Source organism: Shewanella sp. 30m-14 (assembly GCF_052977125.1).
This window is the reverse complement of sequence record NZ_JBRILW010000002.1, coordinates 230,687-281,090: the sequence shown is the minus strand read 5'-3', so window position 1 is coordinate 281,090 and position 50,404 is coordinate 230,687. Positions and strand designations below refer to the sequence as shown.

Sequence of the window (50,404 nt, the reverse complement as noted above, 5' to 3'; positions counted from 1 at the left end):
TAAACAGATCAAGCATGGATGTGGAATTTACTTTTTTGAAGATAGGGTAGTAAGGGCAGTTAGCAATCCCGAGGAAATAAACAGATCAAGCATGGATGTGGAATTTACTTTTTTGAAGATAGGGTAGTAAGGGCAGTTAGCAATCCCGAGGAAACAAACAGATCAAGCATGGATGTGGAATTTACTTTTTTGCAGATAGAGTAGAAAGGTCAGTTAGCAATCCCAAAGAAACAAACAGATCAAGCATGAAGGTGGAATTTACTATTTGGAATATTTTTAGAGGAAGTAGCTAGCGATTTAAAGGAAATAAGAAGATCAATCATGAAAATTGGGCAGTTAGCAATCCCGAGGAAATAAACAGATCAAGATGGGGGAATTTACCTCCAAGGGAATGCTAACTTATCGTTCTTTCGCCTGAAATCCCGATAAGCAGCAGTCTACCTAGAGAGGCTTAAACAAATCTTAATATAATTTTGAGTTACTCATTTTCTGGAGAGATTAACTGTAATCGCTTATCCATCAGATCTTTCACTAGTGGAGTGAGAATGAGCTCCATCGCCAATGACATTTTGCCACCTGGCACGACAAGGGTATTAACCCGAGACATAAATGAGCCTTGGATCATGCGTAGGTAATAGGGGAAGTCGACATTTTTAATACCGCGAAAACGGATCACCACAAAGCTTTCATCTAGTGTTGGAATACTCTTAGCGCTAAATGGGTTTGATGTATCAACGGTTGGTACGCGTTGAAAGTTAATATGAGTGCGGGAAAACTGCGGCGTCATATGATTGATATAGTCATCCATGCTACGCACTATTGAGTCCATGACTTTTTCACGGCTATGGCCACGCTCAGAGGTGTCACGGATGATTTTTTGGATCCACTCAAGGTTGACGATTGGCACCATACCTATGAGTAGATCGACATGCTGCGCAACATCGCAATCATCGGTTGCGACCCCGCCATGCAGGCCTTCATAGTAGAGCATGTCGGTATTTTCAGGCAGCGGGTGCCATTGGGTAAAGGTACCTGGCATCTGGTTAAAAGGCACGGCTTCATCAAAGGTATGTAAGTACGCGCGAGTTTCACCTTGACCAGTATTACTGTAGTCGCTAAAACACTTTTCGAGACGATTAAAGTCATTTGCTTCAGGACCAAAGTAACTAATATTTCTATTTTCAGTTTTCTCTTTGCGGATCATTACCGCCATTTCTGGACGAGTAAAATGATGAAAACTGTCACCTTCCACAATTGCTGCATTAATGCCGAGCTGTCTAAAGATATGATTGAATGCCGTCGTAGTGGTAGTGGTGCCTGCACCTGACGAACCTGTGACGGCAATAATAGGATGTTTCGCTGACATTTTTTTACCCAAAATAAAGATAGTTAACGATCACCTGCACGTTAGCCAAAGCAGCGACTAATCATAGTGACTCAGGTAAGAATACTGTACTTAGAATCTTCAGTTATACGGCTTAGCTTAGCTAAGGTCAAACTCAGGTCAAAGTAAGCTCAAGCAAGTTCAACGGTTAAGCTTACTGGTAGTTCATGTTGTGAATGACAATATCCTCTTTACGCCTAATGCCAATTGACTCCTCTTCTTCGCTGTACTCTACGACTAAAATACCTTGTTTGAGGGCCGCTTTACATTGAACAATAGCCTTTTCCATGCTGTGCTGACCATCGCCGGAAAAGCTACCATCTTCAACTTGGCTGATAAGGTATTCTTTGATGAGGTTATCAAAGGTATCGCTAGGTAACTGCGACAAAGATTCGTAAGGAACTAACATTTTGAGGTTTCCGCTGAAGTTAAAAAATTCAATACACGCTGTTCAAGATAATATTTAGGTCGCCAAGGGCTGCCACCGTTTATAAAGCCCACATGGCCGCCATTATCGTGTAGTTCATATTGTACTTGATTAGACAATTGATTGTTGCTTGGGATGACAGCGTCGGTCATAAACGGATCGTCTTTAGCGTGTATAACTAACGTTGGCTTCGCAATCAAACTTAAATAAGGTAAGCCGCTAGCGCGGGTGTAATAGTCTTCGACATCGTTAAAGCCATGGAGTGGCGCCGTGATCTTATCGTCAAAGGCATAAAAGGTATTGAGCTGCTCAATATCTTTATGGTTAATTGGCATCACTGCTGCGAGTTCTGGTCTTGATAACTTGCCGCGCATTTTCTGTTGCAGCTGTTTAATTAGGTAGCTTTGGTAAACTTTGGAGAAGCCCTTTTCCAGTCGGTTCGCACAAGACCCGAGCTGCAGTGGAGCAGAGATTGCAACGGCCTTATCGATTAAACTTTGTTGCTGTTGCTCACCTTGATACTTAACTAAAACATTTCCACCTAAGCTATATCCTACCGCTAGCAGTGGGCTGTTTGGATGGTGTGCTTTTAAATGTTGTAAAGTGGTTTGAAGATCTTGAGTATCACCACTGTGATAACCACGAGCGAGTCTATTAAGCTCCCCTGAACAGCTGCGGTGATGATGCACAACCGCACATAAACCAATTGCCTTGCTGGCCGTCAGTATGCGACGTGCATAGTGCGACTCTGCACTGCCCTCTAAGCCATGAATAATGACCAGAATAGCTCGATGGTTTTCAGGTGTACCTTGCCAGTCTAGATCGATAAAATCACCGTCGCTCAGTTCTAATCTTTCGCGATCTAACTGTGGTCTGTCCACTTTGGTGAGTGCCGGGAGAATCGTCTGAACATGGGGGTTTTTAGCCCACCAAGGGGGTGAAAAAGTTGGCTTCATAATAATTGGCTATTGCTGAAAATTAAAACGTGTGTTTAATTGTTATTGTGAGCAGAGTGTAGCATAGATTGTAATCAGACCATTTATCGACTTTGTTTCCAGCTGTAAGGCTGATAACTGGCTAAAGTGACTCGCGGAGTTATTTGTTTAGTTATTTGTTTAGTTTTTCGTTTAGTGACGGGGTAAATCAGCATCTAAATGACAGCGTAAGTGAGGATATTTTAGCGCTAAAACACTCAGAATCACTCAATGATAAGCACGTAATTATAAGTACTTAATAACAATAGAGGGCGCGATGGAGCGACGTACTTTTATCATGACCGCATTAGCAGGGACAGCCTGTTTAGCGCTGGGAGTTAATTATTACTCGTCGGATTATGTCCGCGTTAATAAGGAACTTGATGACAAGCATCGATTGTTATTTAGCGTGCTAGTGCCGGTGTTTTTAGATGGCGCCTTGCCTGAAGTTGCCACACTAAAGCGTGACGCGATAAATCGTACCTTAGATGCCATCGAGCACACTATTTCTATTCTTCCTCAAGAAAGCCAGGCAGAACTTGAACAACTACTTGAAATGCTCGAAGGACGCTTAGGTCTATTGATTTTGACCGGCAGTATGACTCCTTTGATGTTACGTAAACAGCCTGAGTTGATTGAGATGCTACAAAATTGGCGCACAAGCTTCATCGACATGATGGTGACAGCTTATCAAGGATTGCGAGAATTAGTGATGGCGAGTTATTACTCCAACCCAGAACATTGGAGCCGCTTACATTATGCCAAGCCAACTTTCCTTGAGGATATGAACTGATGTTATTAATCAACACGCTGGGTAAGGGGTAGCTTGTGGCCATTGAAGATCCTATTGTAACGGGCTTAGAGTCTGGCTGGGCACATATTAATGCAGCTAAGCTGACTCAAAACCAAACTTTAGAAGCTGACGTTGTGATTGTGGGGAGTGGCGCGGGCGGCGGGGTCGCAGCAGAAATTCTCACCGAGGCTGGCCTATCAGTGATTATCGTTGAAGGAGGCCCGCTTAAATCTTCGAAAGACTTTGTCATGGAAGAGCGTGTCGCCTATCCGGATCTGTATCATCAAGCGGCTGGAATGAAGACAAGCGATAAGGCTATTGGCATATTTCAGGGGCGTGCAGTAGGCGGTTCAACAACGGTTAACTGGACAACGTCTATCCGCACGCCAGAACCAGCACTTGAATATTGGGCTCAAGCCAAATCTGTGGTGGGGCTTTCTCGTCAGGAACTCGATCCATGGTTTGAGAAAATGGAGCGGCGGCTTAACATTAGTCAATGGGCCTATGATCCAAACCGTAATAACCAAGCATTAAAGCAGGGATGTGAAACGCTCGGTTGGGACTACACCGTCATAAAGCGCAATGTTAAAGGCTGTTGGAATACCGGTTACTGCGGCATGGGGTGCCCAGTCAATGCTAAACAGTCGATGTTGGTCACCACCATACCTGCGGCGCTCGATCGCGGTGCGATGTTAGTGAGTCAAGCTAAAGTGATGAAACTTGAGCATCATAATGACAAAATTTTTGCGGTAAAAGCTCAAGCGGTTGATAGCAACATGCAGCCGTTACCGGTTGAACTGATGTTTAAGGCAAAACATTATATCTTGTCGGCGGGAGCCATACATACTCCGGCCATCATGTTGCGATCTAAGTTGCCTGATCCCCATGAAATTATTGGTAAACGTACTTTCCTACATCCGACCTTATTGAGCGGGGCCGTGTTTAGCGATCCAATTAATGGCCACAGCGGTGCACCACAATCCATCTATTCAGATCAGTTTGTATGGCAAAATGGCGCGGATGGTGAACTCGGTTATAAGCTTGAAGTCCCGCCAATTCATCCAATTTTGATCGCTTCAAAAACCATTGGTTATGGCAAAAGTCACGCGGATTTAATGGAGAAGTTCAATCAACTGCAAGTGACCATCGCATTGGTTCGCGATGGTTATCATGAAAACAGCCAAGGCGGGCAGGTTAAATTGACCGAGCATGGCTTTACACTCGATTACCCGCTCACAGAAGCTTTTTGGCGTGCAGCAAGGCGAGCTTACGCGAGTATGGCAGAGCTGCAATTTGCCGCAGGTGCGCAGCAAGTACTGCCTATTAGTCAAGGCATGCCGTATCTTTCGAGCTGGAATGAGGCCAAGAAAGCCATAAAGAATATGGATCTCGCACCACTGAAAACGGTTGTCGCCTCAGCGCATGTCATGGGGGGCTGCCCAATGGGAGAAGATCCTAACATGTCGATGGTGAACAGCTTTGGTGAGTCGCACTACTTCGATAATCTATCGGTGATGGATGGTTCAATATTCCCGACGAGCTTAGGCGCGAATCCACAGCTGTCTATTTACGGTATGACCGCAAGAAACGCGACGCGGTTGGCTGAGAGATTAACAACATAACTACCATGTTATGTAAAACGGCGAGTATTACTCGCTTTTGAGTTGCAATGAGGGATAGTGAGCGCTTTTGAGGTTAAATATGCTCAGATAGTCGCTTACATTATTTGCGCCTTGGCCTGTGTCATTCGACTCTAATGGCATAGCTTGCAGTGTGTTAGAAATCATCGCCTGAGACTTACGCTCTAGCATTAACTCTACGCTTAGCATCTGTTGGTATTCCGAACTCTCAAGCTGGTTTTTACCTAGGCGTCTTAATTTTCGAAAGGGCAGTAAGAGCTTTTGTTCCCATGTAAACATCGTTTGCTGCAGCCTCTCCCAATGAGGTAACGCAAGAGTGTGCTGCTGTTTATCGAGCCAAATCGCTAATAGCAATAGATTGACGTTGAGCTGGTGGGCATCTTGTAACTGCAAACACAGGCTTTGGTGTTGCTCATAGATGGCATCGCAATCGCTCCACAAGCTGGGGGGAAGGTTATCTACTAATGTCATTAAGTTCAGTTGCCTAAATAATCGTTGAAGATTGATACCTATGGTATGACAAATAAAAAGGGAAGCAATGCTTCCCTTATACTCAATGGTATTAATTATGGTTCTTGTTAGATTTCAGTGCGAACACCTTGTTCAATACTTTCAATTTCTTCCTGGATCTCTAGCCACTCCATTTCGCTTTCCTCTAACCCTTGGGTAAGCGTGGTTCGTTCGGCTAACACTTGGGTAAGCTTAGCCTTATTATCGGCATCATAAAGGCTGGTGTCAGCTAGCATCCCTTCAAGTTCTTTTAAACGGTCGTTGGCTTTTTGCTGCTCTTTCTCCAGCTTAGTCTGCACTTTTTTAAGTGGCGACAGCTTTTGTCTAAGTTCGGCTTCTAAGCGCTTTTGCTGCTTTTTATCTTGAATCGGCGTGCTCGCGTCGCTGTCTTCCTCTTTGCCTGCGGTTTTTGCCGCATCAAGCAACCATTGATGGTAATCATCTAAGTCACCTTCAAAGCTTTTTACTTCGCCTTGGTCGACTAAGTAATAGTCGCTGCAGCTTAAGCGTAATAAGTGTCTATCGTGCGAGACGATAATCATTGCGCCCTCGAAGGTCTGTAGTGCCATGGTTAGCGCATGACGCATCTCTAAGTCTAAGTGGTTGGTCGGTTCATCGAGTAGCAATAGGTTAGGACGTTGCCAAACCAAAAGCGCTAATACTAAACGCGCCTTTTCACCACCAGAGAAAGGTCTAACTGGCGCTAAAGCCATATCACCATTAAAGCCATAGCCTCCTAAAAAGTTACGTAACTCTTGCTCTTTGGTATTTGGGGCTAGGCGCACCATATGCTGCAGTGGTGAGTCATCTAAGCTTAAAAATTCCAGCTGGTGCTGGGCAAAATAGCCGATATTTAAGCCTGGGTTAGTCTCATATTTGCCTTTCATCGGTGACAGCTCACCCGACAGTAGCTTTACCAGAGTCGACTTACCCGCACCGTTGCGACCTAATAAACCGATACGAGCACCAGGAACAAGGTTGAGATGTACCTTTTTTAGGATCTCAGTTTCACCGTAACCGATAGAGACTTGCTCCATGGTCACCAGAGGATTGGGTAGGGCTTCAGGTTCTCTAAAAGCCATGTGGAAAGGGCTATCAGCTTGTGATGGTAAGAGCTCGGCCATACGCTCAAGCGCTTTTAAGCGGCTTTGAGCCTGCTTAGCTTTACTGGCTTTATAACGGAAACGGTCAACAAAAGACTGCATATGAGCGCGCTCTTTTTGCTGACGTTCAAATGCCACTTGTTGCTGCGCCATCCGTTCTGCACGCACGCGCTCAAAGGAGGTGTAGTTACCTTTGTAATAGTTCAGCTTAGTATTTTCGACATGAACGATTTCATCGACAATGCCGTCGATAAAGTCGCGGTCGTGACTGATAAGAATAAGCGTACCTTGATAAGCCTTAATCCAGCCCTCTAACCAATACATGGTATCTAAGTCCAAGTGGTTGGTTGGCTCATCGAGAAGCAGTAGGTCTGAGCGGCACAATAGTGCTTGAGCTAAGTTCAAGCGCATACGCCAACCACCCGAGAAGCTCTTAACTGGATTGCGCTGCTCTTGCTCACTAAAGCCTAGGCCGGCGAGTAAGCTTGCGGCGCGAGAATGAATGGCATAACCGCCAATCGCATCAATTTTGCCATGCAAGAGCGCAATCTTATGGCCATCGTCGGCCTCTTGTGCAGCATGTAGCAGTGCTTCAAGTTCGCGGTATTCTGTATCGCCATCAATGACATATTCAATGGCTGAGACGTCAAGTGCGGGTGTTTCCTGCGCCACAGTGGCCATCTGCCAACCGCTAGGCATAGTAAACTCACCTTTATCAAGATGGATTTTGCCCAAGATAAGCGCAAGTAATGAAGATTTTCCGCTGCCGTTTGCTCCAACCAGACCGACTTTGTGGCCAGGGTAGACGGTTAATGAAGTTTCATCGAGCAAGGTTTTCGAGCCACGAACGAGTTGAGCTTGAGTGATGGTGATCATTGAGGTCGGCTTTATGTCAGAGTAACAGCAAATATTGGGGACAGATAATAGCTTAGAACCCATGGTTACTTCTATGGTGAATCCTAGAAAAGTACGGTCATGACGCAGCTTTTGTGGCAAAATGTTAGGCATATGTGTAAAGGAATTTAAATCATGACAACAACGACAACAACTAAAAAAGTGAAGAAACGTTTTGTAGCAGGTGCTAAATGCCCGAAGTGCCAAGCAAAAGAATCAATCGTGTTATTTAAAGAAAATGGTATTGAAACCGTAGAGTGTGTTGAGTGCGATTATCGTGAGCAACAAACAGAAGAAAAAGTGGCTAAAAAAGCCAGCGGTGCAGTTATTGGTGTATTTAATCCAGATTAATCGAAGTCGCTGAACCATAGATCAACCTTTTTAGATGGGAATGCGAGTGTACGGTTGTGTACTGTGCTGTTTGTCATGTTGTGTGCTCTACTGTGTTTTATTGGTGTGTTGGTGTAAACTTTGCTCATTATTTGCTAACAGGCGGGTTAGCATCGACTTAAAGTGAGTAAAGACCATGACTGTGACACGACTATTTTTGCTGGGTTTGACTTTATTGCTAACAGGTTGTGGCACCATCCAGGATTATAGAAACTCGCAGATGTTTAGTTCATTTGACGATTTTCGACCCGGCCCTGACGGTGGAAGTGACCTTATTTGGGCGCAACCTAAAATAAAAAGTGTTAGCGACCTTAATCAAATCCTTAGTCAGTACGATAGCGTCATCGTTGACCAAGCTTGGTTAGTTTTAGATGATAAAACCCGTTACGACAACTTAGATGATGAGGATGTTGTTGAGGTTTCACGTTATCTAATCAGTAAAATTAAGCAAAAAGCCAGTCAGCGTTTTAAGATCATCAACCAAACTGAACTGGAGCAAACCCTCGCTAAAGGTGAAGCGCCTAAAACACTTAGAGTCAGCGTGGCGTTAACCAATATTGAAACCCCGAATCCAATTTTAGCCGTCACTAGCAGTATTTTGCCTTTTGGGCTTGGGATCTCAAGTATTTCAAAGGTAGTGACTGGCGAGCATACCAATGTGAGTAGTGCGACGATAGAGCTTATGCTTAGCGATGCGCAAACGGGTAAGCCTATCGTGGCTGTGATTGACCGAAAAGCGGGCGGTAAAGACTTTAGCACCATGATTGACTCAACCGACGATGCTAGAGATGCGGTTGATTGGTGGGTTGATAGATTAAGCGCAACACTACGCGGCGAGGATCTGTAACTGACATTAGTTGTTTGCACTATCTATGCACTCTTGGCAAATTTGATGCGGCAATCATCCTCGATACGACTAATATTAAGCTGGCAAACATAGCCAGCTTTTTTGTGGCTAGGATTTTGTTGTTAGGAGCTTGCTCATTTACATCAGGGCTATTGCGGCCGAGGTAATAGAGGCACCAAGTTAACCAAACTCGGCGCTAAAGGCCGTAAAAGGCTGCGATAGCGATATATTTATTAGTTATCCTATATTCGACATGCTGCAACTAAAAGAATAACTGCTACAATAGCGCGCTATAATTTATAGCGATAGCAAACGACAACTTTTGCTCCTGATGGTTTGGAGCCTTGTCACCATGATTTTATCACTGCCAAGCGCGATTTGATGAACCTGATTAAGGTATCGAGTCCTAGAGGGTAAACGGCCCTAAACAGCAGTGAATACTTAGGAAAGATACTTTGACTCAATCAGTCCCAAACACCGATGGCCAAGCGCCATTCTCAAGCCTTAACCTTAAGGTTGAATTACTCGATAACCTAAAAACGATGGGTTATGAGTCGATGACACCGATTCAGGCGCAAAGCTTACCTGCCATTCTTAATGGCGAAGATGTCATTGGCCAAGGTAAGACTGGCTCGGGTAAGACGGCAGCGTTCGGTTTGGGCTTACTGCACAAATTAGACGTTAAACGTTTTCGCATTCAAGCACTGGTTTTATGCCCAACTCGTGAACTTGCTGACCAAGTAGCAAAAGAGATCCGTACACTTGCTCGTGGTATCCATAACATTAAAGTACTGACCCTTTGTGGCGGTGTACCAATGGGGCCACAAATTGGCTCATTAGAACATGGCGCGCACATTATTGTTGGTACGCCAGGCCGTATTATCGATCACTTAGATCGCGGCCGCTTAGATCTAGACAATGTACATACTTTAGTGCTCGATGAAGCTGACCGTATGTTAGAGATGGGCTTTCAGGTTGAGCTTGAAGGCATCATGGAGCGTATGCCGATAGAGCGCCAGACGCTACTGTTTAGTGCGACATTCCCTGAGCAGATCCAGTCTATTGCAGATAAGATCATGTTCAAACCCGTATTGGTTAAAGTGGCTTCGACTCATGCAACAAGCACCATCGAACAACACTTCTATGAGGTTGGTAATAACAACGACCGCATGCGAGCGTTGAAGTTATTGCTGCTGCAATACCGCCCTGAAAGTGCTGTGGTGTTTTGTAATACCAAGCGTGAAACCAAAGATGTTGCTGCGCAATTGAAGAATGACGGCTTTAGCGTTGTTGCTCTACACGGTGATTTAGAGCAAAGAGATAGAGACCAAACCTTATTGCAGTTTGCCAATAAGAGTGTGTCTATCATGGTGGCAACCGATGTTGCGGCGCGTGGCCTTGATATCGACGCATTGGACGCTGTGATTAACTATCACGTGGCTTACGACACTGAAGTACATATTCACCGTATTGGTCGTACAGGCCGTGCGGGCAGTAAAGGTTCGGCGCACACATTTTACAATGATGAAGATGGCTACAAGATTGCATTGCTCGAAGATTATCTTGAGCGTGATATCGTTAATGAAGCGCTGCCATCAGAGCACTTGTTAGATACCTTCCCGGTACAACCTGTGATGATCACCTTGCAAATCGATGGTGGTAAAAAGCAGAAATTGCGTCCTGGTGATATTCTTGGTGCATTAACGGGCGAGGATGGTATTGAGGGCTCTGAAGTCGGTAAAATCAAAATTACCGATATGCGCGCTTACGTGGCGGTTAACCGTAAAGTGGCTAAAAAAGCCCTGCATAAAATTACTAACGGTAAGCTAAAAGGCCGTTCATACCGTGCATGGGAAATGCGTTAAGCGCATTTGGGTGTGGCTTTAGGTATAAAAAAAGCAGCGCTTAGGCGCTGCTTTTTTGTGCCTGGAGCACTTATGCCAAGACCCATGGATGGGTAGTCTGGGTATTTGTGCCTGGAGCACTTATGCCAAAGGCGCTAATGCCAAGGGCGCTAATACGAACACCTATGGGTAGTCTTGGTATTTATGCCAAGAGCACTTATGCTAAGGGCGCTAATGCCAAGACCCACGGATGGAGAGTCTTGGTCATTGTATCTGTTGCTGGCCAGTTTAAATATTAGCTATTTTGGCTTGGCTTATTAGCACTTCTATTTGAATGAGAACGACGCTGACCCGATGGCTTGCTTTGGCTGCGCTCTGGGCCGCCATTGCTTGGATTACCATTAGCAGAGCTGCCAGCGTTAGGGCGGCGCTGACGTCTAGGCTTGTTTTCGGTTGGCTGGTGGCCACGTGCCATTTCGCCGCTGCGTTGACCATCTTTATGCTCAACCTTCACACCTTCGCTGCTTTGCGCATTGCCTTGACGACGTGGGTTTGGTGATTTATTGCTAGCACCGCCCGAGTTAGCGCCTTTATGTGGGCTGCGAGAACGTTCGTTACCTCGGCCTTGACCACCATTACGTGGGCCTTTGTTTTGCCCATGTGATTTACCCGTTAAGTCTGTTTCTGGCAAGCCATGAGTGGGTTCAAAACCTTCAACAGGGCGTCGCTCTAAGTTCTGTTTGATCAGTAACTCAATGTCACGTAGCAGCTTAATCTCTTCGCTGCTAACGAGCGATACAGCATGGCCAGAAGCGCCAGCACGACCTGTTCGGCCAATACGATGCACATAATCTTCTGGCACATTTGGTAAGTCAAAGTTCACCACTTGCGGCAGTTGGTCAATATCAAGGCCACGTGCAGCGATGTCGGTGGCCACAAGCACTCGCACAGCGCCACTCTTAAAGTCAGCCAAAGCTTTGGTTCTTGCGCCTTGGCTCTTATTACCATGAATAGCAGCAGCAGTAATATCTTTTGCTTCAAGATTCTTGGCAAGACGGTTTGCACCGTGCTTAGTACGACTAAATACCAATACTTGTTGCCAATTGTTCTGCTTAACTAGCTGGACTAAAACAGCGGCTTTTTGACCCTGATCGACTGGGCAAATCCACTGCTGTACCGTGTTAGCGGTCGCGTTACGTGGGGTAACCGAGATCTCTACAGGATTGTTCACTAAGCCTTTAGCGAGTTGACGAATTTCATCAGAGAAAGTGGCTGAGAACATCAAGTTTTGACGCTTAGCCGGCAGAATCGCCAGGATCTTTTTGATGTCGTGAATAAAGCCCATGTCTAACATGCGATCGGCTTCATCAAGTACCAATACTTCGAGCTGGCTAAAGCTCACTGCACGTTGATTATATAAGTCGAGTAAACGCCCTGGTGTCGCAACCAGAATATCAACGCCGCGGTTAAGTTTAGAAATTTGTGGGCCAATGCCAACACCGCCAAATATTACCGCAGATTTCAGAGGTAAAAATTGGCCATAGACTTCAACACTTTCACCAATCTGAGCGGCTAGCTCACGAGTGGGTGTTAATACCAATGCGCGTACTTGTTTTGCTGGTGCCTTAGTGCCTTTTGAAAGTAACTCTAGCAATGGCAGGGTAAAGCCTGCTGTTTTACCTGTACCGGTCTGCGCAGCGGCCATCACGTCTTTACCTTCAAGTACGGCTGGAATTGCTTGTGCCTGAATAGGTGAAGGAGTGTCATAACCTTTGTTGGCAACGGCTTTCAAAATTTGGGCTGATAAGCCCAGTGAGGCAAAACTCATAGATAGGTCTCATTTCGGCTGCGAAATAGGCGTTAAAGTACGACTGGCAGCGGTTTTAGGGGGCCTGCGGATGCTGGCGGCCGTGCAGCTTACAGGATCTGCTTAAAAAGCGCTAATTATTAAGCAATCACTGACCAAATAACCACGTTATAAAGAGTATGGCACTAAATTGATTCTAGGCTGGAGATATTGGGCTGGATTGATAACTGTTACGCACTGAAATGGGCTAATTTTGAAAAAAAACGTCGATTGTGTGATTTTTGGGCAATTAAAAGATGTTGTATCAGCGCTGCATGTGTTAATCTCGCGCCCCTGAAAGTTCATCTACCGATTTTTACCAGTAAATTCTAGGTAACTATTTTACCTAATTCGGCGGTTTGTCATGCTGCAGCCTATCGTGAGTTATCATAAAGATGATGAAGATCATTGGGTTGCCAATTTGTCTTGCGGTCATACTCAGCATGTTCGTCATCGTCCTCCATGGGAGCGGCGAGATTGGGTGACAGATCAAGAGGGTAGAAATGCCATGCTTGGTTATAAGCTTAATTGTAAGCTGTGTGAATTAGAGTCGGGAATGAAGTAAAGCGTATTGCAGTGTAAGGTGAACATTGGCAGTGCGGTTTAGAAACAGAATTATGAACGTGAGAGTGATGCTTAGGTTGTTGTTCTTGCGTATTGATTGAGCTCACCAATATCGTTGGCGAATTGATCTATATTTAATAGGTTTATTCGGCCCAACAGTGTGTTTGGCTCAAGTATTAGAATTATTGTTAGGATAAAAAGTAACATGACACAAACTAAGAAGTATGATTTTCGCATAGTAGCAGATGGCGCAACGTGGACTGGCCAAATCACTCGTCGTCAAACAGCGAGAAAGATCGTTGTTTCTAAGAGTAAGAAAGGTTTTGCTACAGAAGCTGAAGCGCAAGCTTGGGGTGAGACTGAGCTTAAGTCATTCTTAGAAAACTTAGTCAAGCGTAACGAGCGTAAGGCTAAGGCACGTGATGAGCGTAACGAAGCTGCTGATGCAAAAGAGCAAGCTGCAGAAGTATGGCGCAGTGCACGTGAAGCTGCTGCGCCTAAAAGTGATTATGATGACGATAACTCAGATTACGAGTCTGACGCAGAGCGTTAATCTCCTATCGATAACGATGTTAATCGTTAATTGATTTAGCTCGTTCTAAATCAACCTTTAAACCGCAATGAGCCTAGCTTAGTGCGGTTTTTTTGTATTTAAATCGCAATTTATATCTATCGTCTTCTGCTTGGTTTATTGATCTAGCTCAATTTTTGTGAGACCGATAACATTTACAGCATAGATGTTTTATTCTGCGATTAATGCCTGCGATACTCAGGCAATATTGAGATGCATTCTCGTTTTTTGCTCAAGGGTGATTGAACTTAGGCGATACGTTAAAGTCTTTAATAACGTGCTTATGTTGGGTTTGCCACAGTAAAGAGCAAAGCATCCACTCATCCCCAAGTTGTCTTTAGTCTGGAATCACATGGATAAAACAGTAGAGAAAAAGCTTACTAAATGGCTAAAGTTACAGAAAAAAGCCTGTGGATTTTACTTAAATTTGTCAGTTTTTTTTGGTGTGTTAACCGGGCTAAGCTTGATGTGTCAGGCGTGGCTTATTGCGACGGTTCTTCAAGGGATCATTATTGATGAGCTGCCCAAGTCCGATTTTATCGACCATTTTTTGGCTCTGTTACTGCTGACGGTTGTGCGTGGGGTGCTTGCCTTTGCCCGCGAGCGTGCCAGTTTTCAGGCTGGCGCTAGGTTAAGAATACAGATGCGCGCAGCAGTGCTTGATAAGTTAGCGCTACTCGGGCCTGCCTTTATTAAAGGTAAACCCGCGGGAAGCTGGGCTAGCATAGTGCTTGAGCAAGTCGAAGATCTACAAGATTTCTACGCACGTTATCTGCCACAAGTGGTGTTGGCCGGTTTCATTCCACTAATCATCCTCGTGGCGGTATTCCCTATTAACTGGGCCGCTGGTCTGATTTTATTGGCCACCGCGCCGCTTATTCCTATGTTTATGATTTTAGTCGGCATGGGCGCTGCAGATGCGAATCGCAAAAATTTTAGCGCGTTAGCACGTTTAAGCGGCCATTTTATGGACCGATTAAAAGGTTTGTCGACGCTCAAGTTATTTAACCAAGGTGAGAAAGAAGCAAGAGTGATCCGCAAGGCGTCGGAAGAGTTTCGTGAACGCACTATGGCTGTGCTGCGAATGGCATTTTTAAGCTCAGCGGTACTGGAGTTTTTTGCGGCAGTATCTATTGCAGTAATGGCGGTTTACTTTGGTTTTAGCTATTTAGGTCATTTGAACTTTGGTCATTATGGCGTTTCAATCAGTTTGTTTACCGGTTTATTTGTGTTGATCTTGGCGCCTGAGTTTTACCAGCCACTAAGAGATATGGGCACTCATTATCACGCTAAAGCACAGGCTATCGGTGCGGCAGAAGAGTTGATGACATTGCTCGACCACCCAACCGAGCAGTTTGGTGGTAATAAGCCAGTTGACGACAAGATAGAGATTGAAGCTAAAGATTTATCTGTTTATAGCCTAGATGGCAGTTTGTTACTCGGGCCTGTTAGTTTCCAGATCAAAGCTAACGAGCATGTGGCCATCGTGGGCTCGAGCGGCGCTGGCAAAACCAGTTTACTCAATGCCTTGCTCGGTTTTCTACCCTATCAAGGGGAGCTGCGGATCTCTGGTACACAGTTAAGTGAGTTAGCCCTGGAGGATTGGCGCAAGCAGTTGGCATGGCTCGGGCAAGAGCCGCAGCTGTTTCATGGCAGTTTGCGTGACAATGTCGCCATGGGTCGTGAGTTATCTGATGAGGCTATTTATAGCTTGTTAGCAAAGGCGCAGATCCTCGATTTTGTCGAGCAGCAACCGCTAGGGTTAGCGTATCCAATCCAGGAACAAACGGCGGGATTATCGGTGGGGCAGGCGCAGCGAATAGCCCTTGCTCGTGCACTGGGTCAGCAAGCTAACCTGTATATCCTCGATGAGCCAACGGCCAGTTTAGATAGCTTAAGTGAGCAAGCGGTACAATCTACACTGACCCAAGCTATGCAAGGCGTGGCATGTGTGATGGTCACTCATAGACTCGAGAACTTGAGTGCGATGGATAACATTTTGGTGATAGATAACGGCTTAATAGTCCAGCAAGGTAATTATACTGAGCTTGCCACTCAGGCAGGCACGTTTAAACAGATGCTTGATGAAGCCAGTAGCGTGAGCGAGTTTGATGCTGCAGCGCTAGTGAATAATATGTCAGAGGGAGACAAGTCATGAGAGCACTCTTTCCCTATATCAAGCGTTTTAAAAGCCAATGGTTCATGATGTTTATTGGACTATTTTTAAGTGTGACAACCTTAATGGCTGGTATTGGATTATTGTCGTTATCGGGTTGGTTTTTATCTGCGGCGGCAGTTGCCGGATTAACAGTGCTAACGGCGCAGATGTTTAACTACTTTACTCCAGCTGGTGGAGTGCGCTTTTTATCGATTGTGCGCACAGCAAGCCGTTATGGTGAGCGCCTAGCAACACACGAAGCCACCTTTAGCTTACTTACCGACTTACGCTGCTGGGTATGGAATAAGTTACTCCCGCTGAGCGCCAAGAACCTACAGGGCGTGCGCCAAGGCGATCTGCTTAATCGCTTGGTTGCTGATATCGATACCTTAGATCACTTGTATCTTAGGTTAATCACACCGTTAGCGGCATCACTGTTGATGATGCTGGCGTTGTACTTTTTCGTGGGCCACTTTGATCCTGAGCTTGCCCGCACTTTATGTGGCGTGTTGCTCGCTGTTTGGTTATTGCTGCCAACGACCTTTTATTTTCTTGGGCGTAAGCCAGGCATTGCCCAGCTAGAAACCAAGCGAGTACTACGAGTACAGTTACTGGAGTACTTACAAGGTCAGGCTGAACTGACTCTATTTGGCGCGCAGAAGGCTTATAGAGACAGGCTTAATCAAGCGCAAAGCATGATGATAAATAGCCAAAATGCGATGAATCGAGTCACGGCATTAAGCCAAGCCTGTTTGATTTTGTGCCACGGTTTTGCGGTGTTATTGATGCTGTACTTAGCCGCGTCGGGTGTAGGCAGTGCGGTACCGCCGGGCCCAAGGCTTGCCATGGTGGTATTTTTAACCATGGCAACCATTGAGATGATGATGCCGCTCGCTGGCGCTTTCCAGCATTTATCAGCTTGTAGCTCAGCAGCAACAAGGTTAAATGAGGTGGTTGAACAAACGCCAAGCGTCACATTTACATCAAGCCAAACGGCAGAAATATCAGCTGGAAATATCGAGTTTAACGACATTGAGTTTGGCTACCTTGATGAGCAAACTGTACTAAAGGGATTAAACCTCAAGATCCCAGCGGGTCAAAAGGTGGCGCTTCTTGGGCAAACGGGCTGTGGAAAATCGAGCCTATTATCATTACTGACTCGAGAATGGTTACCTAATAAAGGCCAAGTCTGTATTGATGGCCTGGATGCGAGTGAGTATACCGAGCAGCAATTACGGCAATCTATGTCAGTGGTCAGTCAGCGCATTTATCTCTTCAGTGGCAGCCTGCGTGACAACTTAGCCATAGCGATCCCTGGCGCGACCCGTAAAGATGATGACAAGTTGATTGCTGTACTGAAAAAGGTGGGTTTGCAGAGTTTATTACAAGCTGAAAAGCCTTTAGATGTTTGGTTCGGGGAGGGCGGACGTCAATTATCGGGTGGTGAACAGCGCCGCATTGGTGTGGCAAGAGCCTTATTACGCGATGCACCAATCTTACTGTTAGATGAGCCAACAGAGGGCCTGGATAAGCGTACCGAGCGTGAAATCCTCCGCTTGTTGTTCGAGTTTGCTGAAGGTAAAACCATGTTGATGATTAGCCACCGCCTTACTGCGATGAATAAGATGGATGCGATTCATTTAATGGATCAGGGGGCAATTCGCATGAGTGGTGTTCATAGTGAACTGCTTGAGAGTGATGCTTACTACGCTAGCCTGTTTAAGCGCTTAGGTTAATTGGTAGCGAAAAATAGCTAAGTAGAAAAGCTCTGTCAATAATACAAAAAGCCCAGTGGATCTGGGCTTTTTGTTGGCAAGGCTTAAATTATTGCGAAGATTAAATCCTGAAGCGTGATACTCGATCGCTTAGCTCACCAGAGGTTTGTAGCATCATCTGTGCATTATCACTGACCTCTTGGGTTTGAGAGGACAATAGGTGCGATGTATCACTTATCGCTTGAGTATTACGGCTAATATCGTCAGATACCGCACGCTGTTCCTCAGCGGCACTGGCTATCTGTGTTGCCATATCGGTAATTTCGGTGATTGAATCGGTGATGCGCAGTAAGCTTTGTTTGGCCTGATTAGCAAACTCGACGCTGCTATCCGCAATACCTGTGCTGGAGGCCATTGAGGCGACAGCTTGCTGACTGTTTTGCTGCAAGGTGGCGATCATGGCACGGATCTCTTCGGTTGAATCTTGAGTGCGATGACTCAGTACCCGCACTTCATCGGCGACCACGGCAAAGCCTCGACCTTGCTCACCGGCTCGTGCCGCTTCAATTGCGGCATTGAGCGCCAGTAGGTTGGTTTGTTCGGCAATTGACTGAATGGTTGAGAGAATTTTATTAATCTCTGTGGCATTCGCTTCAAGTGCTGATACAACCTGCGATGCGTCGCTGAGCTGCTCTGATAGCAGTTCAATTGAATCACTGTTCTTAACGATAACCTCATTACCTTCCTGACAAGCCTTAGCTGAAATTTGAGCTGCATTGGCGGTCATCTCTGCATGATTGGCGACTTCGCTCGCAGTCGCTGACATTTGATGAATTGCCGTGGCAATTTGATCCACATCCTGATGTTGAGCATTGACACCGTTACTGGCTTGCACCGCAATGTCTGATGACTCATTGATCTGCTTGATTAGCATTTGGGTATCATTATAAATGGCTTGAATCATCAGCTGTAAGCTCTCTAGGAACCGATTCATATGGCGCTCAAGCATGCCTATTTCATCTTGACGGTGAGCTGAAAACCGCTGGGTTAAGTCACCGTCCCCTTTAGATAGCGACTCCATGGCGCTGGTGAGCTGTTGTAGCGGCTTAAACATATGATTGATGATCACCGAGGCGATAATCAAAATCACTAAGGCGAGAATAACCACAGCAATAAGACACAGCTGGAGCTGTTTTGTTATCGCCTGATAGGCAAGCTCTTTATCTTCGACTAAGCCTAATGTCCATTTGGTACCCTGCAATGGGGTCAAGCGTAACAGCTTGTCTGCGCCGTCTTGCCACTCTAGGGTCGTGATGTCACCGTTGTTAAGCAGAGTTGAGATGTTTGACTGAGTCAGGCTGCGAGCAAAGCGGCTGGCATCTTGTTGGGCGTAACCGCTATCTCTAAAGGCCAGTATTTTGTTGTTTTCATCGAGTAAGAAAGCAAAACCCGCATTGGCAATATTTAGATCGGCTATCTGCTGCGTGATGTAAGCGATACTAAGATCTGCTGCCAGTACGCCATGAATGTCGCCATCAAAGCGTTTGGCTAGAGTCACAACGGTATCACCAGAGAGATCCACATAAGGTTGTGTAGTGATGATGTCATGGGTGTTGTAAGCATCTTGATACCAAGGGCGAGTACGCCCATCAAAGTCGGCAGGGATCTCAACGCTTTTATCGCCAGAGATCACTAAGCCATTTTCTAATCCCATATACAGGTTGATAAAGCCGCCGGCCTGGATACTTAGCGCCAATTCACCATCATCGCTAAGTGCACTGCTTAAGCGCGCCTCATTGGCATTGATGATGCGTTTTTTATCTGCTAACCAGCTAAAAATATTATTGTTGAGCGCTTCGGCTTGCAGTGTGAACCGAGTCGAGACAGCTTGATCGGTTTGCAGGTTGAGCTGCTTGCTTGCGATAAAGGCGAGAGTTGCGGTTATGGTGATTATCACGACCAAAACGGCGAGCTGGATTTTGTGCTTAATGCTGAGGTTCATTATTATTATATTGACGGACAAGGGCCCATTTACGCTGAGCGAAAATTGGGGGGACTTAATCCTGTTAAATGTGCGCGGATTATAGGCGATGATATTTAAATGAGCATTTTAAATGTATCAGTGATGAGAAGTTTGTCTCAAATTATCAATAACTAACACCAATGATTTCAGTAATGTCTAACACCAATAGTTGGCATTAATGCAGGCAGTAAAGCTGGTACTTAAAACAGACACTTATAGTTGACACTTATAGCAGGTGCAAGGATGTGTTAAGCCGTTTTTATGGTTGATGAGTCACTCAGGAGTCACTGGGCTGGTGGGATTATTGTATCTATGAGTCGAGACGATAAAGCCCTGAATGTGACAGGGCTTTATCGTTGTGATGATTAAATCTTAAAGCGTGAAACTCGATCGCTTAGCTCACTAGAGGTTTGTAGCATCATCTGAGCGTTGTCGCTGACCTCTTGGGTTTGACATGACAACTCATTTGAGGTGTCACTAATTGCTTGAGTATTACGACTGATGTCTTCTGATACTGCGCGTTGCTCTTCGGCGGCGCTGGCAATTTGAGTCGCCATATCATTGATTTCTGTAATTGAGTCTGTAATACGCTCTAAGCTGTGTTTGGCTTGGTTAGCAAATTCGACACTAGACTGAGCAATATTGGTGCTAGACGTCATAGATGATACTGCGTGTTGGCTGTTTTGCTGCAAAGTGGCGATCATAGCTCTAATTTCTTCGGTTGAATCTTGAGTGCGGTGACTCAGTACTCGCACTTCATCAGCGACCACGGCAAAGCCTCGGCCTTGCTCACCAGCTCGAGCGGCTTCAATTGCCGCGTTTAGGGCAAGTAGATTCGTTTGTTCAGCAATGGCCTGAATGGTTGATAGGATCTGGTTGATCTCTGTAGCGTTTTCTTCAAGTGTTGAAACGACTTTAGAAGCGTCATTAAGCTGCTCAGATAGCAGTTCAATTGAGTCACTGTTTTTAACGATAACCTCATTGCCTTCGATGCAAGCTTGAGTCGATACTTGCGCCGCATTGGCTGTCATCTCGGCATGGTTAGCGACTTCGTTTGCTGTTGCTGACATTTCATGAATCGCCGCTGCAATTTGATCGACATCTTGATGCTGGCCATTTACCCCTTCGCTCGCCTTGGCAGCGATATTTGATGATTCGTTAATCTGCTTGATTAACTGCTCGGTATCGCTAGAAATGGCCTTCACCATCTGTTGCAAACTCTCAAGGAAGCGGTTCATATGGGCTTCAAGTAGGCCTATTTCATCTTGTTTGCTTGCGGCAAAACGTTGGGTTAGATCGCCATCACCTTTTGATAACGTTTCAATCGCATCGGTTAATTGCTGCAGCGGCTTAAACATGTGGTTAACAATGAAAGACGCAATAATTAAGATAATAAATGCAAGCACAGCAACTACCATAAGTAAGTTGATAACTTGTTGTTCAATCATTTGATAGGCAAGTGTTTTATCTTCAACTAAACCTAAGGTCCAGTTAGTACCCTTCAGATGCGTTAAGCGAATTAGCTTCTCTTTACCATCTTGCCACTCGATAGTGGTGATAGCGGAGCTATTGCGGATTGATTCAATATTGGATGGGGTTAACGTTTGAGCCAGACGGCTGGCATCTTGTTGGGCGTAGCTACTATCGCGGTATGCGAGGATCTTGTTATTTTCATCTAACAAGAAAGCAAAACCAGCGTTGTCGATACTAAGGTTGTTAATTTGTTCAGTAATGAAACCAATACTCAAGTCAGCGGCAAGTACACCGTTCATTGCGCCATTAAAGCGTTGTGCCAAGGTCACAACTGCTTGACCTGTGATATCGATATAGGGCGGCGTGGTGATCATTTCGCTACTGGTATAAGCCTGCTTATACCAAGGGCGTGTGCGAGGATCGTAATCTTCTGGCCATGGCTGAGACTTATCCCCTGAGATGATATCGCCAGTATCAAAACCGGCATAGACATCGATAAAGCCACCACCATTAATGGTAAACAATAATTCTCGGTCGCTATCTAAGCCTTGCTGAATGCGTGACTCATTGGCTTTTACAACCTGCTTTTTATCGTCTAACCAGCTAAAAATATTATTACTCACGGCTTCAGCTTGTAGTTTGAATCGCGCTGCAATGGCGGCCTCGGTATCATCGCTAAGTTGGCGTGTAGAAATGCTAGCAAGAGTGGCACTTATTGCGACAATAGTGAGTAAAACTGCGAGTTGAATTTTATGTTTTATCGTTAGATTCATTTTATTTATCACTAGTAAAATTAGGGAGAACTAGCTGATTAGACCAGTAAATTTAAAAAGGTGGAGTAAAAGACAGCTTGAAAACAGCAGGATTATAGAGCAAGCATTTTATTTAAGTACATCAATTTTACAATATTTGAGAGCGTTATCTCAAATAATATACAATTAATTAAAGAGTGATGAAAGTACAGCTGTATATTTAGCTGAACATGCAAATTTTTTACTAGAATTGATTGATAGATATAATGAGATTTACGCTTGAAATATAAGAGCCGATTGGGGGCAATCGGCTCTTATGCAGACAAATATTTTGTCTATATGTTCAACTGAAAGATAGTTAACTAAAAGATCGTCAGCTGAATGTTTAGCGACTACTCGTCACTATCACCCAATGACAATAAAGTCGCATTACCACCAATTGCGGTAATGTTATTGGTGTGGGTTTTTTCAGTAATAAAGCGTGTTAGGTAGTGTGGACCGCCCGCTTTTGGTCCTGTGCCTGATAGGCCTTGACCACCAAACGGCTGTACGCCCACCACTGCACCAATTTGGTTGCGGTTGATGTAAACGTTACCCGCTCTGACTTTGTCTGCAAGTTTTAGTGCATGACCTTCGTTACGGCTATGGATACCTAAGGTCAGGCCAAAGTTAGTCGAATTAATCTCGGCAATGACTCTTTCAAGCTCTGATGACTTATAACGAATAACGTGCAAAATAGGGCCAAAATGCTCTTTATCTAACACCTTGATTGAATCAATCTCAACCGCTGTCGGTGCGACAAAGTAACCATTTTCAGTGCCTTTAGGTAACTCAACCTGCTTAATGAGCTTACCAACTTGCTTGATATGATCGATATGCGCGTTTAAGTTTGCCGCCGCAGTCGCATCAATAACAGGACCTACATCGGTTTTAATTGAATTAGGGTTACCAATCGTCAACTCTTCCATTGCGCCTTGCATGACATCGAGTACGCGATCGGCAATATCTTCTTGCAGGAACAATACGCGCAATGCTGAGCAGCGTTGACCTGCGCTAGTAAATGATGATGACACTACATCATTAACGACCTGCTCAGGTTGTGAGGTTGAATCAACCACCATGGCATTTTGGCCACCCGTTTCGGCAATCAATGGAATAATCGGCCCTTCACGCATGGCTAATGTACGGTTGATTAACTTGGCTGTGCCTGTTGATCCTGTAAAGCACACACCACCAATACGTTCATCGGAAGTAATTGCAGCGCCAACGGTTGCGCCCGTACCCGGAAGGAACTGCAGTACGTCTTTAGGAATACCGGCTTCGTGGGCGAGCTGAGTCGCTCTGTAACCGACGATAGATGTTTGCTCGGCAGGTTTAGCAATAACGGTATTACCTGCAGCGAGAGCCGCTGTGACTTGGCCTAAGAAGATGGCAAGTGGGAAGTTCCACGGGCTAATACAAACAAAGATGCCGCGACCTTCCAGATATAGCTCGTTGAGCTCACCTGTAGGGCCAGGAAGCAACTCAGGCTTAGCCATCATTTTTTTGGCTTGCACTGCGTAATAGCGGCAGAAGTCCACAGCTTCACGAACTTCATCTATACCATCTTGAATGCTCTTACCTGCTTCGCGAGTGCAAAGGACAATTAGCTCTTCACGATTTTCTTCCAGTAGGTCGGCAAGTTTTTGCAATGCATTGGCTCGAACCTCGACAGGGGTGTTACACCAACTTGGGAAGGCAGCTTCAGCGCTTGAGAGTGCCTGCTCAATCGCTTGATTGTTAGCAAAGGCAATCTTACCGACAACTAAATTAGTATCGAATGGGCTGACCACTTCTTTAGTATCGCCAGACAAGGTCTCACCGTTAACTAAAGGACCTGCTGACCAGGTGGTGTCTTTGTACTTGTCTATCGCGGCAAAAAATGGTGCAGATTCAGAAATAATGTTCATATTCAGCCCTTTGGAATTTTTACGTTCTTTACCAAAGATATCTTCAGGTAAGACGATTCTATTGTTAGCCAGGGTTTTATAGCCTTTGAGTGTGGTGAGTGGGTGTACCACTAATGACTCAATCGGGGTTTTGGGGTCAACTAGCTTGTGCACGAACGAAGTGTTAGCACCGTTTTCAAGTAGACGACGTACTAGGTAAGGCAGAAGGTCTTTGTGCGCGCCCACGGGGGCATAGATACGTACGGTCTTAACACCACTTTCTGCTAAAAGCGTATCGTAAAGCTCTTCTCCCATGCCGTGTAGGCGCTGGAATTCATAGTCACGATCGCCGGCCATATCGGTAATGCTCGCAACGGTTTGTGCGTTATGGCTGGCGAATTGTGGGTAGATAGCACCGCGAGTCGCATCTGATAACAAGTATCTAGCACACGCTAGGTAAGAGACGTCGGTACCTGCTTTGCGGGTATAAAGTGGGTAACCGGCTTCGCCATTTTCTTGTGACCATTTTAGCTCGCTGTCCCAGTATGCGCCTTTAACTAAGCGCAGAGGGATTTCATCGCCTTGATCTTTGGATAAACGCGTTAACCAGCACAGTACAGGTAGTGCCCGCTTAGAGTATGCTTGAACGACGATACCTAATAGACCCCAGCCTTTAGCTGCATCTGAGTTATATAGGCGTTGGAATAACTTTAATGACAGCTCTAGCCTGTCCATCTCTTCTGCATCGATAGAGATACCGACATTAAGGCTACGCGCTTGCTTGATAAGCAAGATAAGCGTTTCATATAGCTCTGTTAGCGTTCTATCTTCATTGGCGACTTCATAGCGTGGATGCAGGGCTGAAAGCTTAATCGAGATAGTTGGGCGAGGGGCATAGCTGGTATCGTATTCTTGCGCGCCTAAGGTGGCAATCGCACTCGAATAGTCGTCGAAGTACTTTTGTGCATCTTTTTTAGTTAACGCCGCTTCACCTAACATGTCGTAACTGTGGGTGTAGCCAAGTTTGCGCTTATCGACACTGTTTTTCAGTGCTTCTTTAACGGTGCGGCCTAATACAAATTGCTTACCCATGATCTTCATGGCTGCAAGCATAGATTGTCTTATAACAGGCTCACCGACCTTATTGACCAAGCGGTTTAGTAGGCTGCTTGGCTTGCCGTCAATATTGTGGTCAAGCTTAACGATCTTACCTGTGAGCATTAACCCCCAAGTTGACGCGTTAACTAAGATTGAATCGCTCTTACTTAAATGTTTATCCCACTTGGCCCCAGACAGTTTGTCTTCGATTAAGGCATCGGCAGTATCTGAGTCTGGAATACGAAGCAGGGCTTCAGCAAGACACATTAAAATAATGCCTTCTTGTGTCTCTAAGCTATATTGCTGAAGGAAAGCATCAATACCGACCATAAGGCCTTTTTTGTCATATTGACGGACTTTGCTAACTAGCTCGTGTGCACGGCTCGTCACACGGTTGATCTCTTCATCACTCGAAGGAACTAGCTTTATCAAATCAGATAAATATTGCTCTTCATCGACAATATAGTTATCGCTGATCGCTTGGAACAGTTCGTTGAGGTCGGCTGAATCGTAATGACCAGCTAGTACTTCACTCGCTTTGAACATATTAATCGCTTCCATCTAGGCCACTGGGGCTGATTGCTTGGATAAGGTGTCGCGACAAAACCTCTGTTGTTATTCTTTTGTATACAATCGAAGGCCTCCGCGCGCCGATTATAACCACAAAATGTGACCTATGACAATATTGTAATATTTATTGTGATCCGCGTTTGATTGTGGTTGGCGTTAAGGTGCGCTAGCCCTTATATCATAAGGGCTGTGGAGAGGCGATAAAAAAAGCAGTGTTTTAATCAAACTGGCTTTATATGCGGTTTTACTGAATTATTACTGGCAGCTTTCCGGCATATTTGGCTGGCGATTACGGAGAAGAGATAATAAATAAGCCAGCGTATGGTTAACGTTGTTTTGCATGCGGTTTCACTGAATGATTACCAGCGACTTTCAGGCATATTTTGTTAGTGATGAGACGGAAGAGATAATAAAGAAGCCAGCGTATGGTTAACGCTGTTTTACATGCGGTTTCACTGAATGATTACTGGCAGCTTTCCGGCATATTTGGCTGGCGATTACGGGAAGGAGGTAATAAAAAAGCCAGCGTATGGTTAACGCTGGCTTTATATGCGGTTTAGCTGATTTATTACCAGCGATTTTTCGGTTTACGTTGTGGCTTAGGTAGATAAACCAGAACAATACCTAAAATTAGGCCTCCGATGGCAATAAAGCCACCTTGCTTCCACATTTCAAAACGTTCGTTCTTTTGGATACTGGCTAACTTAGCTTTAGCGCTATCGCGTTCGTTGCTAGCGCTATCTAAGGCTTTTTGAGCGGCAGCAAGTTGAGATTTCACCTGGTTAAGCTCTTGAGCATTGTTATCGCTGCTGCTTAATGCTGCTTCGAGATCGGCTTTAGTCTGCTTAAGCTCTGCCTGAATCGCAGGTAGCTTTACACGCAGGCTTGTCTTTGCGCTGAGCATTTTTGTTTGCACCCAGCCTTCACGGTCTTTACCGTCAATAATCTTGCTGTAATCACCTTGAGTCTCATTAAGCGAAGTGACTGGTTGGCCTGCTTCGATGCTGCCTAAAATACGGAATTGTGTTCCAGGCCCACCATGAAGGTAGATATAAACATCATCTGAGATGTAGCGCGTTTGGTTTGCTGCAAGCAAAGAAGGGGAAAGTAGCATCATTCCCGCAATAATTAGAATTCTTAACACCAATCTATTCTCATCTACGAAATTTAGCCCACATGCTAGGGATTTAAAGGGGGTAATGCAAGTGGCAAAAGAGTGATAAAACGCAAAAGGGAAGTTTGATACAAAAATTATCAAACTCCCCTTTAGATTACGTCGTTTTTGTAAAACGAATGTTGCTCAAGGTTATTCGAAAATACTCTTAATGATATAGAAGAATATAATTGAAAGACCTGCACCCGCAGGAAGGGTGACAACCCAAGATACAACAATGTTACGCACTACGCCCATATTGATTGCGGCGATACCACGAGCCATGCCGACACCCAAAACCGCACCAACTAAAGTTTGTGTGGTTGAGATTGGTAGACCTGTGCCTGATGCAATAACAACTGTTGAGGCTGCAGCAAGCTCAGCGGCAAAACCACGGCTTGGTGTTAGGTGAGTAATGTTTTTACCAATGGTTTGCATTACACGCTTACCAAAGATGGCAAGACCTAGAACGATACCCACAGCACCTAAAGGTAGAATCCACCAAACAAGTGGTGCAGTGCTGTTGATTTGTCCGCCACTTTCAACAACTGAAACAACAGCTGCCAATGGACCAATCGCGTTAGCTACGTCGTTAGAACCGTGAGCAAATGCCATACAACATGCCGTGACAACCATTAAGATAGCGAATACTTTCTCAACGTTACCAAACTGTGTTTGACGATCTGCTTTAGTGTCCATTTTAAGACGCTTAATCGCAATCATGCCACCAAAACCAACTGTAATTGCAATCAATGTTGCTAAGCCATACGCCTCAACAGTGCTGAAGTTTATACCAACATGCTTAAGACCTTTCGTGATTGTCACGAGTGACATCATAAAGCCCGCTAGTGCCATGTAGAAAGGCACGTAACGTTTAGCGTTTTCTAGTGGGTTATCGGTGTTGAAAATCAGCTTTTGTACACTCTGGAATATCATAAAGGCGATAAAGCCCGATATTGCCGGGGTGACAACCCAAGAACCAACGATACCGCCCACTTTACCCCATGCTACAGCGTCAGCACCAACACCTACCGCAGCGAAACCAACAATGGCGCCAACAATAGAGTGAGTGGTCGAAACAGGCCAGCCTAATGCAGAAGCTGCAATTAGCCAGATACCAGCAGCAAGAAGCGCTGAAATCATGCCGTAAACGAGTAGTTCAGGTGAATTGATAAAATAAGCAGAGTCAATAATGCCTTTACGGATCGTACTGGTTACTTCACCACCAGCTAGATACGCACCAGCAAACTCAAAGATCATAGCAATAATGATCGCTTGCTTAATTGTAATCGCATTTGAACCAACAGAGGTTCCCATTGCATTGGCTACGTCATTTGCGCCAATACCCCATGCCATTAAAAAACCAAATAGCGCCGCAATGCCAATAAGCACTGGGCCGTTGGTTACTAATACATCAACCATGTTGTTACCTTGATAATCTTTTGATTAGACGCGAGCTAACATTAGCTCTAAGCGAGAACCGACTCGTTCAGCAAGATCTGCCAAGTCACCAACCCACTCAATTATCTTGTAGAGGAACATTACATCGACAGGATTTAATTCAGATTCGATGGAGTATAGTTGTCTACGGATCTTAATCTGTAAATCATCTGTATCTTCTTCGATAGAATCTAGCTCTGCGATCATTTTAGCGACAAGATCCACTTCACGCCCTCTAAAACCTGTTTCTAACAGATCATCGAGTTCGTTAATTGCTTCTTTTGACAGTGACACTGCATCAATACAGCGCTGTAAATAAGCAATAAATGGCTCTTGAATTACTTGAGGTAGCTCTAGTTGTCGGCCAATGACGCGGCCGGAAATGTCTTTTGCTTTGTTAGCAATTTTATCTTGCTGGGTAAGTAGCTCCAGTAAGTCAGTGCGTTCTACAGGCATAAACAGACCGCCAGGCAGAGTTAAACGGATCTCACGTTTTAGTGAGTCAGCTTCTTGCTCTGCAGAGCTAATTTGCTTACGCAATAGAACTGCTTTGTCCCAGTCTCCTGCGACAGTTGCTTCAAAAAATGGGACAAGTATTAACGCACAATCGTATACTTTGTCGATATGCTCTTGAAGAGGCTTAATTGGCGATTTTGCAAACACGCCTAAAATAGAGTTTACTGGCATTGCCGTGTACCTATTTTGGTTATTCCACTATTGGAAAAAGCGGGCGCATGTTAACTCAAGCGGCCGCGTAATAAAACTGTGTTTTTCTATTTAAATAGACAGTTTTTTATTCTAGCTAGTTATATCCTAACTGCAAAGCGGATCCTACGACGATATTATTGCAGAAATATTACAATGTGTAACTTTAATGGCAGATTGATTAAATTTTGATGACAAGGTGAATGGTACATCGATGGAAGCTGAGATTGAACTCAAGCTTTTCTTTAATGAAAAGCAAAAGAAAAGCCTTATAAAACTACTAGATAGCTTACCAAATTGCGAAGCTAAAGGTATTGAAAAGCTAACGAATGCTTACTTTGATACAAATGCGCTTACCTTAAGGAAATGGGACATGGGTCTGCGGATCCGGGGCATTAATCAACATTTAGAGCAAACAATTAAAACAAAAGGTCAGGTTGTAGGCGGGATCCATTCTCGGCCTGAGTATAATGTTGATATAGATCAAAAATTTCCGCAATTAAATTTATTCCCGAGTAAAATTTGGCCTGAGGGTGTGAATATTGACCAAACACAGTCTGAACTCTACTGTTTGTTCAATACTGATTTTGAGCGTCAGCGTTGGCATATTTTTATTGATGACAGTTTAGTTGAAGTGGCTTTAGATATTGGTGAAATCTGTGTTGAACAAGCCGTTGAGCCGATTTGTGAGCTAGAGTTTGAGCTATTGGCGGGCGATACCAGTGCATTATTAACTCTCGCTGGCATCGTGAGTCGAGAAATTCCTGTGCGTTTAGGTCAAGCGAGTAAAGCGCAGCGAGGCTATCGTTTAGCTGGGCAGTCAGCGCCTGAAACAATTGCTGCACTTGAGTTTATAAAAATCGAACCTCAGCAGAGCCTAAAGCAAGTTGTGGTTAACCTACTCACCCTGGGGTTAGAACGCTGGCAAACCATTGAGTCTATGCTGCTCGATCACCAACAATCCCTAGAGGCATTGCCCATTCTGAGTTATCGTTTACGAGCTTGTATTCGATTACTTAAAAACACCCTAAAGCAGTTCGAACTGCTCGAAGACACTTTTCAAGCGGATTTTGATTGTGTTGAGCGTCGACTCAACTTCATTGAAGAAGCGTTAAGTTTATATGGCATCATTGATGATGACGCCGCACTGATCGCCAAATTACCGCAACAACAAGCTTTAGTCGATGTCGCCTTAGTTAAATTGCAGCATCTGGATATTATTGGCCAAGTGGAGCAATTACTGGCTGACATTTGCTACGGTCGATTGCAGGTGCATTTAGTCGACCTGTTAACTCAGATAAGTGACGACCAAGTTAGCATCAATAAGCAATTGGAGCTTAAGCACTTTGCTAACCAGATGCAGGAAAAGTCCTGGCAGCGAATTTTAGATGTGATGCCATTAGATAGCGACCTGAGCAGCTCGGATTACCAGTCGGTTGCGAAGGCACTCGATGACAGCATTTTTGTTGGCGTGGCCTATGGCGATCTTTACCCTGTTAAATCACGTGATCAATTTAGAGCACCTTGGCAAGACTTAGCTTTAGGGATCCGTACCTTAGCGGCTTATCGTCAGTTAAAGCTCATTAGCGAAATTGCTTATCTAGATATTACCGACTGGCTAGAAAATAAAGAGCAAAGTTTAGTGCAAGCGATGGAGTTCTCTCGTCGCAGCGCGATGAAAAATCAACCGTATTGGCGTTAATCGTAATCAATTTAAAAGTACCATTCAGTTTAAAGAAATGAACACTTCGTGGTTTATCGCTTTTAAAACAAAGAGCCCAGCTAATGCTGGGTTCTTTGTTTTTGTTTATAAATCAGATGTTGGCTTAACTTAACGGCATTGCTACTTGATGCGGGCTTTTTTCTTCTTTTTTATTGTGGTTTTATAAAAATAGCCTACTCAGATTGCCTACTTAAATTGCTCAGGCTTGTTATGACTGACTTGCTTAGACTCTTGTTTTAGCGCTTGTTTAAGCTCAGAAATTTCCTCGAGCAACATCTGTTGATTTTTCTCCATCCTAATCAAGCTGGTATTGAGTTCAGAGCGGAGCTCTTCGGCGTGGCTATCGAGTTTTTCCGTTTCATCAGGAGAAACAAAAACAGACGCCATATAACCTGAAATGACACCAAAAAAGCTCACGCCACAGACTATCACGACTCCGCCAATAATGTGGCCTGCAGTCGTCACTGGGTAGTAGTCGCCATAGCCCACTGTAGAGATGGTCACCAGTGCCCACCATAACGCGCTCTCTGCTGTGTCGATATTGGCCCCTTCAACACCGCTTTCAACAATTAGCATCAGTACAGATGAGAAGGTTAAAATGGTTACAAGTGCGACCAATAGGCTGGCAACGGTCGCTTGTCGGCGCTGTTTAAGCATAGGAACAAGAAGTGAGCGCGTCATACGGATAAGGCGCACGACTCGTAATATTTGGAATAGGCGCGCCATTCTAAGGGCTTCAATGGCCGGAATACTGGCCACAAAATCAATCCAATGATGTTTTAGATAGTCGACCTTGCCATCAGCCCTGAACAGTTCAAAAAAGAAATTAGACATGAAGATGAGACAGATACTGGTATCTATCAGAAACAATAAGCGTCTTGTTTCGCCATCCAATCGGCCAAAGGTGAGCACGAGCACTACAATAACCGACAGCAGTGATAGCAGCATCATTGCCAGTTGGATTGGGGTGGGAGGCGTATCGGGCTGCAGTAGCCAGCGCTTTTTATTTGCCATCGCTTAGGTCCATCTATTGAGGTGCCGGCGAGTGCCTATGAGGCACCTTGGTTTGCGCCTATTTATCAGCGCTAAATTGGATTAAATCATCTAATACATGCTTTTTGATTTCAAGTTGTTGCTCTGCCAAGAGGTTATATTTTCCAGCTAAAATCTCATAATCACTCAAGCTAAGCGATACGGTAAGGCGAGGGCGCTTAGGGCGTTTAGTCACACTTAAGCCCAATATTTCTCTGATCTGATCAGATGGGCTTACCCCTGCATCGAGCGCTGCCTTGCGAATAGCATACTGGAACTTTTCATCCATATCGAAGGCAATTTGCGTCGCTTTGGCTGCTTTCTGGTTTTGTTGCCACTGCGCGGGTAAGGGATTTTTTTGTTTGGTCATGCGTGCGGTACCTAAATATTTTCATCCGTAAAAGAACGTGCGGAGTATGCTTAATACCAAGAAGTATATGCTACCACTCATCGGAGCTGAAAAAAATGGTTCTAGATTTTCGTCTAGAACCATTCATTTATGCGCCTGGCCAATATTCTCGAATATCAGTCAGTGGGCGGTATAGGGTTAACATAACGTCTGTTTCGCCACCCTCATACACCTCAACATCAACAGCCTTATCTTCGTCATCGTCTAGCAACTGATAAGACTCAAATGGGTCACCAGTCGAACCATCTGCGTCTTGTGGTGGCCTTAGACCACGGTAATCTTGGCGGTGAAAGTAGCCAAAACTCCCTGAAGTAACCTGATGATAATGAGGTGATAACCACTGTTCATAATCATTCAAGTCTGATGACAGTGTTTGCGTATCTAGCTCCGCTTTACCTGCCTCTTCGAAAATTTCGCTAAATTGATCAAGATCGAAAAGCTGTTCAACTAGGCCTCGATTGACCTTAATCGAGAGGGCTAAGTAAGTTTCGTCATCTTCATCAAGACTCAGAAAAATAGCATCGCCACTGTGGCCTTTTAACACCCATTCTGTTTGTTGCTTGCGCTGATACTCATAAGTATTGACCGCTTCAACTCGCAGTTGCTGACCACGCAGTTGTGGTGGCAAGGCAAAACTGTCATCAAGGGAGATCATATCTCCCTTGTTGAGTTTTGATGGATGGTCAAGTTGACGTTTAGGTTCCTCTTTTTTGCCAAATAGGCTGCTTAGAAATCCCACGTCAGTCTCCTTTAGCCTTTACGCGCTTTAATGCGATCAAGTACAGCATTTGCGTTAGACTTTTGCTCGCCAATACCGGCTTGAGCTAGTTTGTCATGCAGTGCTTTGTCGCTGTTCTCTTCTGCTAAGGTTTCAGAAGCTTTTAGACGGTCGTCAAATGACTGCTGACGCGCTTTGATGCGCTCTAATGAATCTTTAGCGTTGAGTAGCTTAGAGTTGCTACCTGCAAATGAGTCGGTAATCGTCGCAGTTGCTTTTTGTACGCTTTCAGTGGTTTTAACCATCGTTAACTGGCGCTGGTAATCTGTCACTTGGCGCTCAGTTTTACGGACTAGCTCTTTTAAGCGAGTTGCATGGGCGCTAAAGCTATCGTTTGCCGACTGTTGATCGTTAAGCTCTTGGTCTAACTCGGCAATTTTCTCAGCCACTTCAAGTGCTAATGGCTCATTACCCTTCTCAAGTGCTTGAGTCACGTAACCTTCATGTTCTGCAATAGAGCGCTTAAGACGATCAACTTCACGGCTTGCTTGCATCTCTTTTGCCATCACTTCAGTTAAGTCGCGCTTAGCTTTAGTTAGGTGTTTTTCAGCATCACGGATTTCTTGTTCAAAAATACGTGTTGAGTTTGCATCAACGATGCCTTGACCAACTTCCGTTGCACCGCCACGGAAAGCTGTAAGAATTTTGTTTAGAATGCCCATAATGTGGCTCCTTTATTTAAGGTAGTCGACGAGTTCGTCGATAACTTCAAGACAATTGTCAGATAGAACAGACAGTTCCTGCTCAATCTCTTGCATACTTGAATGTACTGATAGTGCGCCGTAAACCACATATTTGTCGTCGATTTTTGCAAACGATGACAGTGGCATTGGAATGTTGAGCTCTAACATGGTCTCAAACATTTCACTACGACGCTCTTGATTCACTTCATCCTCGCCCCATAAATAACTGATGCAAAGGATTTGGTTGTCCGTGACCGATACAAATACCGGGATCTCTTCACGGCCAACAACGTTAACTTGTAAGACTTCCACGTCACCATCTATTGGATAACAATCAAATTGAAAGCCAGTTTGGCTATTGTCGCCAAGTTCATTTAGGTGGTTGGCAATTGTGTGGATATTCATATTTGTCCTTATTGACATATTATGTCTGTGATTAAAGATAACACCGCGACATAATATGTCAAGTGCTATCTTTACGATTCAAAAATAAACTCTACTGATTTTCTAACCAAGCCTGCTGATGGTATTGATACAGCTGGCTTGAACCTAAAACATTGGGTTTAATTTGAGCCTTGTTCTGGTAAAAATTCCCAGGGAACTCAAAAGCTGCATGCATCAATCCTGAGGTAAACCAAGGATCATCTACAGGCAGTTGTTGCACGTTTTCTAGCCTATTTCGAGCGCTTTTGCCACCTAAAGTGGCAATGCTCCAGCCCCATTCGCCGAAACTTGGCACGTTATGATGATACTGATCGACATTAAAGCCCGCCAATTCCAAGGTGTTAGCCACAGAAATAAAGGCATTGGGCGCATGATAAGGTGACGTTGACTGTATGGTTAAGGCAGCGTCATTACTCATTAGTTCCTTGAGTTTAAGATAGAAAGCATCGGAATAAAGCTTATTGAGATCTGGATGGCTAGGGTCGGGCAGATCAACGATAATGACATCGAACTTTTCTTCTTTCGCCAGCAATTTATCGACCCCATTAAACGCATCGTCATACATAATTCTTAAGCGTGGGTCGTTAAGTGCATCTTGGTTGAGTGCTAATAATGCACGGCTCAAATGCTCAGGCATATCACTGGCAGGATTTTTAAATAGTTCAACCAGTTCCTTATCAAGATCCATCAGTGTCACTTGCTGAGGTTGCCACTGCAGCACTTGAGTTAAACCAAGGCCATCCCCACCGCCTATGATCAACACCTTGTCATGACGAGCGCTAGCCGCCATGGTTGGATGCACTAAAAATGAGTGATAGATATGCTCATCACTGCTGGAGAACTGTAATCGACCATTGATATAAAGCGAATGCACAGGCCCCAGTCCATTGCCTCTTAAACGCTCAGTAAAGGTCAGTTGTTGAAAGCGCGTTGCCTTGGCATAAACAACCTTGTCTTTATACAGCAAGTTATTAAAGTTCTGCTCCCATTGAGGGCCGTGCAGTGCAAGTAATACCAAAATACCAGTCGCAATAAAGTGACCCACTAATAGCAGTTTTACATGACGTATTTGGTGCCAGAAGCGCCAGATAAAGATAAAACCTGCTAGCAGATTAAAGCTTGCAGTTAAGGCGGCGGCAAGTTGGATATCGATCGCCAGCATAAAGCCAACCCAGATAGCTGCACCAATACCGGCGCCAACATAGTCTGCGCCATAAATGGTACCCGCGTTATGCATCAGGTGCGCTTCAGACAGGGCTTGGCGTACTCGCGCGATCAGTGGGATCTCCATACCAATCATCAGGCCGAGTAACACGCCCCATACGTAAGGCAAGTATTCACTGAGCTTTTGCAAAGTGCCAATAAAGCCACCGTTGGGTAGCTGATCGGCCGGTAGACCTAAGGTATCAGCAATGATTAAGGGTAATTGCTGGCCAAAGCCGATAACGGCAGCGGTGATTAAAATTGCCAGTGAGCCACATAGGGCTACACACAGTTCTAATACGGCAAAACCGGTAAAGGCGCAGCGAATTTTACGGGCAGCAAAAGCGCCGACTCCCATAGAGACGATCATTAGACCGATCATGGTGTAAATAGCGGCTTCGAGCGCCCCTAGAATACGGCCAGCATAATGTGATAACAGGTATTCATAAATCAGGCCGCAGCCTGCGAGCACGGCCATAATGCCGAGCAATAAGATATCGTCGAACCAGCCGAGTTTGCCCGATTCTATGGTGTCATTTTTGGTTGGAGTCGTCGTGCTGCTTGAGTCGGTTTGCATTGAGTGTCAGTTGCTTATTTAGTGGAGATTATTTTTGGAGAGTTTTTTATTCGAGATAGCCACACTCGGATATATGTTAATGGCAGTAAATAGAAAAGGGAGCGTATCGACCGCTCCCTTAATCTTACTTAAGCCATTAAGGCGGCGAGGATTATCGCGATAGAAACGCTAATAGCCATCTCGACGAAAGCAAGGCCAATATTATGTTGTTTTTCAACTTCATCGCAGAGGTTGATTTTGGCCAGCACTAACTTTTTAATCAGGGTGATTAGCAGTGATAGCGTCACTAGCATCACCACTGAGAAGACAAGCCAGCCGATGAGGTTAGCGACATAGGCATGTGGGTCAAAAATAATGAAATGGCTGGCAGCATTAAAACTAAATGCCATGGCAAGCATATAGCCGCTATGACGAATCGCCAGCGCTACATGTCCCTGAGCAATGGCCGCTTGCATCGATGCGCCTTGATTACGCTTAGCGTAGCGGTTCTCGCGGCCACGAGTGAGCAGCACTAACATCAGCTGTGAAATCGCAAAGGCACTAAAGATGGCGATAAAGGTGTAAATGGTAAGGTCTTCAGCCCACATTAATACCGAGCGAATAATAATCGCAGTGGCAATCGCAGCGGTTGCATCAACAATCGCGACAGAGACATTACCCTTGAGGATTAAAGCGTTCTTATCAATATCATTAAGTGCAATCTTGTCATGCAAAAAACGACCGAGTTTAATCAGTACTAAGCCAAACAAACCATAAGCACTCATGCCAATGGCTTCAACCAAATAGGACTCGGCGGCTTCACCGGTTATCGCACCTGTGAGCACAATACCCAGTGCCATCACAGCACCCGCAGTACTAATACCAAAGGCAAAGTTATCGTTTTCTGCCAGTTCGTGGCGACTATTTACTTTAATTGTCCAGCCTTGCAGATAGCGCATCAATGTTAATAGCAAGACTGCAATGGCGATATCGATGGCCAAAATAATCAGTAGATCGAGTGTGAGGCCATAGTTTTCTAAAAATGTCATAAAAGTTCCTTAATTATTTGCCTCGGCGAACACCGCGAGTAGTACGACTGCTGGAATTACGGAAGCTGCTGTCCTTAGAGTAGTTAGAGCGGAACTTGCTCTTGCTGCTCGCAGTGCGTCCTGTTGAACTGGCTTTTGGGGTGCTGCTACTTTGTCTCGAAAGACTACTTGAGCCTGTGCGTGACTTAGCATACGGGCTATCAAACTTTTTACCTTGAGAGTTAAATTGCTTTTTTGTTCGCTCATAGGTTTGAGTTTGGGCTCTAGCCTGTTTCGGTGAGGTATAACGGTAGCGTCCCACATCATTGTAATAGCTATAGTTACGTCGACTTGACCAACGATCGTAACCAATTGGGCCGCGAGTTAAGTTGGAGAACATCGAGTACATGCCGTACCAAGCCCAAAATGACATGCCATTAGAGCTTGTTTGCCAGTTACCGTAAGAGGGGTTACCCACTAGCTGGCTACCGGCACCAAAGTCTTCGGCGCCATTAGCAAGTGCTGCGGCTTCACGGCTGATGGAGTTCACTCGAGCGAGCGCGCCGCCCGACATATCAGCAACCACGTTAAGTGGATCTGACAGCATATCGTTATAGAGGCTAGGATCTGCGGCTTGATACAGGTTTTCGACTTCAGCCAGTTGCTGATCGAGATCGACAAAATTGGCCGGGTTTTGCGCTTCAGTCAAACGCCGCGTCAGTGAGGTAAACATCGGGCCGCGGTTAGTGGCATCGGTGGCAAGCTCTGTGAGCAGTGGGCTTAGGTCTGGTTTTTGCCTTTCCAATACTTGAGTGTATTGTTTTAGCAAATTAGCATTACGTACCTGACCGTCGCTCAACATAGTGCTTAGGGTATCGAGGCGTTGCTGAGTCAGCTGCTGATACTTTGCAATTTGCTCTGGCCTATCATCACCACATCCTGCGAGGGTGAAAACCAGTATGACGGTGAGAACGCGCTTTAGCATTCCTGCCATAGTTTCTCCAAATTCGATTATGTTACTTTTTAGTGGCCAAATGCCGAATGTAACAAAGACATATTGCCATAATGCTTAATGATACTTTATAGCGATTTATATTTATTCAGCATACAAGATTTTTCAGTTGCTGAAACATTGAATTCGCAAGAGAAATAATTTGCTCTTACTGTAATTATCACTGCTTGAGTATAGTATTGCCTATTAGAGCATAAAAATAGCAATGATCCTGTTTTCATGGCCTTGAGTAATTAAATTTACTCAACTGACCAACATTCTCGACCAAAGCTGCTCACATTTGTTCACGCTCTATCTATATCATTAATGACATAATATGTCGATGTACAAAATTGTTAGGGATTATTATGCGCACGGCTACACAGGGTAATAAGCTTGTCAGCACTCAAATGGCTGAGACCGCAGAGCGATATTGGCAAAGACTCACCGATAGCGCAGCAGATGTGCTAGCGGCGTTGACAGATGAGCAGCAACAGGAACTCAAACTGGTTTTTGGGTTAAGTGATTTTATTGCAAGCCAGCTGTGTCGTCACTCGCACTGGATCCCCGCATTATTTGAGCGCGAACTGCATAATATTGAGCGTCAAACCTTCGATAGCGAACTGACAAGCTTGCTTGAACCTGTGACCGATGAAGAGCAGGCAAAACGTATTTTACGTCAATATCGTAACCGACAGATGGTGTGTATCGCCTGGCGTGATTTTCTTGGCTACAGTGAATTAGAAGAGTCCTTGCTCGATCTGTCAGCGCTAGCCGAGGCGTTAGTGATTACCGGGCGCGACTGGTTATATCGCGAGATGTGCGCGCAACTGGGCACCCCAAGTGATAGCCAAGGTAAGCCGCAAAAACTACTCATCTTAGGCATGGGTAAGCTCGGCGGTCGTGAGCTTAACTTCTCTTCAGATATCGACCTTATTTTCACTTTCCCTGAGCATGGTGAAACCTTAGGTGGTAGGCGTGCGCTTGAAAACCAACAGTTCTTTATTCGCATGGGTCAGCGACTGGTTAATCTGCTTCATCAAGTGACGGTTGACGGCTTTGTGTATCGGGTCGATATGCGTCTGCGCCCCTATGGCGAAAGCGGCCCCTTAGTGGTTAGCTTTAGCGGGCTAGAAGATTACTATCAAGAGCAGGGGCGTGACTGGGAGCGCTATGCCATGGTAAAGGCGCGCGTACTCGGGCCGTGGACAGCCGATTCTGATGAGCTACATGATCTGCTTAGGCCGTTTGTTTATCGCCGTTATTTAGATTTTTCAGCGATAGAATCACTGCGCAAAATGAAAGGGTTAATCACTCAAGAAGTACGCCGCCGTAAGCTCACCGACAATATTAAGCTCGGTGCTGGCGGGATTCGAGAAGTCGAATTCGTGGTGCAAAGTTTTCAGCTTATTCGTGGTGGCCGTGAACCCGCATTGAGGCAGCAGAGCCTGTTTGCGGCCATAGAAACCTTATACCAGTTAGGACAGTTGGAATACCTGGCTGTCGATGAGCTTAAAAATAGCTATGTGTTACTGCGCCGGGTTGAAAACTTATTACAGGCGATAAACGACGAGCAAACTCAGACATTACCAAGCGAAGTGCTAGATTGGCAGCGTTTATGTTATGCCCTCAATGCCGATACTGAAATGGATCTGCGAGAGCAGATTGAAACGGCAATGAGACAGATCCACAGCCATTTTCTGGAAACTGTTGGCGGTAATCTGCATGAAGATCAAAACGAGACCTGGACCCAGCAGCTATGGAACGCCTATGAAGATGAGCATGCGCTCTCTATTCTAGAAGAGCAGGGGATCGATGATGAAAAACTGTGGCCGATGCTTAACAGTTGGCACGAAACAGTGGTGCGCCGTACTATCGGACCGCGAGGGCGGGAGACTTTAGATAAGCTAATGCCCAAGTTGTTGTGCGAGTTTACCAATCTTCCCCATCCATCTAAGGCATTTGATCCAGTGTCAAAGGTACTGGATCAAATTTTAACCCGGACCACCTATCTTGAGCTCTTGTGTGAAAACCCAGGGGCAAGACAACAGCTCGTTAGCCTCTGTCTTGCCAGCCCATGGATTGCTCAGCAACTGGCAAAATTCCCCATGCTGCTCGATGAGCTGATCGATCCAGCCCAGTTGTATGACACCACATCGTTAGACGACTACGGCAGCGAACTGCGTCAGTATCTACTGCGAGTGCCAGAAGATGATTTAGAGCAGCAGATGGAAGCACTGCGACAATTTAAATTGTCACAGCAGTTAAAGATTGCCGCCGCCGACGTGACAGGTGTGCTGCCAGTGATGGAGGTGAGCGATCACTTAACTTTCTTGGCCGAAGCGATTATCGAGCAGGTAGTGCATCATGCATGGACACAGGTGAGTGCCCGCCATGGTGTACCTGAAAACCTAAAAGATAATGAGATGGGCTTTGCGGTTGTGGGTTACGGAAAAGCGGGCGGCATTGAGCTAGGTTACGGCTCAGATCTTGACTTAGTGTTTTTACATAATGGCAGCCAAGCCGGTCAGACCAATGGCGATAGAGCCATAGATATCGGTCACTTTTATCTAAAGCTTGCCCAGCGTGTGTTGCACTTTTTCTCAACGCGCACTAACTCAGGTGAGCTATATGAAGTGGATATGCGCTTAAGGCCATCAGGCGCATCAGGGCTATTGGTGAGTGAGATAGAACACTTTGGTGATTACCAGCGCAAGGAGGCTTGGACATGGGAGCATCAAGCCTTAGTGAGAGCCCGTTTTATATTTGGCGATAATGCACTTTCTATGCGCTTTAATGAACTCAGAGAAGAAGTACTAGAAAATCAGCGTGATATATCAATCTTAGCCAAAGATGTGAGAGAAATGCGGCTTAAGATGCGCGATCATCTTTTAAACGTTGAAGCGGGCATGTTCGATCTTAAGCAAAGTAGTGGAGGAATTGCCGACATTGAGTTTATTGCTCAATATTTAGTACTGGCACACAGTCATAAGCATAAGGCGTTGTCATTTTGGTCTGATAATGTGCGAATTTTTGCCGAGCTTGCTGAGCTGGAGTTGATACCATTCGAGAGTGCGCAGGCATTAACTCAAGCCTACTGCCATCTGCGTGATGAAAGCCATAGATTGACGCTGCAGCAGAAAAAAAGTGTGTTACCTATTGAAGCGATAAAATCCCAAACAGATCGGGTGGTTGAGATCTATCGACAGATCTTAGGCGAATAACTTAAGTTAAACAGCAAAGTTAACGATCTAGGTTAAAGCTTAAGTTAAAGCTTAAGTTAAAGCTTAAGTTAAAGCTTAGGCCCAGCATTCGTCCAATCGCTAGAGTAAAACAAAGTCCTCTACCGCATCCGCGTGGAGGATTATTTATGTTGACATCAAGACTGTTACAGCCCAAAAACAACCCCAAATCACCTCCAAAGCATCCACAAAACAATACTAAAGCCACACAAAATTCATGGCAAATTGCATTGCAGATTAAGACTTGTATCGAGTTACAAAGTGATCTCTGTTTTTAGGTATTTGCAAGCCACTGAATTGAAGTCATAAGTTAACTTTATTTCTTGTATGCTTTAACTTGGTTTGTTCTATGCAACATCGGTGTATTCAGTCTTGCAGCACGGTGATCGCTATGAATCCACTTAAGCAGATAAGCCGCTACACCACCTTTAATGACAGCCTTACTGATATGGATGTTTTTAAGGATATCTCGCTTAAAATGACACTGGCTAAATCGGCAATGGCTTTTATACGTGAGTTGCCGCTCTGTTGGCTGCTATTACTCTGTTTACTACTATTTGTGAATGATGCCGTGGCCGAGGCACAGTCAACCAAAGTTACTATAATCAGCAGCGAGTTAGCCAATTCAGTAGAAAGCGCCAACTTAGTCATCTTAGACCGCTCAGTAGAGCAAGTAGAGTCGTTACTGTCGGGGTTTAGAGGTGATTTACACCTGCTGATATTGGAAGATGATAACGAGCCATTTGAGCAGATTAATCAGGCGCTAAGTGCAGAGCCTCTTTATTCGAATGTCACTATTATTGCTAAAGCCTCAAGCTCAGCAATTTATTTGGGAGGTCGCTGGATTGATCAACACTATTTACTCGAACATCAACAAACATTAGCCACTTTTGCCAAGCAGTTTGCTAACGATAGTCAGCTATCTTTGTACACCACTAACTTGACGGTTAGCCATGGTGGCGGCGAGTTTATTGGTTTGTTTGAAAATCTGACTCAGCTGAATGTGGACGTAATTTATATGCAAGGCCAGCATTATGAGCCCCTTTGGGTACAACGAGCCGAGTTTGACTTTTAGTGCTTAACAGTCGGAATTGACATCGGGGTTTCTCAATAAAACCTATGCCCTAATGTAGTGTTTAATGAAGCAGTTAGTCTCGATACGTTTTGTATCATATTTTGAGCAGATACTGCTTTGCGGATATAGAAATACTGCTTACTATCAGCTCAAGTATGTCCCTATGTAGTATAAGGGACTAATTAGAGGATGGTTTGATGAGTTCTATCAGTGGTGTAGTCAATAGTACAAGTATCAATGTAGGGGCTAAAATCACCTCCAACGTTGCAGCTGATTCGGCTACTCAGCAAGCCACAGCCAGTCACGTGCCAGATATCGCTGCCAATGCAGCTTCTGCTAGCGCCTTAGCTAAGCCGCTCCCAAATACAGGCGCCAGCACCACAGTGGTATTATCAACGGCTGCACAAGATAAGCTCATCACAGAGCAAGGCAGTGCTAAAGCAAGCAGTTCAACGGCTACAGGCTCTACAGCTGACGGCGTCAAAGCCGAAGAGGAAGGTGGCGATTTAGAGTCGTTTGTATTTGGTGCGCTAGGGCTCGATCACCCCGAGGAGATCGATGAGAACGGTGACCCTTCATATTCTGCAGGCCAATATGTTAAGGCTGCTGCCACGGTTGGTGGCATGATAGCGATGTTTATTTAGACTTCGTCTAAAAATTGTTTTTTACCAAGCTGCGCTTGAGCTTTAAGTTAGACTGCGTCTAACAACTAAAGTCGTGGGATTCCATCCCACACCCGGGCAAGGAGGACTGCTCGTCCTTATCCTCCTTGCATCCACCATGACGCCCCAGACGAAGTTGTTGATCCTCATACTTCAATAAAAATCGCCTAACGGCTCAGATGGGACATCCATGTCCCCCCGATCCTGAACCATCATCCATGATGGCTCTACGGCATTTTTATTTACGCACTTCGGCAACTCCGATGGGGGTAGGTGTTTTCTATGAGTCTTGTAGAAAATTTACCCTGACCGATTTATTTCTTTCGATTCAACCTCAATACCAATGCTCACTTTGCTCATTTCTGTGCATGTTTATCCAATAATACCAAGGTAGAGTGCTTATAAATCAATAGCTTTTCTTCAGTGAAAATTAAATAATAGATTTATTAAATGTGCTCGCGTTTCGCCGAATACGTGCGCATTCGCACTATACAAATGTTATATGTGTTGGAGGATTATGCGCAAACTAAAAACGTCTCATAAGTTGAGGGCATTTGAAGCTTCAATTGAAACAGTTTCGAAGTTGTTAGCAATTTACTTTGTGTACCTCATTTTTAATTGGTTGGTTGGAACTTTACTGGGGAAAAACTTAGCTGAAGATACTTTATTGAGTCTGCTTCTTCTCCCAGCTCTTTATGTTTTGAGAGATGCAGACCATATAGTTGATCCATTTACCGTTAGGGTAACTTTGTTTTACGACAAAATATCAGTAATCCGCGGGATCTCGCCACGAGTCAATGATACTCTTGAATATCAAAGTGTTGAAAATATTGAAATAATCACACCGATACTAGGTTGGTTGTGTGGCTACGCGACGGTTAGGCTTTACTCTCCTGGTGGCAGTGTGGAAATCCCTTACGTATACAGAGCAGAAAAAGTAGTCCGTATTGTAGAGAAACTTAAGGAAAAACACATATAAGAAATTGTTCAATAGTGATTCGGCACGCGTAGCATTTTTACCATGCGTCAGGTTTAGTGGTTAAGATGGTATGCGGAGGCTTCGATATTGCGCGCCTCACACTTTAACAAGGCGTTATAAGCCCAAGGGGAAATTAGTGACAATAGTTGAAAAGATCGTATCTCGGGAAATAGAAGCTGTCATTATTTATGAATCCGAAAACGTTATTGCTTTCGCGGATCATAGCCCTATTAACTTTGGTCACGTGTTAATTTGTCCAAAGAAGCCTTTTGAGTCGTTTATTGATTTGCCCCCTGAGGTAAACTTGGAAATACAAAGCGTCGCCAAAGAGCTTTATCAACGTATCGCGACCAAGTTTCAACCTGATGGAATCTCATTTATTCAAAACAACGGTAAGTTTAATGAGTTAAGCCATTATCACCTCCATATTTTTCCTCGCTTTGATAATGACAAGTTTGGTTGGTCAAGTAGTGAACTTGGTGTTCAAAGCATAGAAGAGCTACGCACATCACTGGCAGGCTTATAACAAGCTGATCAACAGTAGAAATAGCATTGACCCCCATTGTTAATATCAAGGTTAGCACTAAAACCAAGATGTATTACAGCACGACTGTCTAGAGTCGCTTTAGTCTAATACCGTGTTATATCGAGTCGCTGTAAATAAGGATTTAAAATGGACTTATCAAGACACTCTCAACCCACGCAGCTCTCCCAACTCACGCAGCTGCGCTACAGTTACTTTGCTGTGCCGGTGATTTATATTCTTGGCGTTGTTTGGTTGCCTGCGGCGGCGCTATGGATAGGCTGGCTTGGTTGGGTTGGGGTTAACTGGTACCGCATCCAATCGCCCGTTTTAAAACAAGGTTATTGGGTTATATTGCAATCGCTTGGCTTGCACCTAAGAAATCCAGTAATGACACCCATTGTTTATAGCATGTTTTTGGCCCGCCACTTATTGTTGATTTAGCATGGGTAGCTTATGTTTTAACTTATGTTTTAACCACGCATTGGGTGAGTCCATATAAGTAAAGTGTATCCTGATCAAACATTTGACTTGCTCCAGCTCCAATATCCCTTTACGCTGCGTGACATTCGGCTGAATAAGCCAAAACGCCTAATGTCGGTACCCTGAATGTTGCGAAAACCCACACCCTACTCTAAGCGCAAAACCCACAACCTGTTTAAAAGCAAACTCAAACGCGCTCTGGGCAGGATAAACTGGAAACGGTTCTGCTCAATCACGCTTTTGGCTGCACTGGCCTATGCTGCCCTCTATTACATTAACTCACCGGCCAGAGTCGTAATGAACATGAGTATGGCGGACATGATCTACAACAGTCATCAACTCTCAAGCCAACAAATAGAAGAGGGCGGTGGGCAGGCACACTATCAAATGATTATAGAGGAACTGTCTGCATTCGGTATTGACCCATACACCAGTCTTAATGATGTATTGCAGGACCATCCACAAATCGCTTCAGTGGAGATAACACAAGACCGGGATTGGGAATACCCTGTTCAGGGAACCTGGGATACCGCGCCGGGCTTTTACGTGAGCGTCTGGATAACAGAAAAACACCGCGATGCCGGCTACAGCGCCAAATTTTCATTGCGTAGTCCGTTGCACTTGCCTTTCAATTATCAATTCAATAACATCACCGGGTCAAAATGGATAGACACACCACCGGCCCCCAAGGCGCTGGCTGAAAGTCATATGTACTATGCCGAAACATTCAGGCAAACCGATAAAACTCCGTGGGAAGTCGTCTATCTATTACAACACAGTGAGTTTCCCCCCTTAACCTACGAATCAAAAGCCTCTGACATTTAGCAATAATGTCGTCCTGTCGTGACACCTAACGTTGATGGCATGTTTTTTACCCTCCCTTGTTGATTTAGCATGGGTGGCTTATGTTTTAGCATGCCCGAGTGTGAGCTGGAAGCTCACGACCTTTATCAAGCGAAGCTTGATTGTATTGCCTTAGGGATACCTTAGAGAGCAAGGCCTAATACCAGAGAAAAAAACAAGATGTATTACAGTACGACTGTCTAGAGTCGTTTTAGTCTTAAACCGTTGTTGGCTAAAGTCGCTGTAAATAAGGATTTAAAATGGACTTATCAAGACACTCTCAACTCACGCAGCTACGCTACAGTTACTTTGCTGTGCCTGTTATTTATATTCTTGGCGTTCTTTGGTTGCCTGCGGCGGCGCTATGGATAGGCTGGCTTGGTTGGGTTGGGGTTAACTGGTACCGCATCCAATCGCCCGTTTTAAAACAAGGTTATTGGGTTATATTGCAATCGCTTGGCTTGCACCTAACGCTGAATTTGGCTGCCTTTGCCTCAGCTTGGGGAGCCAACATATTTAATCGTGGCGGGCTATTTTCCGGAGGCGGAGGTGATGATTTTCTTTATCTGCTTGGCTTAGGTTTGCTGGCGTTGGTGTTGCTGGTTATTAGCATGATATGGCCATTGATAAAACTTGTGAAAGGCTATCAAGCCTTGATGAATAGTCACAAGGATTGCACTGAGGGCTGTAGCGTCGATTGCAATAAAAAAGCTTGTGCGGATGTTGAGGATAACAATAGTGAAGCGGTTTAAGCTGTCGCAGATTTCAATATTAATGTGGTTTATGTTTACCATGTTCTCTTGTGCTGTAGGGGTGGCAACTTATGCTGTGCATCAGTCTCATGCTGCTTTTAATTGGCCAACAGCTAAAGGGATGGTCGTGAATTGCTGGCTCATTGAGCGCTATCATGAAAGAAGCAGCGCCGATTCTCATTACGAGGTTGCTATCGAGTATTTCTATGCTGTTGACGGCAAAATCTACCACAAGAGTAATAAGACCGACATCACAGGTGCCATCCCTGGTTATTCTTTGGAGGAGGCCGAAGCCTTGGTGGCAGAGTTTCCTCGTGGCAAAAAGATCCAAGTGCACTACAACCCCAGCAACCCCGATACAGCAGTTATCAAGCCAACAATGCATCTGTTTATAATTGTGATTTTGGCTGTGTTCTCTTTGATATTAATACCCGTCTGTTATCTGATGTATCTGCAAATGACCTCAGCCGCTGACAGCTTTATCGTTCGCAATGTGTAAACTCTGATCCCTTTTTAGGATGGTTGGGTCAAGGAACATTGGGTCAGAGTAAGATTTAATTTAAGAGTTAATGTGGTGCAAACTGAATCTGTTTTTTTAGCCATAATTCAAAACTAAATAAGATTATTTAGTTCCCAGAAAACATCTATTCCCTATCGAAACTGCCGAAGTAGGTTGAAGACTGCTTATCTAAAAAAGTGTCATGATGCGCACAGGGATGTGGGCATCGCTTTCTTGGGGCAGGCCGCTCCTTGGCATCTGACCTATAGGGATATTGGAAGTGTTTATTGTGGCAAGTTTTATTGTTCACAACGCACACTCGACAGAAGTTTTCAGCGGGTTACTGGGCTACCCCTTAAACAATGCCAATCAATGAACCGCTTGGAAAAGATGCTAGAATATGTGTATCAACTAGATTCAGCAGAACTTGATTGGGTGGATGTCGCCTTAAAGTTCGGCTTTAGCGAGCAACCTCATTTGATCCGCTACCTAAAGAAGCTGCTAGGCTTTACCCCAAACCTATGAAAAAGAGCGTGGGCTGACCATTGATGCTTATGGCGGTGTCAGATCTAATTCTCTTTAAGCTTGTCGAATTTAAGTTTTTGAATTTAAACTGTCGGAAATATTCAATTGTCTCTGGCTAAATGCCTCTAAGATGAATACAACCATTAGATGTGAGAAAACAGTACGTGAATAGCCAAACTCCAACACTTCAACAACTTGGATGGAAACCATTTTTTCAGCAACAGCTGAGCTTAGAAGACCTAACTGATTTTGCTATCGGTCGAGTAATGGAACAGCATCGTGACCGTATCGTGGTGATGTCGGAGCAAGGGCTGCAAAGTCTCACTTTTACTGTGATTGATGAGAAAATTTGTGTTGGTGATTGGGTGTTATTTGATGACCAACTAAGATTGCATCGAAGTCTTGAACGTCAGTCACTATTCGAGCGTAAAGCGCCCGGGTCTAAGGTGGCGACTCAGCTGATTGCAGCCAATATCGATATTGTCATGATTGTCTCTTCTCTGAATCATGACTTTAGTTTGAGCCGAATTGAGCGCTACCTCACCCTCGCCCGCGAAGCGATGGTTGAGCCGGTGATCCTGTTAACTAAATCTGATCTGTGTGAAGATGCCGATGCTAAGCGAGAGCAAGTACAGCAGTTAGACTCTATGTTGCAGGTGCATACTCTCAATGCGCTTGATAGCCAAGATATTAAACTGCTTGAAGCGTACTGTCGTAATGGTAGAACCATTGCCTTTATGGGCTCATCTGGCGTGGGTAAATCAACCCTAGTTAATAGCTTGCTGGGCTTTGAATCTCAGCAAATAGGCGGCATTCGCGAGGATGACAGTAAGGGGCGCCACACCACAACACACCGGGCACTCAAGGTATTAGCAAGCGGTGGCGTTCTAATGGATACCCCAGGAATGCGTGAATTACAGCTTGCTGGCAGTGAGCATGGTGTGAGTGAAACATTTGCTGAAATTACAGAGCTTGCGCAGCAATGTCGCTTCTCTGATTGCTCCCATGATTCTGAACCGGGTTGTGCTGTGCAAAGAGCCATCAAAAATGGTGATTTAACAGAAAGGCGTTTGCATAGTTTTCAGAAGTTACTCAAAGAGCAAGCACTCAATGGTGCAACGCTGGCAGAGAAACGCAGTAAAGACAGAGCCTTAGGGAAACTCATTAATAGCGCTCAACATGCAGCCAAGCGTTTCAAAAAAGGTTATTGATATTTTCGAAAGTGAAATGTGGGGTCAGAGTAAACTATTCGAATCTTAATACTCTGTTCTTCTATCTTGAACCATAAATCAATCGCTAATTGGTTGGAATAGCTTACAGAAAACACTGTTCCCCATCGGAGTTGCCGAAATAAAGATGACTCTTTACCCAAAATAGTGTCGTGGAATCATCATGGATGATGGTTCAGGCTCGGGGGGACATGGCCGCTCTTTGGCATCCATGCCATCGCGGCATTTGTGAGTCCATTCACATCAGATGTCCCATCTGAGCCGTTAGTCAATTTTTATTGGAGTATGAGGATCAACAACTTCGTCGGGGCGGCTCGGACTCTTTATGAAAGAAATGGTCAAGAGGGGGTAGCTGTAGTCACCCTTTTGCCCGTGTGTGAGCTGGAAGCTCACGACCTTGGTCAAGCACTGCTTGATACTCAATCTCAGGTTTGGGTGACTTAACCTTATAAGTCACCAAAGGCTTCGAGCCACTCTTCGTCAGTGAGTTCTCTGCGCGGCTTTTTCTTGCCAAAGCCTTTGATAATCCGGCCCCTTAATGGGTTATCGGTAAAAGCGTCATCACCCATGTAAGTGACCGAAGTCGGGATCAAAACATAGGTTATGGCATTATCTGCAAACGCTTCAGAACCAATGTCAGTTACCGAGTTAGGAATGGTGATGCTTTGAAGTTCATTTCCCCTAAATGCGCCTAAACCGATTTAAGTCACGGAATCAGGAATAGTGATGCTGGTTAACGCATTAAATTGAAACACTCGCTCATTAATTTCAGTCAGTGAATTTGGCAGAGTCAGGTGGGTTAAGGCATTCTTGGCGAATGCACCCTCTACGATTTCTGTCACAGAGTCTGGAATATCGACATGAGTTAATGTGTTTTCTGCAAAGGCATAATAGCCGATTCGAGTGACAGAAGTCGGAATATCAATCTGAGTTAGGGCATTGCGTCGAAACGCACTTTCGCCGATTTCTGTTACTGTATTAGGAATAACGATGCTGGCGATTGGGTTCTTTGGGAACTCTTCGAATTCTTCGCTTAACTCCTCAGCCTCTGAAAAAGCATAGTCCCAGATCTTAGTAACGGGGATACCATCAAAATTATCGGGGATAATGATGTGTTGATAATCACCATGATACACATCAATTCGGCCTGTTTTTTTATCAAACGATACGTCATCTAATGTCAGAGTATGTGGCTGGCTCACGGTGAATTCTCTCTTTGCTTTAGGATCATTTGCTTGAGGTGCATTTGCTTGAGGTGTAGGGCTTGGTGTTAACTCGGCTTGATGCGCGGGGCTTTCTTGTATAGAAAGCCCAAACAGCATAGCAACGAGAACACCACTTAACATGCGAGATAAGTTGATGCCAAGGAGCTTGATATTAAAGAGCTCGATATGACATAGGTGAATATCAGTCTTCCATCCAATCTAAATTTGGCATGGCATCTAAATGCTGGTTGTAACGTTTTTCGTTAAACGAAGCACCATTTAGCATCACATCACTGACTTCAATCGCTAGCGCACATGCCATCCATTGAATCGCTTCTTCACGCGGCGTTCCTGTCATCACCAAACGCATCAAGGTCTCTTTGACCTTTTTCGGTTCGCCGTCGGCGATCTGATTTTCGACTGTTTCAATAAGGGTTTCTTCAGTCATGTAACTTTCTTGCTGGTTGTCCATTTTTACGACTCTGTAATGTAATTGGCGCTATTATGCCGCAAGCTTGAGATGAGCAATAGATTTAATCGAACCTTAATACGAATAAAGTAAATAGGGGAAGAAGTGAGTTACAAAACTAACAGGGAACGCCGATTTTCCTATCGGAAGTGCTAGCGATTTATCTAGTTTGTTAGTCGAAGTCTAACGTTAATTCTAGAGGCCAAAGCCAAAGTTGATCCCCATTATTGGGGGATCAATATTGTAAACTCTGCATCTGGGTCAGGCGG

47 protein-coding genes (1 of these 47 only partly in view) are annotated in these 50,404 nt (G+C 44.8%); 23 read left to right on the top strand and 24 right to left on the bottom strand.

What is annotated here, in order from left to right:
- Window positions 1-478 precede the first annotated feature (478 nt).
- From ACVBIU_RS02970 to ACVBIU_RS02960, 3 genes are all read right to left on the bottom strand, one after another.
- Window positions 479-1,366 (bottom strand): phosphoribulokinase, encoded by an 888-nt coding sequence (locus ACVBIU_RS02970; protein WP_447159367.1) that lies wholly within the window; start codon window positions 1,364-1,366, stop codon window positions 479-481.
- Window positions 1,367-1,538: 172 nt separating this feature from the next.
- Entirely contained in the window at window positions 1,539-1,793 is a 255-nt protein-coding gene (locus ACVBIU_RS02965) for a YheU family protein (RefSeq protein ID WP_447163025.1), read from the bottom strand.
- The gene (locus ACVBIU_RS02960) at window positions 1,787-2,767 is read right to left on the bottom strand and encodes a hydrolase (protein WP_447163024.1); all 981 of its coding nucleotides are present in this window, start codon (window positions 2,765-2,767) and stop codon (window positions 1,787-1,789) included. Before ACVBIU_RS02960 ends, ACVBIU_RS02965 begins: the two co-directional genes overlap by 7 nt.
- Window positions 2,768-3,062: 295 nt before the next feature.
- On the opposite strand from ACVBIU_RS02960, the gene ACVBIU_RS02955 reads away from it, so the two are divergent.
- Together ACVBIU_RS02955 and ACVBIU_RS02950 are read left to right on the top strand one after the other, a co-directional pair.
- A complete protein-coding gene (locus ACVBIU_RS02955; RefSeq protein WP_447163023.1) occupies window positions 3,063-3,578 on the top strand; it encodes a TAT leader-containing periplasmic protein in 516 nt (171 codons plus the stop codon).
- A 35-nt stretch (window positions 3,579-3,613) separates the two neighbouring features.
- Window positions 3,614-5,200, top strand: coding sequence for a GMC family oxidoreductase N-terminal domain-containing protein (locus ACVBIU_RS02950; RefSeq protein WP_447163022.1), 1,587 nt, complete (start codon window positions 3,614-3,616; stop codon window positions 5,198-5,200).
- A gap of 27 nt (window positions 5,201-5,227) precedes the next feature.
- Here ACVBIU_RS02950 and ACVBIU_RS02945 read toward each other — a convergent pair whose 3' ends face one another.
- Complete coding sequence (locus ACVBIU_RS02945; protein ID WP_447159372.1) at window positions 5,228-5,689, bottom strand: TIGR02444 family protein; 462 nt, start codon at window positions 5,687-5,689, stop codon at window positions 5,228-5,230.
- A 107-nt stretch (window positions 5,690-5,796) separates the two neighbouring features.
- Complete coding sequence (locus ACVBIU_RS02940) at window positions 5,797-7,707, bottom strand: ABC transporter ATP-binding protein (protein WP_447159575.1); 1,911 nt, start codon at window positions 7,705-7,707, stop codon at window positions 5,797-5,799.
- Between the two features lie 153 nt (window positions 7,708-7,860).
- Between ACVBIU_RS02940 and ACVBIU_RS02935 the strand changes: the two genes are divergently transcribed.
- From ACVBIU_RS02935 to ACVBIU_RS02920, 4 genes are all read left to right on the top strand, one after another.
- Complete coding sequence (locus ACVBIU_RS02935) at window positions 7,861-8,076, top strand: YheV family putative zinc ribbon protein (RefSeq protein WP_447159373.1); 216 nt, start codon at window positions 7,861-7,863, stop codon at window positions 8,074-8,076.
- A gap of 175 nt (window positions 8,077-8,251) precedes the next feature.
- Window positions 8,252-8,962 (top strand): DUF3313 domain-containing protein, encoded by a 711-nt coding sequence (locus ACVBIU_RS02930; RefSeq protein ID WP_447163021.1) that lies wholly within the window; start codon window positions 8,252-8,254, stop codon window positions 8,960-8,962.
- A gap of 455 nt (window positions 8,963-9,417) precedes the next feature.
- Window positions 9,418-10,827, top strand: coding sequence for an ATP-dependent RNA helicase DbpA (gene dbpA, locus ACVBIU_RS02925; RefSeq protein ID WP_447163020.1), 1,410 nt, complete (start codon window positions 9,418-9,420; stop codon window positions 10,825-10,827).
- Between the two features lie 122 nt (window positions 10,828-10,949).
- A complete protein-coding gene (locus ACVBIU_RS02920) occupies window positions 10,950-11,105 on the top strand; it encodes a hypothetical protein (RefSeq protein ID WP_447163019.1) in 156 nt (51 codons plus the stop codon).
- Here the strand turns inward: ACVBIU_RS02920 and ACVBIU_RS02915 are convergent.
- Complete coding sequence (locus tag ACVBIU_RS02915; protein WP_447159376.1) at window positions 11,102-12,634, bottom strand: DEAD/DEAH box helicase; 1,533 nt, start codon at window positions 12,632-12,634, stop codon at window positions 11,102-11,104. The genes ACVBIU_RS02920 and ACVBIU_RS02915 overlap by 4 nt on opposite strands.
- A gap of 382 nt (window positions 12,635-13,016) precedes the next feature.
- Here ACVBIU_RS02915 and ACVBIU_RS02910 point away from each other — a divergent pair, with 382 nt between their 5' ends.
- From ACVBIU_RS02910 to cydC, 4 genes are all read left to right on the top strand, one after another.
- The gene (locus ACVBIU_RS02910; RefSeq protein ID WP_447163018.1) at window positions 13,017-13,217 is read left to right on the top strand and encodes a DUF3565 domain-containing protein; all 201 of its coding nucleotides are present in this window, start codon (window positions 13,017-13,019) and stop codon (window positions 13,215-13,217) included.
- A 204-nt stretch (window positions 13,218-13,421) separates the two neighbouring features.
- Window positions 13,422-13,769, top strand: a complete 348-nt coding sequence (locus ACVBIU_RS02905) for a DUF3622 domain-containing protein (RefSeq protein WP_447159378.1) — start codon at window positions 13,422-13,424, stop codon at window positions 13,767-13,769.
- A gap of 370 nt (window positions 13,770-14,139) precedes the next feature.
- The gene (gene cydD, locus ACVBIU_RS02900; RefSeq protein WP_447163017.1) at window positions 14,140-15,945 is read left to right on the top strand and encodes a heme ABC transporter permease/ATP-binding protein CydD; all 1,806 of its coding nucleotides are present in this window, start codon (window positions 14,140-14,142) and stop codon (window positions 15,943-15,945) included.
- Window positions 15,942-17,681, top strand: a complete 1,740-nt coding sequence (cydC, locus tag ACVBIU_RS02895) for a heme ABC transporter ATP-binding protein/permease CydC (RefSeq protein WP_447159380.1) — start codon at window positions 15,942-15,944, stop codon at window positions 17,679-17,681. Before cydD ends, cydC begins: the two co-directional genes overlap by 4 nt.
- A gap of 100 nt (window positions 17,682-17,781) precedes the next feature.
- Here the strand turns inward: cydC and ACVBIU_RS02890 are convergent, their stop codons facing one another.
- The 6 genes from ACVBIU_RS02890 to ACVBIU_RS02865 form a co-directional block, all read right to left on the bottom strand.
- Window positions 17,782-19,662 carry a methyl-accepting chemotaxis protein gene (locus ACVBIU_RS02890; RefSeq protein ID WP_447163016.1) on the bottom strand — a complete coding sequence of 627 codons (1,881 nt, stop codon included), beginning with the start codon at window positions 19,660-19,662 and terminating at the stop codon, window positions 17,782-17,784.
- Between the two features lie 386 nt (window positions 19,663-20,048).
- Entirely contained in the window at window positions 20,049-21,929 is a 1,881-nt protein-coding gene (locus ACVBIU_RS02885; protein WP_447163015.1) for a methyl-accepting chemotaxis protein, read from the bottom strand.
- 371 nt (window positions 21,930-22,300) lie between these two features.
- On the bottom strand, window positions 22,301-25,495 hold the full coding sequence (gene putA, locus ACVBIU_RS02880; RefSeq protein ID WP_447163014.1) for a bifunctional proline dehydrogenase/L-glutamate gamma-semialdehyde dehydrogenase PutA: 3,195 nt from the start codon (window positions 25,493-25,495) through the stop codon (window positions 22,301-22,303).
- Window positions 25,496-26,072: 577 nt separating this feature from the next.
- Complete coding sequence (locus ACVBIU_RS02875; protein ID WP_447159384.1) at window positions 26,073-26,648, bottom strand: TIGR04211 family SH3 domain-containing protein; 576 nt, start codon at window positions 26,646-26,648, stop codon at window positions 26,073-26,075.
- 162 nt (window positions 26,649-26,810) lie between these two features.
- On the bottom strand, window positions 26,811-28,079 hold the full coding sequence (locus ACVBIU_RS02870; RefSeq protein WP_447159385.1) for an inorganic phosphate transporter: 1,269 nt from the start codon (window positions 28,077-28,079) through the stop codon (window positions 26,811-26,813).
- 24 nt (window positions 28,080-28,103) lie between these two features.
- On the bottom strand, window positions 28,104-28,784 hold the full coding sequence (locus ACVBIU_RS02865; RefSeq protein WP_447159386.1) for a TIGR00153 family protein: 681 nt from the start codon (window positions 28,782-28,784) through the stop codon (window positions 28,104-28,106).
- 232 nt (window positions 28,785-29,016) lie between these two features.
- Here ACVBIU_RS02865 and ACVBIU_RS02860 point away from each other — a divergent pair, with 232 nt between their 5' ends.
- A complete protein-coding gene (locus tag ACVBIU_RS02860) occupies window positions 29,017-30,504 on the top strand; it encodes a CYTH domain-containing protein (protein WP_447163013.1) in 1,488 nt (495 codons plus the stop codon).
- A 207-nt stretch (window positions 30,505-30,711) separates the two neighbouring features.
- Here ACVBIU_RS02860 and ACVBIU_RS02855 read toward each other — a convergent pair whose 3' ends face one another.
- From ACVBIU_RS02855 to ACVBIU_RS02820, 8 genes are all read right to left on the bottom strand, one after another.
- Entirely contained in the window at window positions 30,712-31,539 is an 828-nt protein-coding gene (locus ACVBIU_RS02855) for a potassium channel family protein (RefSeq protein WP_447159388.1), read from the bottom strand.
- 58 nt (window positions 31,540-31,597) lie between these two features.
- Window positions 31,598-31,927: a hypothetical protein gene (locus ACVBIU_RS02850; protein WP_447159389.1), complete on the bottom strand. Its 330-nt coding sequence runs from the start codon at window positions 31,925-31,927 to the stop codon at window positions 31,598-31,600.
- A 127-nt stretch (window positions 31,928-32,054) separates the two neighbouring features.
- A complete protein-coding gene (locus tag ACVBIU_RS02845; RefSeq protein ID WP_447159390.1) occupies window positions 32,055-32,705 on the bottom strand; it encodes a hypothetical protein in 651 nt (216 codons plus the stop codon).
- A gap of 11 nt (window positions 32,706-32,716) precedes the next feature.
- Window positions 32,717-33,406, bottom strand: coding sequence for a PspA/IM30 family protein (locus ACVBIU_RS02840; protein WP_447159391.1), 690 nt, complete (start codon window positions 33,404-33,406; stop codon window positions 32,717-32,719).
- A 12-nt stretch (window positions 33,407-33,418) separates the two neighbouring features.
- The gene (locus ACVBIU_RS02835) at window positions 33,419-33,832 is read right to left on the bottom strand and encodes a YjfI family protein (RefSeq protein WP_447159392.1); all 414 of its coding nucleotides are present in this window, start codon (window positions 33,830-33,832) and stop codon (window positions 33,419-33,421) included.
- A 91-nt stretch (window positions 33,833-33,923) separates the two neighbouring features.
- Complete coding sequence (locus tag ACVBIU_RS02830) at window positions 33,924-35,651, bottom strand: polyamine aminopropyltransferase (protein ID WP_447159393.1); 1,728 nt, start codon at window positions 35,649-35,651, stop codon at window positions 33,924-33,926.
- A 128-nt stretch (window positions 35,652-35,779) separates the two neighbouring features.
- Window positions 35,780-36,679 (bottom strand): DUF350 domain-containing protein, encoded by a 900-nt coding sequence (locus ACVBIU_RS02825; protein WP_447159394.1) that lies wholly within the window; start codon window positions 36,677-36,679, stop codon window positions 35,780-35,782.
- Between the two features lie 13 nt (window positions 36,680-36,692).
- Entirely contained in the window at window positions 36,693-37,652 is a 960-nt protein-coding gene (locus ACVBIU_RS02820) for a hypothetical protein (RefSeq protein WP_447163012.1), read from the bottom strand.
- A 365-nt stretch (window positions 37,653-38,017) separates the two neighbouring features.
- On the opposite strand from ACVBIU_RS02820, the gene glnE reads away from it, so the two are divergent.
- The 12 genes from glnE (at window position 38,018) to ACVBIU_RS02760 (ending at window position 48,905) form a co-directional block, all read left to right on the top strand.
- On the top strand, window positions 38,018-40,873 hold the full coding sequence (gene glnE / locus ACVBIU_RS02815) for a bifunctional [glutamate--ammonia ligase]-adenylyl-L-tyrosine phosphorylase/[glutamate--ammonia-ligase] adenylyltransferase (protein ID WP_447159396.1): 2,856 nt from the start codon (window positions 38,018-38,020) through the stop codon (window positions 40,871-40,873).
- Window positions 40,874-41,282: 409 nt separating this feature from the next.
- Window positions 41,283-41,966 (top strand): DUF4347 domain-containing protein, encoded by a 684-nt coding sequence (locus ACVBIU_RS02810; protein ID WP_447159397.1) that lies wholly within the window; start codon window positions 41,283-41,285, stop codon window positions 41,964-41,966.
- 197 nt (window positions 41,967-42,163) lie between these two features.
- Window positions 42,164-42,610 carry a hypothetical protein gene (locus ACVBIU_RS02805; RefSeq protein ID WP_447159398.1) on the top strand — a complete coding sequence of 149 codons (447 nt, stop codon included), beginning with the start codon at window positions 42,164-42,166 and terminating at the stop codon, window positions 42,608-42,610.
- A gap of 535 nt (window positions 42,611-43,145) precedes the next feature.
- Window positions 43,146-43,607, top strand: coding sequence for a PH domain-containing protein (locus ACVBIU_RS02800; protein WP_447163011.1), 462 nt, complete (start codon window positions 43,146-43,148; stop codon window positions 43,605-43,607).
- Between the two features lie 136 nt (window positions 43,608-43,743).
- On the top strand, window positions 43,744-44,133 hold the full coding sequence (locus ACVBIU_RS02795) for an HIT family protein (protein ID WP_447163010.1): 390 nt from the start codon (window positions 43,744-43,746) through the stop codon (window positions 44,131-44,133).
- A 147-nt stretch (window positions 44,134-44,280) separates the two neighbouring features.
- The gene (locus ACVBIU_RS02790) at window positions 44,281-44,574 is read left to right on the top strand and encodes a hypothetical protein (RefSeq protein WP_447163009.1); all 294 of its coding nucleotides are present in this window, start codon (window positions 44,281-44,283) and stop codon (window positions 44,572-44,574) included.
- Between the two features lie 165 nt (window positions 44,575-44,739).
- The gene (locus tag ACVBIU_RS02785) at window positions 44,740-45,438 is read left to right on the top strand and encodes a hypothetical protein (protein ID WP_447159400.1); all 699 of its coding nucleotides are present in this window, start codon (window positions 44,740-44,742) and stop codon (window positions 45,436-45,438) included.
- 278 nt (window positions 45,439-45,716) lie between these two features.
- A complete protein-coding gene (locus ACVBIU_RS02780) occupies window positions 45,717-46,208 on the top strand; it encodes a hypothetical protein (RefSeq protein WP_447159401.1) in 492 nt (163 codons plus the stop codon).
- Window positions 46,195-46,707, top strand: a complete 513-nt coding sequence (locus tag ACVBIU_RS02775; protein WP_447163008.1) for a DUF3592 domain-containing protein — start codon at window positions 46,195-46,197, stop codon at window positions 46,705-46,707. Before ACVBIU_RS02780 ends, ACVBIU_RS02775 begins: the two co-directional genes overlap by 14 nt.
- A gap of 219 nt (window positions 46,708-46,926) precedes the next feature.
- The gene (locus ACVBIU_RS02770) at window positions 46,927-47,232 is read left to right on the top strand and encodes a helix-turn-helix domain-containing protein (RefSeq protein ID WP_447163032.1); all 306 of its coding nucleotides are present in this window, start codon (window positions 46,927-46,929) and stop codon (window positions 47,230-47,232) included.
- A 164-nt stretch (window positions 47,233-47,396) separates the two neighbouring features.
- A complete protein-coding gene (gene rsgA / locus ACVBIU_RS02765; protein ID WP_447163007.1) occupies window positions 47,397-48,443 on the top strand; it encodes a ribosome small subunit-dependent GTPase A in 1,047 nt (348 codons plus the stop codon).
- 246 nt (window positions 48,444-48,689) lie between these two features.
- Window positions 48,690-48,905: a hypothetical protein gene (locus ACVBIU_RS02760; RefSeq protein WP_447163006.1), complete on the top strand. Its 216-nt coding sequence runs from the start codon at window positions 48,690-48,692 to the stop codon at window positions 48,903-48,905.
- A 2-nt stretch (window positions 48,906-48,907) separates the two neighbouring features.
- Here the strand turns inward: ACVBIU_RS02760 and ACVBIU_RS02755 are convergent, their stop codons facing one another.
- From ACVBIU_RS02755 to zapE, 4 genes are all read right to left on the bottom strand, one after another.
- Window positions 48,908-49,162: a leucine-rich repeat protein gene (locus tag ACVBIU_RS02755; RefSeq protein ID WP_447163031.1), complete on the bottom strand. Its 255-nt coding sequence runs from the start codon at window positions 49,160-49,162 to the stop codon at window positions 48,908-48,910.
- Window positions 49,163-49,807 (bottom strand): leucine-rich repeat domain-containing protein, encoded by a 645-nt coding sequence (locus ACVBIU_RS02750; RefSeq protein ID WP_447163005.1) that lies wholly within the window; start codon window positions 49,805-49,807, stop codon window positions 49,163-49,165. It abuts the gene before it with no gap.
- A 61-nt stretch (window positions 49,808-49,868) separates the two neighbouring features.
- The gene (locus ACVBIU_RS02745; protein WP_447163004.1) at window positions 49,869-50,114 is read right to left on the bottom strand and encodes a hypothetical protein; all 246 of its coding nucleotides are present in this window, start codon (window positions 50,112-50,114) and stop codon (window positions 49,869-49,871) included.
- Window positions 50,115-50,370: 256 nt separating this feature from the next.
- Window positions 50,371-50,404, bottom strand: the 3' end of a protein-coding gene (gene zapE, locus ACVBIU_RS02740) for a cell division protein ZapE (protein ID WP_447159410.1). The gene runs 1,301 nt beyond the window's last position; the window shows 34 of its 1,335 coding nt (coding positions 1,302-1,335); the start codon falls outside the window, past its right edge; its stop codon occupies window positions 50,371-50,373.

Coding starts and splice junctions, on each gene's coding strand:
- ACVBIU_RS02970 (WP_447159367.1), bottom strand. CDS start 1,366: ATGTCAGCGAAACATCCTATTATTGCCGTCACAGGTTCGTCAGGTGCA.
- ACVBIU_RS02965 (WP_447163025.1), bottom strand. CDS start 1,793: ATGTTAGTTCCTTACGAATCTTTGTCGCAGTTACCTAGCGATACCTTT.
- ACVBIU_RS02960 (WP_447163024.1), bottom strand. CDS start 2,767: ATGAAGCCAACTTTTTCACCCCCTTGGTGGGCTAAAAACCCCCATGTT.
- ACVBIU_RS02955 (WP_447163023.1), top strand. CDS start 3,063: ATGGAGCGACGTACTTTTATCATGACCGCATTAGCAGGGACAGCCTGT.
- ACVBIU_RS02945 (WP_447159372.1), bottom strand. CDS start 5,689: ATGACATTAGTAGATAACCTTCCCCCCAGCTTGTGGAGCGATTGCGAT.
- ACVBIU_RS02940 (WP_447159575.1), bottom strand. CDS start 7,707: ATGATCACCATCACTCAAGCTCAACTCGTTCGTGGCTCGAAAACCTTG.
- ACVBIU_RS02935 (WP_447159373.1), top strand. CDS start 7,861: ATGACAACAACGACAACAACTAAAAAAGTGAAGAAACGTTTTGTAGCA.
- ACVBIU_RS02930 (WP_447163021.1), top strand. CDS start 8,252: ATGACTGTGACACGACTATTTTTGCTGGGTTTGACTTTATTGCTAACA.
- ACVBIU_RS02920 (WP_447163019.1), top strand. CDS start 10,950: ATGCCAAAGGCGCTAATGCCAAGGGCGCTAATACGAACACCTATGGGT.
- ACVBIU_RS02915 (WP_447159376.1), bottom strand. CDS start 12,634: ATGAGTTTTGCCTCACTGGGCTTATCAGCCCAAATTTTGAAAGCCGTT.
- ACVBIU_RS02910 (WP_447163018.1), top strand. CDS start 13,017: ATGCTGCAGCCTATCGTGAGTTATCATAAAGATGATGAAGATCATTGG.
- ACVBIU_RS02905 (WP_447159378.1), top strand. CDS start 13,422: ATGACACAAACTAAGAAGTATGATTTTCGCATAGTAGCAGATGGCGCA.
- cydD (WP_447163017.1), top strand. CDS start 14,140: ATGGATAAAACAGTAGAGAAAAAGCTTACTAAATGGCTAAAGTTACAG.
- cydC (WP_447159380.1), top strand. CDS start 15,942: ATGAGAGCACTCTTTCCCTATATCAAGCGTTTTAAAAGCCAATGGTTC.
- ACVBIU_RS02890 (WP_447163016.1), bottom strand. CDS start 19,662: ATGAACCTCAGCATTAAGCACAAAATCCAGCTCGCCGTTTTGGTCGTG.
- ACVBIU_RS02885 (WP_447163015.1), bottom strand. CDS start 21,929: ATGAATCTAACGATAAAACATAAAATTCAACTCGCAGTTTTACTCACT.
- putA (WP_447163014.1), bottom strand. CDS start 25,495: ATGGAAGCGATTAATATGTTCAAAGCGAGTGAAGTACTAGCTGGTCAT.
- ACVBIU_RS02870 (WP_447159385.1), bottom strand. CDS start 28,079: ATGGTTGATGTATTAGTAACCAACGGCCCAGTGCTTATTGGCATTGCG.
- ACVBIU_RS02865 (WP_447159386.1), bottom strand. CDS start 28,784: ATGCCAGTAAACTCTATTTTAGGCGTGTTTGCAAAATCGCCAATTAAG.
- ACVBIU_RS02860 (WP_447163013.1), top strand. CDS start 29,017: ATGGAAGCTGAGATTGAACTCAAGCTTTTCTTTAATGAAAAGCAAAAG.
- ACVBIU_RS02855 (WP_447159388.1), bottom strand. CDS start 31,539: ATGGCAAATAAAAAGCGCTGGCTACTGCAGCCCGATACGCCTCCCACC.
- ACVBIU_RS02850 (WP_447159389.1), bottom strand. CDS start 31,927: ATGACCAAACAAAAAAATCCCTTACCCGCGCAGTGGCAACAAAACCAG.
- ACVBIU_RS02840 (WP_447159391.1), bottom strand. CDS start 33,406: ATGGGCATTCTAAACAAAATTCTTACAGCTTTCCGTGGCGGTGCAACG.
- ACVBIU_RS02835 (WP_447159392.1), bottom strand. CDS start 33,832: ATGAATATCCACACAATTGCCAACCACCTAAATGAACTTGGCGACAAT.
- ACVBIU_RS02830 (WP_447159393.1), bottom strand. CDS start 35,651: ATGCAAACCGACTCAAGCAGCACGACGACTCCAACCAAAAATGACACC.
- ACVBIU_RS02825 (WP_447159394.1), bottom strand. CDS start 36,679: ATGACATTTTTAGAAAACTATGGCCTCACACTCGATCTACTGATTATT.
- ACVBIU_RS02820 (WP_447163012.1), bottom strand. CDS start 37,652: ATGGCAGGAATGCTAAAGCGCGTTCTCACCGTCATACTGGTTTTCACC.
- glnE (WP_447159396.1), top strand. CDS start 38,018: ATGCGCACGGCTACACAGGGTAATAAGCTTGTCAGCACTCAAATGGCT.
- ACVBIU_RS02810 (WP_447159397.1), top strand. CDS start 41,283: ATGAATCCACTTAAGCAGATAAGCCGCTACACCACCTTTAATGACAGC.
- ACVBIU_RS02805 (WP_447159398.1), top strand. CDS start 42,164: ATGAGTTCTATCAGTGGTGTAGTCAATAGTACAAGTATCAATGTAGGG.
- ACVBIU_RS02800 (WP_447163011.1), top strand. CDS start 43,146: ATGCGCAAACTAAAAACGTCTCATAAGTTGAGGGCATTTGAAGCTTCA.
- ACVBIU_RS02790 (WP_447163009.1), top strand. CDS start 44,281: ATGGACTTATCAAGACACTCTCAACCCACGCAGCTCTCCCAACTCACG.
- ACVBIU_RS02785 (WP_447159400.1), top strand. CDS start 44,740: ATGTTGCGAAAACCCACACCCTACTCTAAGCGCAAAACCCACAACCTG.
- ACVBIU_RS02780 (WP_447159401.1), top strand. CDS start 45,717: ATGGACTTATCAAGACACTCTCAACTCACGCAGCTACGCTACAGTTAC.
- ACVBIU_RS02750 (WP_447163005.1), bottom strand. CDS start 49,807: ATGTTAAGTGGTGTTCTCGTTGCTATGCTGTTTGGGCTTTCTATACAA.
- ACVBIU_RS02745 (WP_447163004.1), bottom strand. CDS start 50,114: ATGACTGAAGAAACCCTTATTGAAACAGTCGAAAATCAGATCGCCGAC.